The sequence below is a fragment of the Rhodococcus sp. T7 genome, from assembly GCF_009872365.1.
GTDB lineage: Bacteria > Actinomycetota > Actinomycetes > Mycobacteriales > Mycobacteriaceae > Rhodococcus_F.
Genome location: NZ_WXYH01000360.1, coordinates 1 through 41,248 on the forward strand (window position 1 = coordinate 1; position 41,248 = coordinate 41,248).

A 41,248-nucleotide genomic window follows, 5' to 3' on the forward strand; every position below is an offset into this window, starting at 1 on the left:
CCCGCAGACCTCGCGACCGCGATCGACGCGGCCGCGAGGGACTGACCGGATCAGCTGACTGCTGCGGCCTTCTTCGGCGCCCGCTTACGCGGCGTCGCCGTGGCGGCCGCGGCAGTCTTCTTCGCCGACGCGGACTTTCGCGTCGGCGAGGACTTGGCTGCCTTCGACTTCGCCGGAACGGGTGCAGGCACCGCGAGGACATTCTCGAGGAACCGGCCCGTGTAACTCTCCGGAACCTGCGCGATGTCCTCCGGGGTTCCCTCCGCGACGACGGTTCCGCCGCCGGACCCACCCTCGGGCCCCATGTCGACCACCCAGTCGGACGTCTTGATGACGTCGAGGTTGTGCTCGATCACGATCACCGTGTTGCCCTTGTCGACCAGGCCGTTGACGACTCCGAGCAGCTTGCGGATGTCCTCGAAGTGCAGACCCGTCGTGGGCTCGTCGAGGATGTACACCGTGCGGCCCGTCGAACGTTTCTGCAGTTCGGCGGCGAGCTTCACGCGTTGCGCCTCACCACCGGACAGCGTGGGCGCGGGCTGACCGAGCCGCACGTACCCGAGACCGACCTCGACGAGGGTCTTGAGGTAGCGATGGATCGAGGTGATGGGCTCGAAGAATTCTGCGGCCTCCTCGATCGGCATGTCCAGGACCTCGGCGATGGTCTTGCCCTTGTAGTGAACCTCGAGCGTCTCGCGGTTGTACCGGGCACCGTGGCAGACCTCGCACGGCACGTACACGTCGGGGAGAAAGTTCATCTCGATCTTGAGCGTGCCGTCGCCGGAGCAGGCCTCGCACCGGCCGCCCTTGACGTTGAACGAGAACCGGCCCGGCTGGTAGCCGCGCACCTTCGACTCGGTGGTGGCGGCAAACAGGGTGCGGATCTTGTCGAACACCCCGGTGTAGGTGGCCGCGTTGGACCGCGGGGTGCGGCCGATCGGCGACTGGTCGACCTGCACGAGCTTGTCCAGCTGGTCGAGCCCGTTGACGCGGGTGTGCCTGCCGGGCACCTGACGGGCGCCGTTGAGCTTGTTCGCCATGACAGTCGCGAGGATGTCGTTGACGAGCGTCGACTTACCGGACCCGGACACACCGGTGACCGACGTGAGCACTCCCAGCGGGAAGCTGACGTCGATGCCGCCGAGGTTGTGTTCGCGCGCGCCGACGACCGTGACCTGCCGCTTGCGGTCGACCGGACGGCGGATGGCGGGAATCTCGATGTGACTGCGGCCCGACAGGTAGGCGCCGGTGAGGGACTCCTCGCAGTCGAGCAGTTCCTGGTACGGCCCGCTGTGGACGACCTTGCCGCCGTGCTCGCCGGCGAGCGGTCCGATGTCGACCACCCAGTCGGACGTGCGGATGGTGTCTTCGTCGTGTTCGACCACGATCAGTGTGTTCCCGAGGTCGCGCAGGCGCGTCAGGGTCTCGATGAGACGCCGGTTGTCGCGCTGGTGCAGACCGATCGACGGCTCGTCGAGCACGTACAGCACACCCACCAGTCCCGAGCCGATCTGCGTGGCGAGACGGATGCGCTGCGCCTCACCACCGGACAGGGTGCCTGCGGCGCGGGCGAGGGAGAGGTACTCGAGGCCGACGTCGAGGAGGAAGCCGAGTCGGGCCTGGACCTCCTTGAGCACCTGACCGGCGATGGCCTCCTCGCGGCTGCCCAGCGTGAGGCTGTTCAGGAAGTCGGCGCAATCGGATATCGACAGTTCGCAGACCTCGGCGATCGACTTCATCCCGAACTTCTCGTTCGCGATCGTGACCGACAGGATCTCGGGGCGCAGGCGCGCACCGCCGCACGCGGGACAGGGGGTGTCCCGCATGTAGCCGTCGTAGCGTTCCTTCATCTGGTCGGACTCGGTCTGCTCGAGCCGGCGGTGCAGGAACGGCATGACGCCCTCGAACTCGGCGTAGTAGGAACGGGTACGCCCGTACCGGTTCTTGTAGCGGACGTGGACCTGCTCCTCACTGCCTTCGAGGATCGCCCGGCGCGCCTTCGCCGGAAGCTTGTTCCACGGCGTCTTCATGTCGAAACCGAGAATGTCGCCGAGTCCGGACAACAGCCGACCGAAGTATTCGGAACTCTGCCCCATCGACCACGGCGCGATGGCCCCGTCCGCCAGCGACAACTCGGGGTCCGGGACGACGAGGTCCGGGTCGACCTCCTTGCGGATTCCGAGACCGGTGCACTCGGGGCACGCGCCGTACGGGGAGTTGAACGAGAACGACCGCGGCTCGAGGTCGTCGATGGACAGTGCGTGGCCGTTCGGGCACGCCAGCTTCTCCGAGAACCGACGTTCCCGGTCGGCGGCGTTCTCCTCGCGGTCGACGAAATCGAGGACGACGATGCCCTCCGCCAGTCGCAGCGCGGTCTCGACGGAATCGGTGAGCCGCTGCTTGGAACCGGCCTTGACGGTGAGGCGGTCGACGACCACCTCGATGTCGTGCTTCTCCTGCTTCTTGAGTTTGGGCGGCTCGGACAACGGATACACCACGCCGTCGACCCGCACACGCGAGTAGCCCTGCATGTTGAGCTGGTCGAACAGGTCGACGAATTCACCCTTGCGGGTACGCACGACGGGGGCGAGCACCTGGAAGCGGGTGCCTTCCTCCATCTCCAGAACCTGGTCGACGATCTGCTGCGGCGTCTGCCGCGCGATCTGCTCCCCACAGATCGGGCAGTGTGCGGTGCCGGCCCGCGCATAGAGCAGACGGAGGTAGTCGTAGACCTCCGTGATGGTTCCGACCGTCGACCGCGGGTTCCGGTTGGTCGACTTCTGGTCGATGGACACCGCGGGCGACAGACCTTCGATGAAGTCGACGTCGGGCTTGTCCATCTGACCGAGGAACTGGCGCGCGTACGCCGACAGCGACTCGACGTAGCGTCGCTGGCCCTCGGCGAAGATCGTGTCGAACGCCAGACTCGACTTGCCCGAGCCCGACAACCCGGTGAACACGATCAGGCTGTCGCGGGGCAGATCGAGATCGACCCCTCGCAGATTGTGCTCACGGGCACCCCGCACGATAAGGCGATCCGCCACTCCAAGTCCCTTCATTGTTCGACAGCCGAGGACGCGCGTGGACGCTCAGCCCTCTGGCCGTGCCATGGTAAGCCGGGGCACCGACACGTTCTGTGGGACGGATGGCCGCCCTGCCACTCACCTGCCTGTATTCGACGGTAGCCTCCCCATCATGACCGAGCAGCCCATGGTGATAGAAGACTCGTACACCGGCCACCTCTCCCCCGGTTCGGCGCCGCAGCGCCGCACGGTTCCGGGAGCCACGATCACGAAGATGTCCGTCGGCCCCATGGACAACAACGTGTACCTGGTCGTCTGTTCCGCAACCGGAAAATCCGTCCTCATCGACGCCGCCAACGAGGCGGACCGCGTCAACCAACTGATCAGCGAACACGCGCCGTCCCTCGACCTGATCGTCACCACGCACCAGCACGGCGACCACTGGCTGGCGCTCGAGGACGTCGCGGCGGCCACCCGCGTGGACACCGCCGCCCATCCCCTCGACGCCGATGCACTGCCCGTCCGGCCCGACCGCCTCCTCGAGGACGGCGACACCGTCACCGTCGGCGAGATCACCCTCGACGTGATTCACCTCGCCGGCCACACCCCCGGTTCCGTCGCGCTCGCGCTCACCGAGGCAGGCGGCGGACGCACCCACATCTTCACCGGCGACTCCCTCTTCCCCGGCGGCGTCGGCAAGACCGCCGACGCGGGCAAGTTCGCATCACTGCTCACCGACGTCGAAACCAAGCTCTTCGACCGCTACGGCGACGACACCGTCGTCTACCCCGGCCACGGTGACGACACCACCCTCGGCGCCGAGCGCCCCCACCTCGGGGAGTGGCGCGAACGCGGCTGGTGACCGCATCCGATCGCCGATCGCGGACCGCACGGCCGCGATTGGCGATCGGCCTCCCTGGGTACTGGTGAATGGGCGGACCGTCGGTCCGGCAACTCTGTCGTACGCCGACGACTGCCCAGAACTCTCGTTAGTGTGAGACGGGAGAACTCGAGATTGGGAGGCCAGGAATGCTCGTCCGTCGTATCGCTCGCCCACTGCTGTCCGCGATCTTCATCAGCGGAGGGATCGATGCACTTCGAAATCCGGCGCAGAAAGCACAGGCCGCCGCACCACTGATCGACAAGTCCACCGACGCGCTTCCCGGGTCCGTCACGCAGAAGATCCCGTCCGACCCGGAGACGTTGGTCAAGATCAACGCCGCCGTGCAGATCGGCGGCGGCGTGCTCCTCGCCACCGGCAAGGCGCCGCGCCTCGCATCGCTCGCGCTCGCAGGCAGCCTCGTGCCCACTACCGTTGTGGGGCACGACTTCTGGAACGAGACCGACCCCGCGAAGAAGGCGGCGCAGCGCACTCAGTTCCTCAAGAATGTGAGCCTGCTCGGCGGACTGCTGATCGCCGCCGTCGACACCGAGGGCAAGCCGTCGCTGGGCTGGCGTGGACGCCGCGCCGCCCGGCACGCACAGGAGACCGTGGCCGCGGCCCTGCCACTCGGATCCGGCCACGACCATCACGGCCCCGAGATCGCAGAGGCCCTGGCCGCGGCGTCGGAGCGCGCCCGCATCCTGTCCGGTGAGGCCGCCGAGCGCGGGTCGGGCCTTCTCGAGGTCGCGAAAGAACACGGCGCCGAATTCGCGAAGGTCGCGGCGGATCGCGGCGCCGAATGGGCGGAGGTCGCGAAGGAGCACGGCGCCGAGTGGGCGGACGTCGCCCGCGAACGCGGCGCCGAATGGGCGGACGTCGCGAAGGAACACGGCGCCGAGTGGGCGGACGTCGCCCGCGAACGCGGCGCGGAACTCGTCGAGGCGGCGAAAGAGCACGGCCCGGAACTGGCCGAGGTCGCCCGTGAGAAGGGCGGAGAATGGGCCGGCACCGCCGCAGAACGCGGTGAGGTGCTGAGCAAGCGGGCCCGCAAGCAGGCGGAGACCGCGCTCGAGAAGGCCAGGGCGAAGCGGGACGAACTGTCTCACTGACCCGGCCCGCGCCGGATATTCGATCTGATCGGCCCCGGAGACCGCCGCTGACCTGCGATGTCAGCGACACGCCTCCGGGGCCGACTAGACTGTCCAGGCACTTTTGCAGCCGATCCGGTTGCAGCCGAACCAGTCAAGGAGACCTCTTGCCCGACGAGGACACGTCACGCGACGAGCGCGAGCTCGAGCAGCAGTACGTGACGATGCTCTACACCCGACTGGACGGCCTTCGCCGATACGCGGCGAACCGGCTGAGCCGTGTACTGCTCGAAACCGGGGGAACCCCGCAGGCCCGGAGCGAGCGGGAGTCGTTCAACCAGCTCTACACCGAAGACCTCGCCAAGTACGACGCCGCCGAGAACGGACTGTGCTTCGGCCGGATCGACCTCGACGGCGAGCACCGCTACATCGGCCGCCTCGGCATCCTCGACGAGGAGAACGACTACGAGACGATGCTCCTCGATTGGCGTGCGCCCCTTGCCCGCCCGTTCTATCTCGCGACGCCCGCCGCCCCGGACGGCGTCACCCGCCGACGGCACATCCGCTCGCGGAGCCGCCGGGTGACCGCCGTCAACGACGAATACCTGGACCTGGCGGCAGCGGAGGCCGCGGGCACGGTCACCGGTTCGGACGGCGTCGCGGGTGAGAGCGCGCTGCTCGCGGCGTTGAACGCGGCCCGCACGGGTCAGATGAACGACATCGTCGAGACGATCCAGGGCGAGCAGGACGCCATCATCCGGTCGGAGCACAAGAGCGTACTCGTGGTCCAGGGTGGTCCCGGAACCGGCAAGACCGCGGTCGCTCTGCACCGCGCCGCCTACCTGCTCTACACGTATCGCCAGCAGCTCGCGAAGGCCGGCGTCCTGATCATCGGCCCCAATGCCACGTTCCTCGACTACATCGGCCAGGTGCTGCCGTCGCTCGGCGAGACCGGTGTGTTGCTCTCCACCATCGGCGACCTCTACCCCGGGGTCCGCGCCACCGTCGAGGACAGCCTCGACGCCGGCGAGATCAAGGGCTCGCTCGACATGCTGGACGTTCTCAAGAAGGCGGTCCGGGACCGGCAGGAAGTGCCGTCACGGCCCGTGGAGCTGACGTTCGACACCTACCGGATCACCCTCGACCGCAAGGTCGTCACCCGGGCTCGTGGCCGGGCGCGGTCGTCCAGGCGCCCGCACAACCTGGCCCGTCCCATCTTCGTCTCCTCGGTCATCGAGGCGCTCGCGCAGCAACTCGCGGACACGCTCGGCGCCAACGTCGTCGACGGCGGAAACCTGCTGAGCCGGGACGACATCGCCGACATGCGCGACGAGATGCGTGAGGACCCGGACATCATGACGGCGATCAGCGCGCTGTGGCCGGAACTGTCGCCGCAGCAGGTCCTCGCCGAGCTGTACGCCTCACCGAAGCGACTGGCCGATGCCGCGCCGAATCTGACGGAGGCGCAACGCGTCTCGCTGCACCGCCCCGGAATGCGCGGCTTCAGCGCCGCCGACGCCCCACTCCTCGACGAACTGGCGGAACTCCTCGGCGTCGACGACGCCGCCGAGCGGGAGCGCGCCCGTCGCCAGTGGCGGGCGCAGATCGCGGACGCCCAGGGCGCCCTGGACATCCTGACCGGATCGGCGCCGCAGGACCTCGAGGACGAACTGGACCCGGAAATCCTGATGGCCTACGACCTGATCGATGCCAGCCAGCTCGCCGAACGCCACGACGTCGGGCAGCACCAGACCACCGCGGAACGCGCCGCCGGCGACCGAACGTGGACCTACGGTCACGTGATCGTCGACGAGGCGCAGGAGCTCTCGGAGATGGCGTGGCGAATGCTGATGCGGCGCATACCGAATCGCTGGATGACGCTGGTCGGCGACACCGCGCAGACCGGCGACCCGGCGGGAACGTCGTCGTGGCAGCGGATCCTCGAACCGTACGTCGCCAAGCGGTGGAAGCTGACGGAACTGACCGTCAACTACCGCACGCCGGCGGAGATCATGACGTCAGCCCGGCGGGTTCTCGCCGAGATCGACGCCGAGCAGACCGTGCCGCGGTCGGTACGCGAATCCGGTTTCGCACCGTGGGCCCTGCAGGTGTCCGAGGCCGAACTGGCTGACACCGTGCGCACCTTCGTGTCCCGGGAAACCGGACCGGGCACGACCGTCGTGATCGGCGGCCACGACCTGGTCGCCGCACTCGCCGACCTGAGGTCGGACACGGTCAGCGTCCTCACGGTGCGTGACGTCAAGGGATTGGAATTCGACTCGGTGCTCATCGCCGAGCCCCAGGACATCCTCGACGAGTCGCCGCGCGGCATGAACGACCTCTACGTCGCCCTGACCCGTGCGACGCAACGCCTCGGTGTGGTGCACACGAAGGCGTTGCCCGCGGTGCTGTCCGAACTCGGCCCGACAGAGGTCGGGATCCTGTCGTGACCCCGGGCGGTCGCGGTCGGCGGATCGGGTGTGGACTCATCCTCACCACGATTGCGCTGACCGCGTGCTCGGAGGCCACCGCCTCCGACCCGCCGCCCACCGCCTCGGTCGCATCCACCACCGCCGCATCACACCTGGATGCCCGTGGCCTGCGCTACAGGGAGGCGCTGGTCGCGGCGGGGATTCCGGCGCCGCCCGACGACACGGTCCTGGCGCTCGCCAACGGGATCTGCGGTCAGCTGTCCGAGGGGACCGACGAGGCGACAATTCTCGCGCATCTGACCCCGATGGCGAAGTTCGCCTCGGCGACGTCGGATTCCGGTATGACCACCGAACAGGTGGCGCAGGTGTATCTCGATGCCGCCGAGGCGAATTACTGCTGATCGGTCCGGTGTCAGCGCACCGTGTGGACGATGAGGACGTCGGACGTCGACTTGCGTGCGGCATCGGACGGAACCGACCCGAGAAGCCGGCCGGTGAGGGTGTTGAGTCCACGGTTACCGATCACCAGGAGACCGGCCTCGACCTCGTCGACCAGGTTCAGCAGCGACTCGACGGGGGCGCCGACGACGGCGCGTTCGACGACCTCCTTGGCGCCGGCGGCGTGGGCGCGCTCCTTCGCCGTGCGCAGGATCTCGTACGTCGGGGCCGAACCGGTGATCTGGTAGGCCTCGTCACCGAGCGCGTCGGCGGCCTGCCCGACGTCCTTGGGATCGGCCGGGTAGTACGCGCAGGCGATGATCAGCTTGGCACCGGCGTCCCCCGCGATGGCGGCAGCCTTCTCGACGGCCAGAAACGACGACTCGGAGCCATCGGTTCCGACGACAACGGTCCGGTAGGCGCTCATTCATTCCTCCATGTCTGCGGTGGTCGATTGGCCGGGGTCCGGACACACGTCATGCCTGGACCAGCAGCCACTGCGCTGACCCTAGCCGCCCCGGTGCCCTCATAGGTGCATTTGCAACACATGCCACAGGGGATATCCCCGGTGCATGACGGATCACATTTTCCGTGCGCTCGGGCTGTGATCGGTGTCAGCGGGACACGGCGACCTTGGGACCGAACACACCGGCCGGGAACACTCCCGCCGCGACGATCGCGTCCCGCCACGGGGTCGCGAGTTCGACGAGCCGGGCCGCCCCGTCCTCCCCCAGTGCCGCCCACGGTGCCAGCGCGAGATCGTCGGTGAGATCCTCGACCAGTTGCCGCAGTTCCTTGCCTTCGGCAGTGAGTTCGCCCCGGGCGTCCAGGATTTCCCGGTCACGCAGACTCTCGCATGCGGAGTCCCACTGCTCCTGGGTCCAGGCCCGGCGAGTGATCGCGAACTTCTTCTGGAACCCGTACCCGGTGGCGGTGTGGGTGATCAGCGATTCGAGTCCGCTCAGACCTGCAGTCTGCAGGGCGGCGATGTGACCGTCGCCGCGGTACTCCCGCAGCACGGTGAGGGCATGCCAGAACGCGAGATGCGGTGAGTCCGGCCACTCGACCTCGGTGTAGCCCGCACAGAGCGGCCTGCCCTCGACACCCGGGATACCCCGCGCCGCAATGGACGCCAGTTCGGCCGCCTCGGCCATCTCCGGCGACGTGGTCACCGATTCACCGAGCAGTCGCACATACGCCTCGCCGACCGCCCGGTACCGCGCCTCGACGATTGCCGCGGGCGTGGCCAGACCCCAGGCACGCGGAATGATCGACTCGACCACGGCGGGACTGAAGTTGAAGAACGTGGCCGTGACCACGGCCGCGCCGACCGCGCCCATCGGCGCGGAACGTCCGGCGAAGTAGGTCATCCGGCCCGGTTCGAGCCCCGCCTCGACCAGCCGTTCCTCGACCTCGGGAACGAAATAGCTGAGGGAGTGAAGCAATTCCAGGGATCGGGCGGTGCGACCTGCGTTGTGTGCATCCATATGTGCGACCGTACTGCTGCGCGACCGTAGTGCCTCGGCGCCCTCGCTATTTCAGGCCCGCGGCATCCATGCCGCGCAACTCCTTCTTCAGATCGGCGATCTCGTCGCGCAGTCGCCCGGCGAGTTCGAACTGCAGATCACGGGCGGCGTTCATCATCTGATCGGTCAATTCCTTGACCAGGTCGGCCAATTCCGCCCTGGGCATCGACTTCGTGTCGCGGCCCTCGTACACGCCTGCACTGACCGACCGTCCCGCCTCGCCCTGTGCACGACGCCCCCGGCTGGCGTTGCGGCCGGAACCGCCGACGTCGACGCCACTGGCCGTGTCCTCGGCCTCCTCGTAGACCTGGTCGAGGATGTCGGCGATCTTCTTCCGCAGCGGCTGCGGATCGACGCCCATCTTCTCGTTGTACGCGATCTGCTTCTCACGACGACGCTCGGTCTCCTCGATGGCGTGCTGCATCGAGTCGGTGATCTTGTCGGCGTACATGTGTACCTGACCGGAGACGTTACGAGCCGCACGGCCGATCGTCTGGATGAGGCTGGTCGAACTCCGCAGGAAGCCCTCCTTGTCGGCGTCGAGGATGGCCACCAGCGACACCTCGGGCAGGTCGAGACCCTCACGCAGCAGGTTGATACCCACCAGAACGTCGTACTCCCCCAGCCGCAGCTGCCGGAGCAACTCGACGCGCCGCAACGTGTCGATGTCCGAGTGCAGGTACCGCACCCGGATCCCGAGCTCGAGGAGGTAGTCGGTGAGGTCTTCCGACATCTTCTTCGTCAACGTGGTGACGAGGACGCGCTCGTCGCGGTCCGCGCGTTCCCGGATCTCGTGCACCAGGTCGTCGATCTGGCCCTTCGTCGGTTTGACGACCACCTGGGGGTCGACGAGACCGGTCGGGCGGATGACCTGCTCGACGAACTCGCCCCCGGCCTGCCCCAGCTCGTACTTACCGGGTGTGGCCGAGAGGTACACCGTCTGCCCGATGCGCTGGGTGAACTCCTCCCACGTCAGCGGGCGGTTGTCGGTGGCCGACGGCAACCGGAACCCGAATTCGACGAGGTTCCGCTTACGCGACATGTCACCCTCGTACATCGCACCGATCTGCGGGACGGTCACGTGGGACTCGTCGATGACGAGGAGGAAATCCTCCGGGAAGTAGTCGATCAGCGTTGCGGGCGCGGTGCCCGGTCCACGACCGTCGATGTGCCGCGAATAGTTCTCGATGCCGGAGCAGAACCCGACCTGCTTGATCATCTCGAGGTCGTACTGGGTGCGCATCCGGAGCCGCTGCGCCTCGAGCAGCTTGCCCTTGTTCTCGAGGTCGGCGAGCCGCTCCTCGAGTTCGGCTTCGATGTCCTTGACGGCGCGTTCCATCCGCTCCGGACCCGCGACGTAGTGCGTGGCCGGGAAGATGCGCACCGAGTCGACCTTCCGCACGATGTCCCCGGTGAGCGGGTGCAGGTAGTACAGCGCCTCGATCTCGTCGCCGAAGAACTCGATCCGGACCGCCAGTTCCTCGTACGAGGGAATGATCTCGACCGTGTCACCGCGCACCCGGAAGGATCCACGGGTGAACGCCAGGTCGTTGCGGGTGTACTGCACGTCGACCAGCAGCCTCAGGAGGGCATCGCGCGGAACCTCCACACCGACCTCGAGCTGCACCGAGCGGTCGAGATACGACTGCGGGGTGCCGAGGCCGTAGATGCACGACACGGACGCCACCACGACCACGTCCCGCCGCGAGAGCAGGCTCGACGTCGCGGAGTGCCGAAGACGCTCGACGTCGTCGTTGATCGACGAGTCCTTCTCGATGTAGGTGTCGGTCTGCGCGATGTACGCCTCGGGCTGGTAGTAGTCGTAGTACGAGACGAAGTACTCGACGGAGTTGTTGGGCAGCATGTCGCGCAACTCGTTGGCCAGCTGCGCGGCGAGCGTCTTGTTGGGCGCCATCACCAGCGTGGGGCGCTGCACCTTCTCGATCAGCCACGCCGTGGTCGCCGATTTACCGGTACCGGTGGCGCCGAGCAGGACCACATCTTTCTCACCTGCGTTGATGCGGCGTTCCAGATCCGCGATCGCCGTCGGCTGGTCGCCGGCCGGTTTGTGGTCGCTGACGACCTCGAAACGCGCCTCCGACCGCTCGATCTCCCCGATGGGACGGAACTCGGAATGTGCCACGACGGGGTGCTCGGATGCAAACGCCATGCAACCAGGGTAGGCCGAGGTACCGACAAACTTCCCGGGTGATCTCCGTCGGCGGAAAATCCCGGTAGGTTCCCTGCCATGGCAGGCGCGACGCACGACATCCACCCACCGAAGGTCGAATACTTCGACCTCCGCGATCACACCAACACCGACCCCAAGGGTTTCGTCCGTCACGTCGATCACTACCGCGTCGAGCCGTGGGGGCTGTACATGGCGCGCACCGCCGACCACCGGCAGTTCCACTACCTGGAGTCGTGGCTGCTCCCCGACCTGGGCCTGCGCGCGTCGATCTTCCACTACCACCCGTACCACCAGCGCGATCAGGACCACTACGTCGACATCGGCACGTTCACCCGCGGCGAGAACGTGTGGAAGTCGGAGGACCACTACCTGGACCTGGTCATCCGCACCGGCCGCGACACCGAACTCCTCGACGTCGACGAACTGATGGAGGCGCACCGCGCCGGCCTGCTCGACGCCGCGACGGCCGAGCAGGCGATCCTCACCGCCACCACGGCGATCGACGGAATCGCCGCACACGGCCACGACCTCGGCGGCTGGCTGGCCTCGATCGGCATGCCGATCGACTGGCGGTGACCTACGCGGTCCACCCTGTTCGCTCGGCCCACTCCCACGCCCGGTGATACGCGCGGTCGAACCACGGGGTCTTCGCGTCGACGTAGGCGGTGATCGCGTCCTGATAGTCGGTGTGACCGGCCGCCTTCTCCGCCGCGGCCTCCTTGACCGCGAGGTACTCGGCGCGGGCGTCGGTGTCGGCGCGGAGCCAGTCCCGGAACACGAGCGCGAACTGCTGTCCCGGCCACCCGTCGACCCGGAGGTGGATGTTCACCGGCCGACCCGGATCGGCGCCGCCGTGGATTCGCTTGCCCCACAGCGCCGGATCGGTCTCGCCGCCCTGATAGGACGGCTTCGGGTCGTCGGCGGTGATGTGCTCGATACGGGGAAACCCGGCACCGGCGAGTGATTCTGCGAGTTCGTCCGCGATGTCGAGGCTCGCCACCGTCACCTGGACGTCGATGACGTCCTTGGCAGGCAACCCGTCCACGGCCGTCGACCCGATGTGGTCGATCCGGACGGCGCGGTCGCCGCACACCAGCTGCAACCGGGCGATCAACCGGTCCGCCTGGGCAGGCCACTGCGGATTCGGCGCGGCGAGTGCGGGCAGCACCCGTACGACGGTCCGCGTGCGGATGTTGGACTCGAAGGGCACGAGACGCTCCGACCACAGTGCGCGGATCTCCGGCTCGAGCGCGCCCGCGGCACCGCTGTTGTCGAGCCGGACGTCGGCCGCCGCCCGCCGTTGATCGTCATCCGCCTGGGCGGCGATCCGCGCCCGCGCGTCGGTCTCGGGCATCCCCCGCGATCCGACGAGCCGCTGCACCCGCTCCTCTGCATCGACGAACACGACGACGACCAGATGGAACGCGGCGCCCATTCCGCCCTCGACCAGCAACGGTATGTCCTGGACGAGCACCGCGTCCTCCGGCGCCGACTCGATGATCTCCGCGGTGCGCGCCCCGACCAGCGGGTGGACGATGGAATTCAACGCCAGCCGCGATTCTTCGTCGGCGAAGGCGCGCGCTGCCAGGGCGGGCCGGTCGAGCGCGCCGTCCGCCGTCAGGATCTCCTCGCCGAACCGGTCGACCAGGGCAGCGAGGCCGGGCGTACCGGGTTCGACGACCTCCCGCGCGATCAGATCGGCGTCGACGATCACCGCCCCGAGTTCGGCGAGGACCTTCGACACGGTGGACTTACCGGCTCCTATGCCTCCAGTGAGGCCGATTCTCAACACGCCCCCCAGTGTTGCACCCGCCCCGCAGCGACGACGCACGTCCCTCGCAGATCACCACCCTCTTCCCGCTCAGCAGACTCACCTGCCCCAAATACCACAGAAGTCCGACACGTTCGGTTATGTTCGAGCGAACGCACCGACCTGCACCTTCTCGAAGAAGAGGAACGCCATGCGCGATCACCGCAACCAGTTCGGTCGGCACCGCCTCGGCATTGCGGGCGGGGTGCATTGCATCGAGATTCCCGAGGTGGCCTCCGCGCTCGCCGAGCATCGCCGAACCTGGCTCACCGCGCTCATCAGCCAGGGCAGGCACAGCTTCGCGACGATGCGCAAGCGCACCGAGGTGCAGTCCTCGTCCGGCTACTGGATTCCCGCAACCGCGAACTGAGCGCCCGCGCACCACCCACGCACTGTGGCCCGACCTCCGAAGAGGTTGGGCCACAGTCGTATTCAGCACAGTTACATTCAGCACAGCCGTACCCAGAGGTCCGGAAACGACGAAACCCCGCCCCTGCAGTGCAGGAACGGGGTGTTCGGCTGCGCCTGACGAGTCAGGCGGACTTGCTAGGCGTTGCCCGACAGCTTCTCGCGCAGAGCGGCGAGCTGTGCGTCGCTGGCCAGCGATCCACCGGCAGACTCGGACGACGAGGAGCTGGAGGACGAAGCGGCGTCGGCGTCGCCGGCACCCGACTCGGAGGAGTAGCCGGCAGCAGCGGTGGCAGCCTCGGCGGCCTCGTCTGCAGCGGTCTTCTCCATCTGAGCGGTGTGCATCTTGTGACGACGCTCAGCCTCGGCGTAGCGGTTCTCCCACTCTTCACGCTGCTTGTCGAAGCCCTCGAGCCATTCGTTGGTCTCGGGATCGAAGCCCTCGGGGAAGATGTAGTTGCCCTGCTCGTCGTAGCTGTCCGCCATGCCGTACTTGGACGGATCGAACTCGGCGTTGTAGTCCTCGTTGGCCTGCTTCAGCGACAGCGAGATGCGACGACGTTCGAGGTCGATGTCGATGACCTTGACGAGTGCATCGTCGTTGACGCCGACAACCTGGTCCGGAACCTCCACGTGGCGCTCGGCCAGCTCGGAGATGTGGACGAGGCCTTCGATTCCCTCTTCGACGCGCACGAAGGCACCGAACGGAACCAGCTTCGTGACCTTGCCGGGCACGATCTGGCCGATGGCGTGCGTGCGGGCGAACTGACGCCACGGGTCTTCCTGGGTGGCCTTGAGCGACAGGGAGACGCGCTCGCGGTCCAGGTCGACGTCGAGAACCTCGACGGTGACCTCGGTGCCGACCTCGACAACCTCGGACGGGTGGTCGATGTGCTTCCAGGACAGCTCGGACACGTGCACCAGGCCGTCGACGCCGCCCAGGTCCACGAAGGCACCGAAGTTGACGATGGAGGACACGACGCCCTTGCGGACCTGGCCCTTCTGCAGCTGGTGCAGGAACTCGCTGCGAACCTCGGACTGCGTCTGCTCGAGCCATGCGCGGCGCGAGAGGACGACGTTGTTGCGGTTCTTGTCGAGCTCGATGATCTTGGCCTCGATCTCCTTGCCGACGTACGGCTGCAGATCGCGGACACGGCGCATCTCGACGAGCGAAGCGGGAAGGAAGCCACGCAGGCCGATGTCGAGGATCAGGCCGCCCTTGACGACCTCGATGACGGTGCCCTTGACGGCCTCGTCCTTCTCCTTGAGCTCCTCGATGGTGCCCCAGGCACGCTCGTACTGAGCGCGCTTCTTCGACAGGATCAGTCGGCCTTCCTTGTCCTCCTTGGTGAGGACGAGAGCTTCGACCTCATCGCCCACGGAGACGACCTCGTTGGGGTCGACGTCGTGCTTGATGGAGAGCTCACGGGAAGGGATGACGCCTTCGGTCTTGTAACCGATGTCGAGCAGGACCTCGTCACGATCGACCTTGACGATGGTGCCTTCGACGATGTCGCCATCGTTGAAGTACTTGATCGTTGCGTCGATGGCGGCGAGGAAGTCCTCGGCGGAGCCGATGTCGTTTACGGCTACCTGCGGCGAGGTCACGGTGGTGGAGGGCATGTGTTGAGTTGCTCCGGACGGGTTGTGGTCGGTTGATGGTGTTCTGTCGGACAAGCAACCCGACCCGACGAAACATTCCCGCCGAATCAGATCACCGCAAGCGCAAGGAACGACACCCGATTGGAACCGAACAAACTCGAACTGAACCGAATCCGATGCCGCACACATAGACACTCGCGTGGAATAGGCTACGCGCCCGTGGGCAAGCTGGGCAAACCCGGGTACGTTCCCACGCTCTACTCTGTTGCCCATGCCCGATCCTCGCCCGTCCGATTCTCCTCTCTCCCCGGAAGACGACCGCCACGGCACCGCCAACAGCGTCCTCGGAACGTCGGGGGTGAGCCGCGTGCGCGTCGACTCCGAGTCCAGCGAACGCGCGAGCCGGGCCTGGTGGGACGCCGACGCGGACGACTATCACCGCACGCACGGCGAGTTCCTCGGCGTGGACTCCTCCCGGGGCGAGTTCGTGTGGTGCCCCGAAGGGCTCCACGAGGGTGACTACCACCTCCTCGGGGATGTCGCGGGCAAGGACGTCCTCGAGGTGGGCTGCGGTTCCGCACCCTGTGCGCGGTGGCTGGCCGGCCAGGGCGCACGGGCCGTCGGACTCGATCTGTCCATGTCGATGCTGACCCGCGGGGTAGAGGCCATGCGGGCGGGCGGCCCGACCGTGCCGCTCGTTCATGCGGGAGCCGAGCACCTCCCCTTCGCCGACGCGAGCTTCGACATCGCCTGTTCGGCTTTCGGTGCAGTTCCGTTCGTGGCGGACTCACAGCAGGTGATGAGTGAGGTCGCCCGGGTCCTTCGGCCCGGCGGGCTGTGGGTGTTCGCCGTCAACCACCCGATCCGCTGGATCTTCCCGGACGATCCGGGCCCGCGCGGTCTCACCGCATCACTCCCCTACTTCGACCGCACGCCCTACGTCGAGGTCGACGGCGACGGCGTCCCCACCTACGTCGAGCACCACCGGACCATCGGCGACCGGGTCCGCGAGATCGTCGCGGCCGGGCTGGAGGTGCGCGACATCATCGAGCCGGAGTGGCCCGAGTGGCTCGACCGGGAATGGGGGCAGTGGAGCCCGCTGCGGGGGCAGATCTTCCCCGGCACCGCCATCTTCAGCTGCCTTCGGCCCGTGAGTACTTGTTAACCGCCGGCGGTTAACAAGTACTCACGGGGCCGGAGGCCACTAGAGCAGTTTCGACAGAAACGCCTTGGTGCGGTCGTGCTGCGGATTGGCCAGCAACTCGCGCGGATCGCCCGATTCGACGACGACGCCGGCGTCCATGAACACCAGCTGGTCCGCCACCTCGCGGGCGAATCCCATCTCGTGGGTGACGACGACCATGGTCATGCCGCCTGCCGCGAGATCCTTCATCACGGTGAGCACCTCCCCGACCAACTCCGGGTCGAGGGCGGACGTCGGCTCGTCGAACAGCATCAGCTTGGGGTCCATCGCCAGCGCGCGGGCGATGGCGACGCGCTGCTGCTGACCGCCCGACAGTTGCGCGGGGTACGCGTCGGCCTTCTCGCTCAGGCCCACCTGGTCGAGGAGATCGCGTCCCCGTTCGAGCGCCTTCTTCTTGCTCAGCTTCTTCACCTGGATGGGCGCCTCGATGATGTTCTCGAGCGCCGTCCGGTGCGGGAAGAGGTTGAAGTGCTGGAAGACCATCCCGATGTCCCGGCGCTGCTTCGCCGCCGCCCGGGGGTGGAGTTCGTAGAGCTTGCCGTTTCGCTCGGAGTACCCGACGATCTCGCCGTCGACGTACAGCCGGCCTGCGTTGACCTGCTCGAGGTGATTGATGCACCGCAGGAACGTCGACTTGCCCGACCCGGACGGCCCGACCAGGCACAGGACCTGGCCGGCGCCGATCTCCAGCGACACACCCTTGAGCACCTTCAGCGCCCCGAAGTTCTTGCAGACCCGGTCCGCCATGACCATCGGCGTCATTTTCGTTCCCCTCCGGGTGTGTCGGGCAGGGTCTCGGGACCGGGTTCGATGACCAGCGGCTTGCCCTGCGCGTCGGCGAGCGCCTGCAGTTGCCGCGCGGTGAGCTTGCGGGACGCACCCTTCGAGTAGTACCGCTCCAGGTAGAACTGGCCGATCATGAGCAGGCTGGTGATGGCGAGGTACCAGGTGGCGGCCACCATCAGCAGCGGGATGGGCTGGAAGTTCGCGCCCGAGATGTCTCTGGCACGTCCGTACAACTCCAGGCTGTACGGCACTGCCGTGACCAGCGACGTCGTCTTCAGCATGCTGATCAGCTCGTTGCCGGTGGGCGGGATGATCACCCGCATGGCCTGCGGCAGAACCGTGCGACGCATGGTCTGCGACCACGTCATGCCGAGCGCCACCGACGCCTCGGACTGCCCCTCGGCGACCGAGTTCACGCCGGCGCGGACGATCTCGGCCATGTACGCGGCCTCGTTGAGTCCCAGCCCGATCACCGCGAACAGGAACGCCGCGTTGATTCCCTGCAGGTCGATGTGCACGAACTGGTGGACGAACGGGATCCCCAGATCCAGCTGCTTGTAGATGGACGGGAACAGTCCCCAGAACACCAACTGCACGTAGACCGGGGTGCCGCGGAAGATCCACAGGTACCCCCACGACGCCGCCTTCAGAACCGGGTTCGGCGACAACCGCATGACGGCGAGCACGACACCGAGCACGATGGCGATGGCCATCGACAGGATCGTCAGCTGGATGGTGTTCCACGCCGCGGCCGAGATCCGGGCGTCGAACAGATACTGCGCGTAGACGTCCCAGCGGTACGCCTCGTTGGTGCGCGCACCGTTGACGAACAGCGCCAGCAGCAGGCCGACGACGATCGCGGCGATCCACCGGCCGGGCCGCCGCAACGGGATCGCCTTGATGGGTTCCGGTTCCTGCCCCGTCTCGGTGCCCGTCCGGTCCGGAGCCTTTTCCACGTCAGACACTCGTCAACCGCTCAGCTCGTGGCGCCGTTGATCTGGGACGTGGTGATGACGCCCGCCTCGACACCCCAGTTCTCCGCGATCGTCCGGTAGGTGCCGTCGTCGATGAGGTGCTGGAGCGCCTGCTGGAGGGTCTGCGCGAGCGGCGAGCCCTTCGCGACGGGCCAGCCGTACGGCGCGGCGTCGAAGACCTCGCCCGCGGCCTCGATCTTGCCGTCGCTCTGCTTGATCGCGTACGCGGTGACGGGCGAGTCGGCCGACATCGCGTCGACCTTGCCGAGGGCGACGGCGTTGGCCGCGTCGTCCTGGCTGTCGAACTTCACGATGTCGATCGGCGGCTTACCGGCGGCGACGCACGCGGCGCTCTTGGCGGGCACTTCCTCGAGGTCCTCGATGGTGGTCGTCTGCACGCCCACCCGGAGGCCGCACGCGTTGGTGGGGTCGACGGACTTCCCGGCGGGCTGCGCCCATTGCACCCCGGCGCTGAAGTAGGTGGTGAAGTCGACCGACTGCTCGCGTTCCTTCGTGTCGGTGAACGACGACATACCCATGTCGTAGCTGCCGGCCTGGATCGACGGGATGATCTTGTCGAAGTCCGCCTCGGTGTACTGCGGTGTCACGCCGAGCACCTTGCCCACGGCGTCCACGAGGTCGACGTCGAAGCCGACGATCTTGCCGCTCGGATCCTTGAACTCGTTGGGCGAGTAGGGAATGTTGACGCCGACGATGATCTTGCCGGACGAGGCGATCTTCTCGGGCAGTGTCGCCGCGATGGCATCCACCTTGTCGACTTCCACGGCGACGGTGTCTTCTCCGGACGGCGAGCCGCCGCCCTCGGTGTTGCTGGCGCAGCCGGCGAGCAGCAGAGCACTGCCACCCGCCAGTGCACAGATGGTGCGGGCCACTCGGCCTCGCGCGAAGACGGATCGACCAGACACTGGCATGTCCTCCAAGAATCGTGGTGCACCGGGCGAGCTACGGCGACGGAGAACTCTCGAACTCCGACCAGTCGAACGGTAGGTCACGACACCCGCGACTGCGGACGTCGTTACCGAACATTAACGGCCTGACCCGGCCCGTGGCGGCGGTTTCAGCGACGCAGTGTCCGGGCGAGGACGGTCTCGGTGAACTCGCTGGTCGACGCGAGTCCACCCAGGTCAGCCGTGGCGACCCCGGAGGCGATCGTCGCACGGACCGCGTCGCGGATACGGTGGGCCGCGCCGCCCAGATTCCGGTCGGCGCGCCGGTCCCCGAGCCACTCGAGCATCATCGCCGCCGACAGCATCAGGGCCGTCGGATTGGCCCGGTTGCGGCCCGCGATGTCGGGGGCGGCTCCGTGCGCCGCCTGCGCCATCACCTTCGTCTCGGAAGTGTTGATCGACGGCGCCGTGCCGAGCGAGCCGGACAGCTCGCCCGTCAGGTCCGACAGGATGTCACCGAACATGTTCTCCGTCACCACGACGTCGAAGTCGCGACCCCTGCGGACGAGGTGCGCGGTCATGGCGTCGACGTGCTCGTCGTCGATCCGCACGTCCGGGTAGTGGCGCTCCCCCACCTCCCGGCAGACGTCGCGGAACAGTCCGGTGGTCATCGACAGCACGTTGGCCTTGTGCACGATCGTGACGTGGCGGGCCCGCGTGCGCGCCAGCGCGAATGCGGTGTGCGCGATGCGCTCACACGCCCGCCTCGTCACGACTCCGACGGCCAGCGCGACGTCCGGAGTCGGCATGAACTCGCCGCTGCCGGCGAACATGTTGCGGTCCGCGTACAAGCCTTCGGTGTTCTCCCGGACGATCACGAGATCCATGTCCGGCACCGTCGAGGCGACGCCCTCGAGCGAACGCGCGGGACGGATGTTGGCGAACAGGTCGAAACGCTTGCGCACCACCCCGCCCGGGGTCAGCCTGCCGCGGAACGGCTCAGGGTAGGCGGCGCTGTCGTGCGGACCGAGGATCCAGGCGTCGAATTCATCCAGCGCGGAGAGCGTGGAGTCGGGGATCGGCGTTCCGTGCGACTCGATGGCGCCCAGGCCGAGGGGCAGTTCCACCCAGTCGACGTCACCGCCGCCGGCCGCGGTCACCGCGGCCGAGACCACCCGCTGGGTCGCCGGAACGATCTCGTGACCGATGCCGTCGCCGAGGAGCACCCCGATCCGGTTGCCGGAAATGTTTGCCGTAGCACCGCTCATGAGGCCATCATTGCCTACCATGGTCCAGTCGGTGGAACTGCTGTTCGACGAGGCGACCGACGTTGCCGTGCGCGCCGAGTGGCAACGCCTGTGGGATGCGGGGATGCCCAGCCGCACCCGGGTTCGCGCCGAATCGAATCGGCCCCACATCACCCTGTTCGTCGCACGCCACATCCCACCCGAGATCGACGAACTGCTGGGCCGCCGGATCGCGACGCCCTCGTTCCACATCCGGCTGGGCGGGCTCGTGATGTTCGGCGGCAGGCACGTCACGTTGTCCCGGTTGGTGGTGCCGTCGAAGGCCCTGCTGTCTCTGCACCGCAGCGTGTTCGATCTCGCGGAGCACGCCACAGAGGTCACGCCGCACATCCGCCCCGGCGAGTGGACGCCGCACGTGACCCTCGCGCGTCGGCTCCCGGCGGATCAGATCGCGGAGGCCGCGCGGCTGCTCGACGGCGGCGACATCATCGGCCGGGCGTCGGTGGTGCGCCGGTGGGACGGGGACGCCAAACGCGAGTGGGTGGTCACGGCACCCCCGTGATCACGGTGTGTGCGCGGCGATCGTCGCGGCGGCCCGTCGCGAAGACCGTTGGGTGACGACGATTCCCGCGATCACCGCGAGCGCCCCGACCGGCTGGTTCCAGGAGATGTGCTCGTCGAGTGCGACCGCGCCGAGCACCACGCCGACCACCGGGGTCAGGTAAGTGACGGTGGACGCCGCGGTGGGTCCCCAGCCGCGCACCACGTTCGTGTTCCACACGAACGCCAGTCCCGTGCCGAACGCCCCGAGCCCGATCATCGACGCGACGATCGCGGGGGTCAGGTGCATCGGTGTGCTCGCGACCCACGGTGTGGCGAGAACCATGACGGCTGCGGCGATCGACACCTGCATGAACGCGATGGTCGGTGTGCTCACGCCGCGCGGGAGGATGAACCGCCTCAGGTAGACCAGCGCCACGCCGTAGGACGCGGTGGCACCCAGGCACGCGAGTTGGGCGGGAACGCTGCCGAGAATCCCCGACTGCCACGGCGCCAGCACCACGACCACACCCGTGAATCCGAGCAGGAGGCCGAACAGCTTTGCGTCCGTGAGCTTCTCCCCCGGCAGGAATGCCAGGGCCACCGACATCGTCATCAGCGGTGTGGTGGCGTTGTAGATGCTGGCCAGCCCCGAACTGATGCTCTGCTCGGCCCAGCTGAACAGCAGCCACGGCAGCAGGCACTGCGCGACGGCCAGCACCGACAGGTGCGCCCACGTCGCCGCTTCGCGCGGCAACCGCGTCCGGGTGATTCCGAGGACGGCACCGAGGGTCACCGCCCCGAACACGAGTCGCCACAGCACGACCTGGGTGAAGGACAGGCCCTCGAGGCCGACTTTGATGAAGAGGAAACTCGCACCCCAGGCGAGCGCCGTGCCCGCGTACTGGACCGCCGGATTCCCTCTCAAAACCGGAAGTCTCCGTGCTGGATGACTTCGTTGTGCGTGTCGGGCGTGCGGCCGGCGAGCGCCAGCGCAGCGAGCGCCAGGAACACGAGGAGTACCACGACCAGGATTGTCATGCCTTCAGCCTGGTTCCCTCGGCCCCCGAGCAAAAGTGGCAGAAACGACATAGTTGATCGTTTTCCTGCCATACTCGGTTCGTGCTGAAAAAGGTCGTCGTGCCATTGATGCCGCTCACCGAGGCGTTCGAACTCGGCGTCGCCTGCGAGGTGTTCGGTTTCCACCGTTCCGACGACGGCCTGCCCACCTACGACTTCTCCCTCGTCGCCGGCTCACCGGAACCCATCCGCACCCGATTCGGATACGGCATCGACGTCCCGTACGACCTCGACCGGCTCGACGACGCCGACCTCATCCTCGTTCCCGCGGGCGGCACCTACGCCGAGGAGGACGGCTCCTACCTGTGCGCGAAGGAGCCCGCCTCGCACATGGATCCGCTCCTCGGCAAACTCCGGGCGGCGGTGGACCGCGGCGCCAAGATCGCCAGCCTCTGCAGCGGCGCGTTCGTGCTCGGCGCCGCCGGACTGCTGGACGGACGCAAGTGCACCACCCACTGGCGGCACGCCCGGCGGCTCGCCGAACTCCACCCGGCGGCCACCGTCGACCCCAACGTCCTCTACGTCGACGACGATCCGGTCCTGACCAGCGCGGGCACCGCCGCGGCATCGACCTGTGCCTGCACATCGTGCGTAAGGAACAGGGCAGCAAGGTGGCCAACGTGATCGCCCGGCGCATGGTCGTCCCGCCGCACCGCGACGGCGGCCAGGCGCAGTACGTGGCGATGCCGCTGCCGTCGACGACGATCGACACGCTCGGGCCACTGCTCGACTGGATGACCGAGCACCTCGCCCTGGACCTCACGGTGACCGCGGTGGCCGCCAAGGCCAACATGTCGCCGCGGACGTTCGCGAGACGGTTCCAGGCCGAGACGGGGACCACGCCGGCCCGCTGGCTGGGCGACCAGCGGGTGCTGGCCGCGCAGCACCTGCTCGAGAACTCGGACCTCTCGGTCGACGTGATCGCCGAACGCGTCGGCTTTCGCGGTGGCGCGGTGCTGCGGCAGCATTTCCTGCGGCTGCGCCACACCACCCCGCAGGCGTACCGCCGCACGTTCCGGGACACGGAGCGCACCGGCTGAGGAACCCGCAGGGAAGAATCGACGGCGACGCGGCGTTGCACAGGCAGACCCACCGATCGAAAGGACCCTCGTGGCCACCAAGACTCTGACTCAGCAGAACTTCGACGAGACCGTGACCGGCAACGACGTCGTACTTGTCGACTTCTGGGCGTCGTGGTGCGGACCGTGCCGCTCCTTCGCCCCCACCTTCGAAGCCTCGTCGGAGCAGCACCCGGACGTCGTGCACGCCAAGGTCGACACCGAGGCGGAACAGGGCATCGCCGCCGCCGCGAACATCCGCTCGATCCCCACCATCATGGCGTTCCGCGAGGGTGTGCTGGTGTTCAGTCAGCCGGGTGCGCTGCCGCCTGCGGCGCTCGAGGATCTGGTCACGCAGGTCAAGGCCCTCGACATGGACGAGGTGCGCAAGCAGATCGCCGAGCAGGCCCCCGCCGAATAGGGCGAGGGCCTCGGCCGAACAGGCTGCGGACCGCCGTCGCCTAGTGTGCGGCGGCGTCCCAACTGCGACCGGTGCCGACGGACACGTCGAGCGGCACCGACAGCTCGATGGCCGAGGCCATCTTGTCGCGGACCAGTTGTTCCACCCTGTCCCGTTCCGCTTCGACGACCTCGAGCACCAGTTCGTCGTGCACCTGCAGCAGCATGCGCGACTTCAGTCCCGCCTCGCGCAGTGACCGCTGCACGTCGATCATCGCGACCTTGATGATGTCGGCGGCCGTGCCCTGGATGGGTGCGTTGAGTGCGGCCCGCTCGGCGACCTCCCGCCGCTGGCGGTTGTCGCTGGTGAGGTCGGGCAGGTAGCGGCGGCGCCCGTACAGCGTCGACGTGTAGCCGTCCTTGCGGGCCTGTTCGACGACCTCGTGCAGGTAGTCACGCACCCCGCCGAACCGGGCGAAGTACGCCTCCATCTGCGATTTGGCCTCTTCGGTCGAGATCTTGAGCTGCGCCGCCAGACCGAACGCGCTGAGCCCGTACGCCAGCCCGTACGACATCGCCTTCACGCGGCGGCGCAGTTCGGGCGTGACCTCCTCGATCGGCACTCCGAATGCGCGGGCGCCGACGAAGCTGTGCAGATCCTCGCCGGTGTTGAACGCCTCGATCAGGCCCTCGTCGCCGGACACGTGGGCCATGATCCGCATCTCGATCTGGCTGTAGTCGGCGGTGAGCAGCGAGTCGAAGCCCTCGCCGACGACGAACCCGTCGCGGATCTGACGGCCCGCGTCCGTGCGGACCGGGATGTTCTGCAGGTTGGGCTCCGTCGACGACAGCCGGCCGGTGGCGGCGACCGTCTGGTTGAACGTGGTGTGGATCCGCCCGTCCTCGGCGACCGTCTTCAGCAGACCGTCGACGGTCACCTTCAGCCGCGTCGCGTCGCGGTGCGCGAGAAGGTGCTCGAGGAACGGGTGCGACGTCTTCTCGAACAGGTTCTGCAACGCCTCGGCGTCCGTGGTGTAGCCGGTCTTCGTCTTCTTCGTCTTGGGCATCTCCAGCTCGTCGAACAGCACGACCTGCAGTTGCTTCGGTGACCCGAGGTTGATCTGCTTGCCGATGACCCCGTAGGCCGCCTCCGCCGCCTCGGACACCTCGGCCGCAAACCGGCTCTGCAGGTCGTGCAGGTGGTCGCCGTCGACGGCGATGCCGGACGCCTCGATGTCGGCCAGCACTGCCAGCAGCGGCAACTCCATCTCGGACAGCAGGGCCGTCGACTCGATGTTCTCGAGTTCCGTGTCGAGCGCGGCCGCGAGGTCGAGGACGGCGCGGGCACTGAGAATCTCGGTCTCGGCGGCTTCGGCGTCGACCTGGTCGGCGTCGTCGAGCAGCGACAGCTGCTCCTGCCCGGTCTCCTCCACCCGCAGTTCCCTGCGCAGGTAGCGCAGCGACAGGTCGTCGAGGTTGAACGTCCGCTGCCCGGGGCGCACCAGGTACGCCGCGAGCGCGGTGTCGCTGGTGAGACCGCCGAGCACCCAGCCGCGTCCGCGCAGCGCGTGCATCGCCCACTTGGCCTCGTGCAGGGCCTTGGGCTGATCCGCGTCCGCGAGCCAGTCGCCGAGCGCCTTCTCGTCCTCCGGGGTGGCGGACGCGGTGGCGATGTACGCGCCCTCGCCGTCGGCGGACGCGATAGCGATCGCCGTCACGTCGCCGCCGTACGGGGTGCGAGTACCGACCACCGACACACCGGACCGCTCGCCCGTCGACGCGTGCGCCGACAGCCAGTCCGCGACCGCACCCGGTTCGAGCGCACTGCCGCGCACCTCGAAGCCCTCCTCCGCCTCGGCTTCGACCGGGGCCAGCGTGGCGAACAGCCGGTCGCGCAGCACCTTGAACTCGAGGTCGTCGAACAACGCGTGGATCTTCTCCCGATCCCACTGCGCGAGCATCAGCTGATCCGGGGTGTAGGGCAGCGGGACGTCGCGCACCATCTCGGTGAGCTCCCGGTTGAGCAGGACGTTCGGCAGGTTCTCCCGCAGCGCGTCACCGACCTTGCCGCGAACCTTGTCGACGTTGTCGACCAGCCCGACGAGATCGCCGTACTCCCTGATCCACTTGGTGGCGGTCTTCTCCCCCACACCCGGTATACCCGGCAGGTTGTCGCTCGGGTCGCCGCGCAGGGCCGCGAAGTCGGGGTACTGCGCAGGTGTGAGCCCGTACTTCTCCTCGACCGCCGCAGGCGTGAACCGGGTGAGGTCCGAGACGCCCTTCTTCGGGTAGAGCACCGTCACCCCGTCGGTGACCAGCTGGAGCGAGTCCCGGTCGCCGGTCACCACGAGGACGCGGTACCCGAGTACCTCCGCCTGGGTGGTGAGCGTGGCGATGATGTCGTCGGCCTCGAACCCCTGCTCTGCCATCACCGGGATGCCGAGGGCCCCGAGGACGTCCTTCGTGATCTCGACCTGCCCCTTGAACTCGTCCGGGGCCGTGCTGCGATTGGCCTTGTACTCGGGGAACTTCTCGGCCCGGAACGTCTGCCGGGACACGTCGAACGCCGCCGCCACATGGGTGGGCTGTTCGTCGCGCAGCAGGTTGATCAACATCGACGTGAACCCGTAGACGGCGTTGGTGACCTGACCACTGTGTGTCTTGAAGTTCTCGGCGGGCAGGGCGTAGAACGCACGGAAGGCCAGCGAATGGCCGTCGAGCAGCATCAGGGTGGGGCGATCGTCGGACGGCGCGGCTGCGCCGGACGCGGGGGACGTGGTGGACCGGGGGGTGGTTGCAGGGCTCACGGTTGCCCAGTCTAGGGAGCGGATCCGACACCGATCAGCCGGATGGTTCGATACCCAACCGAAACGTGCCGGAAATCCGAGAACCCCATTTCGCGCGACCGGAGCCGTTAGAGTCCGGAAATTGCGGCACGGGCGGTAGCCCTGCCCGTCGCCGCACGTTCCTGACCGACTACACGTCCCCGGAGGACCTGCGTGGCCCCAACCGTGAGGAAGCGACTCCCAGCAGTGAGGACGCGACCGACATCCGCGAGGAAACACACGAGACGAGGTCCGGTCACCCGGCAACTCGGCCGTGCGTTCGTCCTCGTCCTGCTCGGCCTCGTCGCGGCGATCGCCTTCGGCGGTCCCGCGGCGGCGCAGGAACCCACGCCGCCGGCCCCACCGACCGCGACCAGTCAGCAACCGGCGCCGCCGGCGAACGCGGTGCGGGTCAGCGGCAATCTCAACAACGCAGGCGAACGGCTCGCGGACGTCGAGGTGCGCGCCCTCGACTCCTCGGGCACCGAGGTCGCGAAGGCGACGTCGGAGTCGAACGGCCGCTGGGAGCTCCAGCTCGCGCCCGGCACGTACACGTTCGAGATCGTCGCGGACTCCCTGCCCGACGACGTCAGCGTGCAGGGCACGGTGGAGCGTGAGGTGGTGGCCGGTCGCGCCAACACGGTGATCTTCTCGTTCGGCGAGGCCCGCACCGGTTCCGCGGTCCCGTTCTACGAGAAGCTGATCCGCCAGACCATCGACGGACTCCGCTTCGGTCTCGTCATCGCCATCGCCGGTGTCGGGCTGAGCCTGATCTACGGCACCACCGGTTTGACGAACTTCGCGCACGGCGAACTCGTCACTCTCGGCGCGGTCGCGGCGTGGGTCATCAACGTGACGTTCGGTGTGCAGCTGATCCCGGCGACCATCCTCGCGGTGTTCGTGGGGATCCTGATCGGCCTACTCAACAACGCCGCGATCTGGAAACCGCTGCGAAAACGCAAGACCGGTCTGATAGCCCAGCTGGTGGTGTCGATCGGACTCGCGATCTCCCTGCGCTACCTGATCCTGATCTTCTTCTCCGATCGCGCGGAGCCGTTCGTCGACTACCAGGCGCAGGTGGAGAGGCACTGGGGTCCGATCGCGATCACCGACGCCAACCTCGTGTGCATCGCGATCAGCCTCGTCGTCCTCGTCGGAGTTGCCCTGCTGCTGCAGAAGACGCGCATCGGCAAGGCCATGCGCGCCGTGTCCGACAACCGCGACCTGGCCGCGTCCTCCGGCATCGACGTCGAACGGGTGATCCGCTTCGTGTGGGGGCTCGGCGGCGGCCTGGCCGCGCTCGGCGGCGTGCTGTTCGGCATCTCCGAACTCGGGGGCCGCGTGCAGTGGGAGATGGGTTTCAAACTCCTGCTGCTGATGTTCGCCGGCATCACGCTCGGCGGACTCGGCACCGCCTACGGCGCGCTGCTCGGCTGTGTGATCGTCGGTCTGCTCGTCCAGCTGTCGACGCTGGTGATCAACCCCGACCTCAAGTACATCGGAGGACTGCTCATCTTGATCGTCATCCTGGTCGTCCGGCCTCAGGGCATTCTCGGCAGCCGGCAAAGGATCGGGTGAGGGCATGGACATCACAGGAGCACTCCAGGTCTCGCTCGCCCAGCTGATCGGCCCGTCCGCGATCTTCTACGCGCTGCTGGCGATCGGCCTCAACCTGCACTTCGGTTACGCCGGGCTGCTGAACTTCGGTCAGATCGGTTTCGCACTGCTCGGCGGCTACGGCGTCGGGATCATGACCGTCACCTACCAGCAGCCGCTGTGGGTCGGCATCCTCGTCGGTCTCGCCGCCGCCGGGTTGCTGGCCGTCGTCCTCGGTATCCCGACGCTGCGGTTGCGGGCCGACTATCTCGCCATCGTCACGATCGCCGCGTCCGAGATCCTGCGGCTGATATTCCGCTCCACCGCTTCGGATTCGATCACCGGATCAACCAACGGCCTGTTCGGCTTCGCCGATCCGTTCACCACGCTCAGCCCGTTCGACTCCGGTAAGCAGTACAACTTCCTCGGCGTGAAGTTCTACGGCGACGACCTGTGGTCGATGGTCGTCGGCTGGACCCTCGTCCTCGTGCTGTGCGGATTCGTGTACCTCCTCACACACAGCCCGTGGGGCCGCGTCCTCAAGGCCGTCCGCGAGGACGAGGACGCCGCGCGCGCCCTCGGCAAGAACGTCTTCGTCTACAAGATGCAGGCGCTGGTCCTCGGCGGCATGATCGGCGGGCTCGGCGGTGTGTTCAACGCACTGCAGACCAAGTCGATCAACCCCGACTTCTACTCCACCGCCCAGACGTTCTTCGCGTTCGGCGCCCTCATCCTCGGCGGCGCGGCCACCGTCTTCGGACCGGTGGTCGGAGCGATGCTGTTCTGGTTCCTGCTGGCCATCCCGGACGCACTGCTGCGCCAGGCCATCTCCGGTCCGGATCCGCTGCTGCCGCTGACCGAACAGCAGGTCGGGGCCATGAGGTTCGTCCTGCTCGGCATCATGATCGCGGTGCTGATGGTCTTCCGGCCGCAGGGCATACTGGGCAACAAGCGGGAGGTGCAGCTCAATGCCTGACCACAGACTGCCGGATCATCTGCAGACCGACAGCGTGCTTACCGCCGAGGAACGGGCCTCGATCTTCACCGACGTCCCGCACTCCCCCGGCGCAGCCAAACCCGACCCGATCCTCCTCGTCGACAACGTGTCCCGGACGTTCGGCGGGCTCAAGGCCGTCGATGTGGCGCATCTGGAGATCCAGCGCGGCTGCATCACCGGACTGATCGGTCCGAACGGGGCGGGCAAGACCACCCTGTTCAACCTGCTCACCGGTTTCGACCGGCCGGACAGCGGCACATGGTCGATGGACGGCCAGTCGCTCGGCCGGATGTATCCGCACCAGGTGGCCCGCCGCGGCGTCGTCCGCACGTTCCAGCTGACGAAGGCGCTGTCGAAGCTGACGGTGCTCGACAACGTGCGGCTCGGCGCCACCGGGCAGCGCGGCGAGCGGATCGTCAACACGCTGCTGCCGTGGACGTGGAAGGCGCAGGAACGGGCCGTCACCGAACGGGCGAACGAACTGCTCGCACGGTTCAAACTCGACACCAAGTCCGACGACCTCGCCGGTTCGCTGTCCGGCGGTCAGCGCAAGCTGCTCGAGATGGCGCGGGCGCTGATGACCGAGCCGACCGTCGTGATGCTCGACGAGCCGATGGCCGGGGTGAACCCGGCACTCACCCAGAGTCTGCTCGGCCACATCAAATCGCTTCGGGACGAGGGCATGACCGTCGTGTTCGTCGAGCACGACATGGACGTCATCCGCGACATCAGCGACTGGGTGGTGGTGATGGCGCAGGGCAGCGTGATCGCCGAGTCCACCCCGGAACACCTCTCGTCGAACACCGCGGTCGTCGACGCGTACCTCGGGAGCCACCACGATCAGGCACTCGAATTCGACGACGAGGGGAATCCGGTGGGCGCGACCGCCGTCCTCGCCGAGGCACTCGAGAGCGCCGAGGCCGAAACCCTCGGGACCGGCGGCGACCTCTCCGAACCCGACATCACCGAGCTGAGGCGTGAGAACCCATGACCGAACCGACCCCGGCAGAATTCGCGGCCACCCCCGAGGAGCACGCCCGGCTCGCCGAGGGTGCCCTCGTCCGCGCGGACGGTGTGGTGGCCGGCTACATCCCCGGCGTCAACATCCTCCGCGAATGCAATTTCTTCCTGCGCGAGGGGGAGATCGTCGGCATCATCGGCCCCAACGGCGCCGGGAAGTCCACGCTCCTGAAGTCGTTGTTCGGGTTGATCCCGGTGCGGGAGGGCTCGGTGACCCTGCGCGGCGAGGACATCACGTCCAAACCCGCCCACGTGCTCGTGCAGAAGGGCGTCGGCTACGTCCCGCAGACGCAGAACGTCTTTCCCTCGCTCACCATCGAGGAAAACCTCGAGATGGGGATGTATCTGCGCCCCAAGCTCTTCGCGGAGAGGTTCGCGTTCGTCGGCGACCTGTTCCCACTGCTCGTCGAGCGGAAGAAGGTGAAGGCGGGCGCCCTGTCCGGCGGTGAGCGGCAGATGGTCGCCATGGGCCGGGCTCTGATGATGGATCCGTCCGTACTGCTGCTCGACGAGCCGTCCGCCGGACTCTCCCCGATGTTCCAGGACGAGGTGTTCATCCGCTGCAAGAGGATCAACGCGGCGGGCGTCTCGGTGATCATGGTGGAACAGAACGCCCGGCGGTGCCTGCAGATCTGCGACCGCGGTTACGTCCTCGACCAGGGCCGCAACGCGTACACCGACTCGGGGCCCAACCTGATGCACGACCCGAAGGTGATCGAGTTGTACCTCGGGACCCTCGCGGGCAGCCAGGAGAAGAAGTAGTCCCGGCGGTTCCGGACACGACTGTGGGCCAGGTTTCCCTGGCCCACAGTTCGTTTCAGAGCAGTGCGATCACCCGCCGACGACGATGTACCCGTCCGTCGTCAGTTTGTTGTCGGCGCCGAACTTCAGCTTGCCGTACGAGCCGATGGACGGCTCGCCTGCGGCGGCGAAGTCGAGCTTGCCGGTGATGCCGTTGTAGTCGATGTCCGTTCCGGCCTGCACGAGCGGCAGGCATTCCTGGTACGACGTGCACGGCGTGCCGCCCTCGGTGACGTTGTTGATGTTCGCGGCGATGTCGCGGCCTGCCGTCGATTTCCCCGCTTCCGCTGCGAGCGCGGAAATGACGACGGCGTCGTAGGACTCACCGGCGTAGTTGAAGTCGATCAAGCCCGGGTTGATGGCCTTGAGTCGATCCTGGAAGGCGGGGCCGACGTCGGTGAGCGGTGTGGTGCCCTGCATGCCGTCGAGCAGCGGTGCGGCCACCGACTCGCCGAGTGCGTTACCCATGTTGCCGTCCACGCCGTAGACCTTCATGCCGTCGGACGGGCCGATGCCGACCTCGTGCATACGGGTGATGATCTTGGCCGACTCCTCGAATCCGACCACGGCGACGGCGTCCGGGGCGAAGTCCTTCACCTGGTCGACCTCGGAGTTGAACGACTGCGCGTTGGGGTCGTAGATGATCTTCTGGATCTGGTCCTCGGGGATGCCCGCGTCGACGAGGTTCTTCTGGATGTTGTCGGCGAGCCCGGTGCCGTACGGGTCGTTGAGGGCCAGGATCGACACGCGCTGACCGCCGTCGTCCGAGATGAGTTGCGACACAGCCTGAGCCTGCAGCACGTCGGTGGGGGCGGTGCGGAAGTACTGCCCCTTGTCCGGGTAGCAGACGAACTGGTCGGACGTGTTGGCCGGGGAGAACATCACGACTCCGGCGCTGGACACCTTGTCGATGACCTTCAGCGACACCGACGACGACGCCGCACCGATGATCACCTGGGTGCCTGCGGCCAGTTCCCGGTCCACGGTGGTGTTCGCGGTGTCGGTGGTGGTGTCGCCCGAGTCGCCGGGAATCAGCTGGACGGGCTGGCCGAGAACCCCGCCTGCCGCGTTGACGTCGTTGACGCCGAGCTGGGTGCCCGCCACCATCGGCGGTCCGAGGAAGGAGAGGCTTCCCGTGTCGGGGAGCAGGGTGCCGATCTTCAGCGGCGCCGTGGACGGGGCACCCGCTGCCGCCGCTTTTTCGGGGGTGCAGTCGGTGGAAACCGTGGTGGCCGAGGCAGAGCTGCCACTCCCGCTCGCGGAGTCGTCGCCACTGTCCGAACTACAACCTGCCAGTGCGAGAGATGCCGCGCCGAGAACCGCGGCCGCCCGCACGAGGGTCCGTCTAGCCATCCAAACTCTCCTTAGATCACCTGTGTACGGGCGCCACCCGAGTTGGCGTCCGCTGTGGGATCAGACCCTAGCGGTCCGGCGGCTTTCGCGATCGGTCCGCAAGGGCTCGTGACCTTACTGTGATCTGAATACGGCGAGTGTTTACGCGGCCGTAGCGTGGCGGGCGTCAGGCGCCGAGGAGAAGGCGCACGGACTCGACCACCACCCGACGCCGGCGGGCCCGGTCCGCGGGCGCCGACGCGCCGAGTTCCGGGGTCTGTGTGTGCCAGGACATCGCGACGGACCGGACGACGGCGAGCAACTCCACCGGCGTGAATCGGGTTGGCAGCACACCACTTTTCTGCGCTCGCTCGATGTCGGCGAGCTTCGACCGGTTGGACGCGACCACCACCTGGAGCGGTTCTCCCTCGGGCCGTTCGAGCTGGTACCAGGTGGCGAGCCGCAGTGTCGCCGGGTTGTCCTCGTACAGGTCGAACGAGCGTCCCGCGTAGCCCGGGAGGTCGGTGGCGTCGAAGCGCACCTGCTCGGTGAACGCCACCACGTGGGCGGCGAAGACGGCGTCGAACAGTTGCCCCTTGTCGCCGAAGTACGCGTAGATCATCGACTTGTTCGCCTTGGCGGCGAGGGCGATGCGGTCGACCCGCGCCCCGGCGATACCGAATTCGGCGAACTCGGCCGCCGCTGCGTCAAGCAGTCGTTTCTTCGTTGCCTCTGCATCACGGACCATGCGTCCAGGCTATCAACTAACCAGTTGGTTGACAGCTTCGCCGCGCGGGTGTTCCATGGATCCGTAAGCATCCAACCAGTCAGTTGCAAGCAGAAACGGGACCTCTCATGGCCAAAACCTGGCTCATCACCGGTAGTTCACGCGGGTTCGGCCGGGAACTCACGACCGCGGTCCTGCGCGGTGGCGACAACGTCGTCGCCACCGCCCGCAAGCCCGAACAGCTCACCGACCTGATCGACGCGTTCGGCCACCGGGTTCGGACGGTCGCCCTGGACGTCACCGACGCCGCGGCCGCCCGCACGGCCGTCGCGACCGCGGTCGCCGAGTTCGGCGGACTCGACGTCGTGGTGAACAACGCCGGCTACGCCAACAGCGTCCCGATCGAGGAGATGACCGACGACGACTTCCGGCAGCAGGTCGATGCCAACTTCTTCGGCGTCGTGAACGTCACCCGGGCCGCACTGCCGATCCTGCGCGAGCAGCGCAGCGGCTGCTTCGTGCAATTCTCCTCCGTCGGAGGCCGCGTCGGCGGCACGCCCGGGCTGAGCGCGTACCAGGCCGCGAAGTTCGCCGTCGAAGGGTTCTCCGAAGTGCTGGCGGCCGAGGTGAGACCGTTCGGGGTGAAGGTGCTCATCGTGGAACCCGGGGCGTTTCGCACCGACTGGCAGGGCTCGTCGATGCAACGAAGCTCTGTCGGGCCCGATTACGAGGCGACGGTCGGCGCGATGAACCGCTACCGGGAGGACTCCGACGGCACCCAGCCGGGAGACCCGGCGCGGGCCGCTCGGATCATCATGGATGTGGTTGCCGCCGAGGACGCCCCACTGCGCCTGCTGCTCGGGGCCGGCGCCGTCGAGATGGCCGAGAAGTCGTCCCGCGAACGCGCCGCCGAGGCCCTCGCGTGGGCCGATGTCAGCCGCTCCGCGGACTTCCCCGCCGGCGGCTGACTCCCTTCCGGCGAAAGACGCGAAAACGTGCCCGCTGCCGCCGATCTCACGGGGTCAGATCGTGGGGGCTTCGCCGCCGAGGGTCTCGAGCACCACCTGCGCGACCGCCTTCATCGTCGACCGGCGGTCCATCGCGGCCCGCTGGATCCACTTGAACGCTTCGGGCTCGGTCAAGGACTGCTTTTCCATCAGCACGCCCTTGGCCCGCTCGACGATCTTGCGGGTCTCGAGGCGCTCGGACAGATCGGAGATCTCCCGCTCGAGCGCGGTCACCTCCTTGAACCGGCTCGCCGCCAACTCGACCGCGGGTACCAGGTCGGCCGTGGAGAACGGCTTGACGAGATAGGCCATCGCACCGGCGTCGCGCGCCCGCTCCACCAGCTCGCGCTGACTGAACGCTGTGAGAATGACCACGGGCGCAATACGTTTCGCCGCGATCTCCGAGGCCGCATCGATGCCGTCGCGGCGGGGCATCTTCACGTCCATGATCACGAGGTCGGGTTTCAGCTCCACCGCCAGGTCGACGGCGGCCTGCCCGTCCCCCGCCTCACCGACCACGTCGTAGCCCTCTTCCCTCAGCATCTCGACCAGATCGAGCCTGATCAGCGCCTCGTCCTCGGCCACCACGACCCGTCGCGGCTGCGACGGCACACCTTGCTGCTGGGGAGCGTTCATGGCCACCATTCTCCTCTGCTCGGACGACCCCGGCGCGGGGAGCGAACGTTAGAAGGGTACCGGTGGTTGACTCCCGACGGCGATCTTCTACAGTGGTACAGCGCAACACGCCCTCGTATCCCAATTGGCAGAGGAAACGGATTCAAAACCCGTCCAGTGTGAGTTCGAGTCTCACCGAGGGCACCGCCGGGATCATCCCGCGATCGCAGGTCAGATGCATTCTCTGACCTGCGATTCGCATCTCACCCCTGTTACGGCGTGTGCCTCACCACTGCCCGCCCGCTACCTGCCGGGTGGCGGCGTTGATGCGGTTCCACAGGTTGACGCCGGCGATCGACAGCACCAGCGACGCGAGTTGCTCCTCGTCGTAGTGCCGGGCGGCCTCGTCCCACACCTCGTCCGGGACCGGGTCCGGTCGATCGCTCAGCCGGGTCATCGACTCGGCCAACGCGAGAGCCGCACGTTCGGCGTCACTGAAGTACGGGGCCTCCCGCCACGCTGCCACCGCGAAGATCCGCTGGTTGGTCTCGCCTTCCTTCTCCAACTCACCCGCATACATGTCCACGCACACGCTGCAGCCGTTGATCTGGCTCGACCGCAGGTGCACGAGGGCGTGGGTCACCGGCGGCACGTTCGCTTTCGTCGTGGCCTTCCCCAGCGCCAGCAGAGACTTCATGGCGTCGGGAACGATCATCGCGGGGTTGGTCATCCGGGCTTTCATGCTTGCCTGCCTCCAAGGTTGTTTGGATGGTGGGGTATTCGGGTGGTCGGTGGTGTGAGGTCACACCGGCTGGTTTTGTTTCTCCTGTTTCTCCTTCTCATCGACATGACGAACCGGGACGGGAGAATGTGACGGATGGACGAGATTCAAGTTCTGGCGCACCGATTCGAGGAGAACCGGACGCATCTGTCGGCGGTCGCGTACCGGATGCTCGGCTCGACAAGCGAGGCGGAGGACGCCGTGCAGGAGGGCTGGCTGCGGCTCAGCCGGGCCGAGACGTCCGAGGTGCAGAATCTGCGTGGTTGGCTGACGACGGTCGTCGGGCGGGTCTGCCTCGACATGCTCCGGTCCCGCAAGGCGCGGCGCGAGGATCCCCTGGAGGTCCATGTTCCGGATCCGATCGTGCGCGAGGTGGACGGGACCGATCCCGAGAACGAGGCGGTGCTGGGCGACTCCGTCGGTCTCGCGCTGCTGGTGGTTCTCGACACGCTGACGCCAGCCGAGCGGCTCGCCTTCGTGCTGCACGACATGTTCGCCCTGTCCTTCGACGAGATCGCCCCGATCGCCGACCGCACGCCCGCCGCGACCCGGCAACTCGCGAGCCGGGCACGGCGGCGAGTCCAGGGATCGGGGCCTGCCCCGGAGACCGACCCGACCCGGCAGCGCGAGGTGGTCGAGGCATTCATGACCGCCTCGCGGGGCGGCAGGTTCGACGACCTCCTGGCCCTGCTCGACCCGGACATCGTCCTGCGGGCCGACCGCGGCGCCGACGGATCCGACATGGTGTGCGGAGCCCGTGCCGTGGGCGAGCAGGCCCTCACGTTCTCGCGTTTCGCTCATTTCGGGCGGCTCGCCCTGGTGAACGGCACGCCCGGGGTGGTGACCGCACCCGACGGGAAGACGTTCTCGGTCATGGCGTTCACCGTCGCGGCCGGGAAGATCGTCCGGATCGACATCCTCGCCGACCCGGTCCGTCTGCAGCGTCTGGGTATCTCCCCCGGCGACGCCTGACGACGCGCAGGTAGCGGCGGTTTTTTGTGCCCGATCCTGGGGATCTGCGGCGTCCTGCCAGTACCATGGTGGGACAGGTACGCCCTCGAGCACGGAGGTCACCCATGGAGCTCGGCACCGTCACTTTCACCTACGACGGGCGGGTAGCCCTTCGATTCCAGCAAGCGCTCTCGCACTCGCCGGAGAAGGTGTGGCGTGTTCTCACCGACCCGCAGTACCTGAAGGTCTGGTTTCCTGCCGACGTCGACTTCGACCTCACCCCGGGGGCCGAACTCGTCTTCCGGGTCACACCGGAACAGGTGAGCCGATTCGGACTGCCCGCAGATCAGACCACCACCGGAACGGTCATCTCGGTGCATCCCGCGCACATCCTCGAATACCTGTGGGACGCCGAGACGCTGCACTGGGAACTCGTTCCCGACGGCAGCGGCGGCTGCTGGCTGACGCTCACCCACACCGTGGAAGAAGAAGAATCCGCCTACGCGCACGCCGCAGGCTGGCACGCAGGGCTCGAGGTCGTCGAAGCGCAACTGGACGGCCGCGAAGTCGATTGGTCGCTGTGGGATCGGGCCGACGAACTCGCCGAGTCCTACCGCAAGACGTCCTGATCAACCGACTTCCCTGACCACCCGAATTCGCCGACAGTAGGGAGTGCGTATCCCGGGCAGCACCACCACACCGGCAGCAACCTTCGTGCAGGAGGTCACCGGGGAGGCGACACGGCGATGGGGTGTGCGCGGCACCGACCTCGGCTGTCCGGTGTGCCTGGCCGACGGCCGGGTCGCGTTCTTCTTCGGCGACACGTTCAGCTCGCGCGGCCGGAGCGGCCGGGGGTGGCGGAGTCCCGTGATGTTGCGCTCCACCACAACCGACCCCCGCGGCGGCATCGAATTCGACTCCGCCGCAGGCGGGCGGACGGCGAGGGAGATCCTCCCGAACGCGCACGACGACGGCGAATCACCCCACCGGGAGTCGGCGGGCAGCGAGTTCACAGTCGTTCCGGCGGACGCCGTCACCATCGGCGACCGGACGTATCTGTCCGTCGTCAGTGTGCACTCGTGGGCGTCGCAGGCGTGGCCGACGAACTTCACGTATCTGGCGTGGTCCGACGACGGCGGCGAGCATTGGCACCGGACATGCGCGCGCTGGGACAACCGCGGCGGGTCGCTGGACCAACTGTGGACCATGGAACGGCACGACGGCTACGTCTACGTCGTCTCGAGCGCGTTCGACCGCACCAATCCGGGTGGAATGATCCTGCGCCGAGTCCCCGAGGCGCGCATTCTCGAACCCGGAGCGTACGAAGACTGGGGCTGGGACCGCGGCACGGGATGGGCGTGGGGACAACCCGCGACCCCGATCCTGCCGGGACCCGTCGGGGAGATGTGCCTGCGGCGGATCGAGGGCACCTGGGTCCTCGCCTACTTCGACCCGACCGCCTACGCGATCGTCACCCGCACGGCGCGGCACATCGACGGACTGTGGTCGGAACCGACGGTGCAGGTCGCCGGCGGCGACTGGGGAGCCGCGGACGGCACGTGGGCGCAGATCTACGGCGGATACATCCATCCGGCGTCCACGCTGGACGAGCTGCATCTTCTTGTGTCGCAATGGAACACCACGACTGGGGATCCCTATCGCGTGCTGCAGTTCACCACCCGGCTGGACGTGCCGGTCACTTCACGAGCTCCGACTCCGTCCACCGCCCTTCCCCTTCGAGTTCCACACCACGGGAATGGAACTGGTTGAGGGTGCTCCGGTGCCCGACGCTGACCACGATGCTGTCGGGGAGTTCGGTCCTGAGCAGCGTGTAGAGGGTGTGCTCTAGGCCCTCGTCGATCGCCGACGTGGCCTCGTCGAGGAAGATCACCGCGGGACGGGCGATCAGCACCCGCGCGAACGCGAGACGCTGCTGCTCGCCCGGCGACAGGATCCGCGTCCAGTCGGCGGTCTCGTCGAGCCGATCACCCAGGTTGCCGAGGGACACCCTCGACAGTGCACCACGCACGACGTCGTCGGACGCCGTCGGCTCCTTCGGGTAGGCCAGTGCGGTGCGCAGCGACCCGAGAGGTAGGTACGGGCGCTGGGACAGGAAGATGGCTTCCCCCGAGGGCCGCGACACCGTGCCGTCGGCGTACGGCCACAGGTCGGCGAGGGTGCGGAGCAGCGTGGTCTTGCCCGAGCCCGACGCTCCCTTGACCAGCAGCGACTGCCCGGGAGTCACGGTGAGCGCGAGGCCCTCGATGAGGGTCTCCCCCGTCGGGATGCGCACGTCCAGCTTCTCTACCTGCAGATCGTCGCCCGACTTGCCGGTCTTCAGGACCGGAAGTTCGGCGGCGTGCAGGTTGTCGTTGGCCAGACCGTTGAGGCGGATGAGGGTCGCGCGGAAACTGGCGAAGTCGGCGTACGACTCGCGGAAGAAGGACAGCGAGTCGTGGACCTGCCCGAAGGCCTGCGACGTCTGCATCACGTCACCGAGCGACACCTGGCCGGTGAACAGCCGCGGACCCTGCACGAGGAACGGGAAGATGACCGCCGTCTGGTTGACGGTGAGGTTCCAGCCGCTGAACTTCAACGTCCGGAAGACGATCTGCCACATGTTCCGGATGACGTCCGCGAACCGTCCGGCGAGGGTGCGCCGCTCGACGTTCTCGCCGCGGTAGAACGCGATGCTCTCGCCGTACTCCCGCACCCGGATCAGCGCGTAACGGAAGTTGGCGCCGAGTTTCTCGTTGAGGAAGTTCAGCTTGATGAGGGGCTTGCCGATCCAGAACGCCACCACCGTGGTCACCAGCACGTAGATGTAGACGAGGAAGATCATCGCCCGCGAGATCTCGACGCCGAACACGGTCATCGGGCCGGACAGGTCCCACAGGATTCCGGTGAACGACACGATCGACAGCACCGCGGTCACCGCGCCCATCGACAGCGAGCGGGACGTGGTCACGAAGTTGGTGATGTCGGCCTGGATGCGCTGATCCGGGTTGTCGATCGCGTCGCCGAGGAAGCGGTCGCGGTAGTAGGCACGGCTGTCGAGCCAGTCGTCGACGAGATGGTGGTTGAGCCAGGTACGCCAGTCGATGTCGAGGGTCTGCCCGATCAGGTACTCGACGAGGGCACGGACCACGTGGACCGTCGCCAGGATGGCGAACACGCGGAGGAAGTGCCAGAAGGCCGTCTCGTCCAGGTTCTGGATCGAATCGTAGAAGTCGTTGTACCAGTAGGAGAACAGCACCGTCATCCGCACCGCGAAGACCGTCGACAGCAACAGCACCGCCAGGATGGTCAACGGCTTGAGGCTGCGCCGCGGATCGAAGTACGGCGCGGCGAAGCGCCAGAACTGCCTACCCCATTTGGTGAACCGCGCGAGCAGTATCACCACGACGACGAACGCGACGACAGTCATGACGTAGGCCTTGAGCAGCCACATCGAGCTGTCCCATACGACGTTGTTCCAGTCCACGACCCATATCCCCGATCACGAGGTGAAACTCACCAGAAAAGATGGCGAAGTCTAACCCCGGACGTCGGTGATGGGCGAGAGATCCGCGCAGGACACGCGTCGACCCGGAAGACACAAATCACCCGATGTCCCATTTGTGCGGTTTCGGCCGCGCGGGTGGGACATCGGGTGAGGAGAACGGACCCTGGCGACTGGGGTCTACGAGTCCTTATCGGGTTCGGGCTCTTTCAAATTGCCTTCGTCGTCGACGTAGTCGTCGAAGGCGGTTCCCGACACCGTGCCGTCGGAGCCGGGCAGGACGACCGTCTCGCGGGCACCCGGTTCGTAGCGGGCGTCGATCTCCTCCACCTTCTTCCTGGCTTCGGCGAGCGCCTCGTCGTCGGGCACGGGAACTTCGCTCTCGGCCGGCCGGTCGGTCTTCTTCTCGGGTTCGTCTGCGCTCATGTTGCACGTCCGTTCCGTTTCGGAGATTCCAGACCGACCCTACGCCGCGGCCACCGGTTGAACTACCGTTCAAAGCCGTTCGGTGGCAACACAATGGCAGCGCCGCTATTGGCGCGGCGGGAAGTGCCGGATGAGACCCTCCTGGACCACCGTCGCCAGCAACTCCCCTTCGAGGGAGAAGAAGCGCCCCGTCGCGAGACCGCGGGAACCTGCCGCGACCGGCGATTCGGTGGCGTACAGCGTCCAGTCGTCGAAGCGGAACGGCCGGTGGAACCAGACGGAATGGTTCACGGTGGCCGCGACGATCCGGTCCAGCCCCCACGACAATCCGTGGGTGGTGATGATGGAGTCCAGGACCGTGGTGTCCGACGAGTAGCCCATGACGGCTACGTGGATGAGCGGGTCGTCCGGGAGGTCGCCGTCCGATTTCATCCAGACCCGGTTGTGGGTGAGTTTCTCCCCCGTGCCCTTCATGATCCACGACGGGTCGTTCGCGTACCGCATGTCGATCGGCTTGAGCGCGTCGACGAACATCTTCAGCCGGTCTTCGTAACCCTGGAAGTGGTCGCCGAGCGGCGGCAGCGTGTCCGGGAACGGGACGTCGGGCACCTCGACCGCGTGCTCGAGACCCTTGCCCCAGTCCTGGAACGCCGCCAGCATGACGAACAGTTCTTGACCGTTCTGCAGCGCCGTGACCTGGCGATTCGCGAATGCCCGGCCGTCGCGGTGCCGCTCGACGCGGTATTCGATGGGTTCCTTGACGTTTCCGCCGCGGATGAAGTGGGCGTTGACCGCGTGCACGGCGCGCTCGCCGCTGACGGTGCGGCCGGCGGCGACCAGTGCCTGGGAGATCAACTGGCCGCCGAACGTCCGGCTACCCACCTGCGCGGGATGCCGACCTCGGTACGTGTCCTCCCCGGTCTTCTCGAGGTCGAGAAGTTCGAGCAGGGTCTGGAGATCGGTCTTCGCCGCGACTTCGCTCACCTAGTGGTCCTCTTCGCCGATTCTGTGGACGTGGATCAGGTTGGTCGAGCCTACGGTGCCCGGCGGCGACCCCGCCACGATCACGAC

36 protein-coding genes, 1 tRNA gene and 1 pseudogene are annotated in these 41,248 nt (G+C 67.4%); 19 read left to right on the forward strand and 19 right to left on the reverse strand.

Going from position 1 to position 41,248, the window contains the following annotated elements:
* Positions 1 to 50 precede the first annotated feature (50 nt).
* The gene (gene uvrA / locus MLGJGCBP_RS37030) at positions 51 to 3,044 is read right to left on the reverse strand and encodes an excinuclease ABC subunit UvrA (RefSeq protein ID WP_179220142.1); all 2,994 of its coding nucleotides are present in this window, start codon (positions 3,042 to 3,044) and stop codon (positions 51 to 53) included.
* Between the two features lie 151 nt (positions 3,045 to 3,195).
* On the opposite strand from uvrA, the gene MLGJGCBP_RS37035 reads away from it, so the two are divergent.
* From MLGJGCBP_RS37035 to MLGJGCBP_RS37050, 4 genes are all read left to right on the forward strand, one after another.
* Positions 3,196 to 3,885, forward strand: a complete 690-nt coding sequence (locus tag MLGJGCBP_RS37035) for an MBL fold metallo-hydrolase (RefSeq protein ID WP_160102164.1) — start codon at positions 3,196 to 3,198, stop codon at positions 3,883 to 3,885.
* 167 nt (positions 3,886 to 4,052) lie between these two features.
* Positions 4,053 to 5,015 (forward strand): DoxX family protein, encoded by a 963-nt coding sequence (locus MLGJGCBP_RS37040; RefSeq protein ID WP_160102166.1) that lies wholly within the window; start codon positions 4,053 to 4,055, stop codon positions 5,013 to 5,015.
* Positions 5,016 to 5,161: 146 nt separating this feature from the next.
* Positions 5,162 to 7,444: a HelD family protein gene (locus MLGJGCBP_RS37045; protein WP_160102168.1), complete on the forward strand. Its 2,283-nt coding sequence runs from the start codon at positions 5,162 to 5,164 to the stop codon at positions 7,442 to 7,444.
* On the forward strand, positions 7,441 to 7,827 hold the full coding sequence (locus MLGJGCBP_RS37050) for a DUF732 domain-containing protein (RefSeq protein ID WP_160102170.1): 387 nt from the start codon (positions 7,441 to 7,443) through the stop codon (positions 7,825 to 7,827). Before MLGJGCBP_RS37045 ends, MLGJGCBP_RS37050 begins: the two co-directional genes overlap by 4 nt.
* 11 nt (positions 7,828 to 7,838) lie before the next feature.
* Here the strand turns inward: MLGJGCBP_RS37050 and MLGJGCBP_RS37055 are convergent, their stop codons facing one another.
* The 3 genes from MLGJGCBP_RS37055 to uvrB form a co-directional block, all read right to left on the reverse strand.
* Entirely contained in the window at positions 7,839 to 8,291 is a 453-nt protein-coding gene (locus MLGJGCBP_RS37055) for a universal stress protein (protein WP_005247414.1), read from the reverse strand.
* Between the two features lie 187 nt (positions 8,292 to 8,478).
* Positions 8,479 to 9,351 carry an SCO6745 family protein gene (locus tag MLGJGCBP_RS37060; RefSeq protein ID WP_160102172.1) on the reverse strand — a complete coding sequence of 291 codons (873 nt, stop codon included), beginning with the start codon at positions 9,349 to 9,351 and terminating at the stop codon, positions 8,479 to 8,481.
* A gap of 46 nt (positions 9,352 to 9,397) precedes the next feature.
* The gene (gene uvrB / locus MLGJGCBP_RS37065; RefSeq protein ID WP_087556336.1) at positions 9,398 to 11,560 is read right to left on the reverse strand and encodes an excinuclease ABC subunit UvrB; all 2,163 of its coding nucleotides are present in this window, start codon (positions 11,558 to 11,560) and stop codon (positions 9,398 to 9,400) included.
* A 78-nt stretch (positions 11,561 to 11,638) separates the two neighbouring features.
* Here uvrB and MLGJGCBP_RS37070 point away from each other — a divergent pair, with 78 nt between their 5' ends.
* Entirely contained in the window at positions 11,639 to 12,157 is a 519-nt protein-coding gene (locus MLGJGCBP_RS37070) for a DUF402 domain-containing protein (protein ID WP_087556335.1), read from the forward strand.
* Between the two features lies 1 nt (position 12,158).
* On the opposite strand, the gene coaE is transcribed toward MLGJGCBP_RS37070, so the two are convergent.
* Entirely contained in the window at positions 12,159 to 13,373 is a 1,215-nt protein-coding gene (coaE, locus tag MLGJGCBP_RS37075; RefSeq protein ID WP_160102174.1) for a dephospho-CoA kinase, read from the reverse strand.
* A 169-nt stretch (positions 13,374 to 13,542) separates the two neighbouring features.
* On the opposite strand from coaE, the gene MLGJGCBP_RS37080 reads away from it, so the two are divergent.
* Complete coding sequence (locus MLGJGCBP_RS37080; protein WP_087556398.1) at positions 13,543 to 13,761, forward strand: hypothetical protein; 219 nt, start codon at positions 13,543 to 13,545, stop codon at positions 13,759 to 13,761.
* 176 nt (positions 13,762 to 13,937) lie between these two features.
* Here the strand turns inward: MLGJGCBP_RS37080 and rpsA are convergent, their stop codons facing one another.
* A complete protein-coding gene (gene rpsA / locus MLGJGCBP_RS37085) occupies positions 13,938 to 15,422 on the reverse strand; it encodes a 30S ribosomal protein S1 (protein WP_012687956.1) in 1,485 nt (494 codons plus the stop codon).
* Positions 15,423 to 15,672: 250 nt separating this feature from the next.
* Here rpsA and MLGJGCBP_RS37090 point away from each other — a divergent pair, with 250 nt between their 5' ends.
* Entirely contained in the window at positions 15,673 to 16,566 is an 894-nt protein-coding gene (locus MLGJGCBP_RS37090; RefSeq protein WP_160102176.1) for a class I SAM-dependent methyltransferase, read from the forward strand.
* A gap of 39 nt (positions 16,567 to 16,605) precedes the next feature.
* Here MLGJGCBP_RS37090 and MLGJGCBP_RS37095 read toward each other — a convergent pair whose 3' ends face one another.
* The 4 genes from MLGJGCBP_RS37095 to MLGJGCBP_RS37110 all read right to left on the reverse strand — a co-directional run bounded on the left by MLGJGCBP_RS37095 (position 16,606) and on the right by MLGJGCBP_RS37110 (position 20,541).
* Positions 16,606 to 17,367: an amino acid ABC transporter ATP-binding protein gene (locus MLGJGCBP_RS37095; RefSeq protein WP_087556332.1), complete on the reverse strand. Its 762-nt coding sequence runs from the start codon at positions 17,365 to 17,367 to the stop codon at positions 16,606 to 16,608.
* Positions 17,364 to 18,347: an amino acid ABC transporter permease gene (locus MLGJGCBP_RS37100; RefSeq protein ID WP_087556331.1), complete on the reverse strand. Its 984-nt coding sequence runs from the start codon at positions 18,345 to 18,347 to the stop codon at positions 17,364 to 17,366. Before MLGJGCBP_RS37100 ends, MLGJGCBP_RS37095 begins: the two co-directional genes overlap by 4 nt.
* 20 nt (positions 18,348 to 18,367) lie before the next feature.
* Positions 18,368 to 19,297, reverse strand: a complete 930-nt coding sequence (locus MLGJGCBP_RS37105) for an ABC transporter substrate-binding protein (protein WP_087556330.1) — start codon at positions 19,295 to 19,297, stop codon at positions 18,368 to 18,370.
* A 146-nt stretch (positions 19,298 to 19,443) separates the two neighbouring features.
* Positions 19,444 to 20,541, reverse strand: coding sequence for an isocitrate/isopropylmalate dehydrogenase family protein (locus MLGJGCBP_RS37110; protein ID WP_087556329.1), 1,098 nt, complete (start codon positions 20,539 to 20,541; stop codon positions 19,444 to 19,446).
* A 19-nt stretch (positions 20,542 to 20,560) separates the two neighbouring features.
* Here MLGJGCBP_RS37110 and MLGJGCBP_RS37115 point away from each other — a divergent pair, with 19 nt between their 5' ends.
* Positions 20,561 to 21,082: a 2'-5' RNA ligase family protein gene (locus MLGJGCBP_RS37115; RefSeq protein ID WP_160102194.1), complete on the forward strand. Its 522-nt coding sequence runs from the start codon at positions 20,561 to 20,563 to the stop codon at positions 21,080 to 21,082.
* Here the strand turns inward: MLGJGCBP_RS37115 and MLGJGCBP_RS37120 are convergent, their stop codons facing one another.
* A complete protein-coding gene (locus tag MLGJGCBP_RS37120) occupies positions 21,083 to 21,988 on the reverse strand; it encodes a DMT family transporter (RefSeq protein WP_087556327.1) in 906 nt (301 codons plus the stop codon). It abuts the gene before it with no gap.
* A gap of 221 nt (positions 21,989 to 22,209) precedes the next feature.
* Here MLGJGCBP_RS37120 and MLGJGCBP_RS37125 point away from each other — a divergent pair.
* Both MLGJGCBP_RS37125 and trxA read left to right on the forward strand, forming a co-directional pair.
* Positions 22,210 to 23,180 (forward strand): annotated as a pseudogene (locus MLGJGCBP_RS37125) (helix-turn-helix domain-containing protein).
* Positions 23,181 to 23,250: 70 nt separating this feature from the next.
* A complete protein-coding gene (gene trxA, locus MLGJGCBP_RS37130; protein ID WP_005247443.1) occupies positions 23,251 to 23,619 on the forward strand; it encodes a thioredoxin in 369 nt (122 codons plus the stop codon).
* A gap of 40 nt (positions 23,620 to 23,659) precedes the next feature.
* Here trxA and polA read toward each other — a convergent pair whose 3' ends face one another.
* Positions 23,660 to 26,404 carry a DNA polymerase I gene (polA, locus tag MLGJGCBP_RS37135; RefSeq protein ID WP_160102178.1) on the reverse strand — a complete coding sequence of 915 codons (2,745 nt, stop codon included), beginning with the start codon at positions 26,402 to 26,404 and terminating at the stop codon, positions 23,660 to 23,662.
* Positions 26,405 to 26,629: 225 nt separating this feature from the next.
* On the opposite strand from polA, the gene MLGJGCBP_RS37140 reads away from it, so the two are divergent.
* From MLGJGCBP_RS37140 to MLGJGCBP_RS37155, 4 genes are read left to right on the forward strand one after another with little or no spacing between them, the layout of a single operon-like run.
* A complete protein-coding gene (locus tag MLGJGCBP_RS37140) occupies positions 26,630 to 28,000 on the forward strand; it encodes a branched-chain amino acid ABC transporter permease (protein ID WP_160102180.1) in 1,371 nt (456 codons plus the stop codon).
* 4 nt (positions 28,001 to 28,004) lie between these two features.
* Positions 28,005 to 28,994, forward strand: coding sequence for a branched-chain amino acid ABC transporter permease (locus MLGJGCBP_RS37145; protein ID WP_087556323.1), 990 nt, complete (start codon positions 28,005 to 28,007; stop codon positions 28,992 to 28,994).
* Positions 28,987 to 30,006, forward strand: a complete 1,020-nt coding sequence (locus tag MLGJGCBP_RS37150; RefSeq protein WP_087556322.1) for an ABC transporter ATP-binding protein — start codon at positions 28,987 to 28,989, stop codon at positions 30,004 to 30,006. The genes MLGJGCBP_RS37145 and MLGJGCBP_RS37150 overlap by 8 nt, the downstream gene beginning before the upstream one ends.
* Positions 30,003 to 30,797 carry an ABC transporter ATP-binding protein gene (locus MLGJGCBP_RS37155; RefSeq protein WP_087556321.1) on the forward strand — a complete coding sequence of 265 codons (795 nt, stop codon included), beginning with the start codon at positions 30,003 to 30,005 and terminating at the stop codon, positions 30,795 to 30,797. Before MLGJGCBP_RS37150 ends, MLGJGCBP_RS37155 begins: the two co-directional genes overlap by 4 nt.
* 69 nt (positions 30,798 to 30,866) lie before the next feature.
* Here MLGJGCBP_RS37155 and MLGJGCBP_RS37160 read toward each other — a convergent pair whose 3' ends face one another.
* Positions 30,867 to 32,189, reverse strand: coding sequence for an ABC transporter substrate-binding protein (locus tag MLGJGCBP_RS37160; protein WP_087556320.1), 1,323 nt, complete (start codon positions 32,187 to 32,189; stop codon positions 30,867 to 30,869).
* A 166-nt stretch (positions 32,190 to 32,355) separates the two neighbouring features.
* Complete coding sequence (locus tag MLGJGCBP_RS37165; RefSeq protein ID WP_160102182.1) at positions 32,356 to 32,916, reverse strand: TetR family transcriptional regulator; 561 nt, start codon at positions 32,914 to 32,916, stop codon at positions 32,356 to 32,358.
* 107 nt (positions 32,917 to 33,023) lie between these two features.
* Between MLGJGCBP_RS37165 and MLGJGCBP_RS37170 the strand changes: the two genes are divergently transcribed.
* Positions 33,024 to 33,863, forward strand: a complete 840-nt coding sequence (locus MLGJGCBP_RS37170; protein WP_160102184.1) for an oxidoreductase — start codon at positions 33,024 to 33,026, stop codon at positions 33,861 to 33,863.
* A 54-nt stretch (positions 33,864 to 33,917) separates the two neighbouring features.
* Here the strand turns inward: MLGJGCBP_RS37170 and MLGJGCBP_RS37175 are convergent, their stop codons facing one another.
* The gene (locus MLGJGCBP_RS37175; RefSeq protein WP_087556317.1) at positions 33,918 to 34,547 is read right to left on the reverse strand and encodes an ANTAR domain-containing response regulator; all 630 of its coding nucleotides are present in this window, start codon (positions 34,545 to 34,547) and stop codon (positions 33,918 to 33,920) included.
* Positions 34,548 to 34,647: 100 nt separating this feature from the next.
* Here MLGJGCBP_RS37175 and MLGJGCBP_RS37180 point away from each other — a divergent pair.
* Positions 34,648 to 34,721, forward strand: a tRNA-Leu gene (locus MLGJGCBP_RS37180).
* Between the two features lie 82 nt (positions 34,722 to 34,803).
* Here MLGJGCBP_RS37180 and MLGJGCBP_RS37185 read toward each other — a convergent pair.
* Positions 34,804 to 35,259: a carboxymuconolactone decarboxylase family protein gene (locus MLGJGCBP_RS37185; protein ID WP_160102186.1), complete on the reverse strand. Its 456-nt coding sequence runs from the start codon at positions 35,257 to 35,259 to the stop codon at positions 34,804 to 34,806.
* Positions 35,260 to 35,394: 135 nt separating this feature from the next.
* On the opposite strand from MLGJGCBP_RS37185, the gene MLGJGCBP_RS37190 reads away from it, so the two are divergent.
* From MLGJGCBP_RS37190 to MLGJGCBP_RS37200, 3 genes are all read left to right on the forward strand, one after another.
* Positions 35,395 to 36,270, forward strand: coding sequence for a sigma-70 family RNA polymerase sigma factor (locus MLGJGCBP_RS37190; RefSeq protein ID WP_160102188.1), 876 nt, complete (start codon positions 35,395 to 35,397; stop codon positions 36,268 to 36,270).
* 104 nt (positions 36,271 to 36,374) lie between these two features.
* Positions 36,375 to 36,878 carry an SRPBCC family protein gene (locus MLGJGCBP_RS37195; RefSeq protein WP_087556314.1) on the forward strand — a complete coding sequence of 168 codons (504 nt, stop codon included), beginning with the start codon at positions 36,375 to 36,377 and terminating at the stop codon, positions 36,876 to 36,878.
* A gap of 43 nt (positions 36,879 to 36,921) precedes the next feature.
* Positions 36,922 to 38,019 carry a DUF4185 domain-containing protein gene (locus MLGJGCBP_RS37200; RefSeq protein ID WP_160102190.1) on the forward strand — a complete coding sequence of 366 codons (1,098 nt, stop codon included), beginning with the start codon at positions 36,922 to 36,924 and terminating at the stop codon, positions 38,017 to 38,019.
* Here MLGJGCBP_RS37200 and MLGJGCBP_RS37205 read toward each other — a convergent pair.
* From MLGJGCBP_RS37205 to MLGJGCBP_RS37215, 3 genes are all read right to left on the reverse strand, one after another.
* Complete coding sequence (locus tag MLGJGCBP_RS37205) at positions 37,946 to 39,733, reverse strand: ABC transporter ATP-binding protein/permease (RefSeq protein ID WP_160102192.1); 1,788 nt, start codon at positions 39,731 to 39,733, stop codon at positions 37,946 to 37,948. The two genes, MLGJGCBP_RS37200 and MLGJGCBP_RS37205, sit on opposite strands and share 74 nt — an antisense overlap.
* A 198-nt stretch (positions 39,734 to 39,931) precedes the next feature.
* On the reverse strand, positions 39,932 to 40,177 hold the full coding sequence (locus tag MLGJGCBP_RS37210) for a hypothetical protein (protein WP_087556311.1): 246 nt from the start codon (positions 40,175 to 40,177) through the stop codon (positions 39,932 to 39,934).
* Between the two features lie 105 nt (positions 40,178 to 40,282).
* Positions 40,283 to 41,161 carry an acyl-CoA thioesterase gene (locus MLGJGCBP_RS37215; protein WP_087556310.1) on the reverse strand — a complete coding sequence of 293 codons (879 nt, stop codon included), beginning with the start codon at positions 41,159 to 41,161 and terminating at the stop codon, positions 40,283 to 40,285.
* Positions 41,162 to 41,248: the final 87 nt, after the last annotated feature.

What these genes read in the sequence shown, in the direction of transcription:
- MLGJGCBP_RS37035 (WP_160102164.1), top strand. Translation starts at nt 3,196, where the DNA reads ATGACCGAGCAGCCCATGGTGATAGAAGACTCGTACACCGGCCACCTC.
- MLGJGCBP_RS37040 (WP_160102166.1), top strand. Translation starts at nt 4,053, where the DNA reads ATGCTCGTCCGTCGTATCGCTCGCCCACTGCTGTCCGCGATCTTCATC.
- MLGJGCBP_RS37055 (WP_005247414.1), bottom strand. Translation starts at nt 8,291, where the DNA reads ATGAGCGCCTACCGGACCGTTGTCGTCGGAACCGATGGCTCCGAGTCG.
- MLGJGCBP_RS37060 (WP_160102172.1), bottom strand. Translation starts at nt 9,351, where the DNA reads ATGGATGCACACAACGCAGGTCGCACCGCCCGATCCCTGGAATTGCTT.
- uvrB (WP_087556336.1), bottom strand. Translation starts at nt 11,560, where the DNA reads ATGGCGTTTGCATCCGAGCACCCCGTCGTGGCACATTCCGAGTTCCGT.
- MLGJGCBP_RS37070 (WP_087556335.1), top strand. Translation starts at nt 11,639, where the DNA reads ATGGCAGGCGCGACGCACGACATCCACCCACCGAAGGTCGAATACTTC.
- MLGJGCBP_RS37080 (WP_087556398.1), top strand. Translation starts at nt 13,543, where the DNA reads ATGCGCGATCACCGCAACCAGTTCGGTCGGCACCGCCTCGGCATTGCG.
- rpsA (WP_012687956.1), bottom strand. Translation starts at nt 15,422, where the DNA reads ATGCCCTCCACCACCGTGACCTCGCCGCAGGTAGCCGTAAACGACATC.
- MLGJGCBP_RS37090 (WP_160102176.1), top strand. Translation starts at nt 15,673, where the DNA reads ATGCCCGATCCTCGCCCGTCCGATTCTCCTCTCTCCCCGGAAGACGAC.
- MLGJGCBP_RS37095 (WP_087556332.1), bottom strand. Translation starts at nt 17,367, where the DNA reads ATGACGCCGATGGTCATGGCGGACCGGGTCTGCAAGAACTTCGGGGCG.
- MLGJGCBP_RS37105 (WP_087556330.1), bottom strand. Translation starts at nt 19,297, where the DNA reads ATGCCAGTGTCTGGTCGATCCGTCTTCGCGCGAGGCCGAGTGGCCCGC.
- MLGJGCBP_RS37110 (WP_087556329.1), bottom strand. Translation starts at nt 20,541, where the DNA reads ATGAGCGGTGCTACGGCAAACATTTCCGGCAACCGGATCGGGGTGCTC.
- MLGJGCBP_RS37115 (WP_160102194.1), top strand. Translation starts at nt 20,561, where the DNA reads ATGGTCCAGTCGGTGGAACTGCTGTTCGACGAGGCGACCGACGTTGCC.
- MLGJGCBP_RS37145 (WP_087556323.1), top strand. Translation starts at nt 28,005, where the DNA reads ATGGACATCACAGGAGCACTCCAGGTCTCGCTCGCCCAGCTGATCGGC.
- MLGJGCBP_RS37150 (WP_087556322.1), top strand. Translation starts at nt 28,987, where the DNA reads ATGCCTGACCACAGACTGCCGGATCATCTGCAGACCGACAGCGTGCTT.
- MLGJGCBP_RS37155 (WP_087556321.1), top strand. Translation starts at nt 30,003, where the DNA reads ATGACCGAACCGACCCCGGCAGAATTCGCGGCCACCCCCGAGGAGCAC.
- MLGJGCBP_RS37160 (WP_087556320.1), bottom strand. Translation starts at nt 32,189, where the DNA reads ATGGCTAGACGGACCCTCGTGCGGGCGGCCGCGGTTCTCGGCGCGGCA.
- MLGJGCBP_RS37165 (WP_160102182.1), bottom strand. Translation starts at nt 32,916, where the DNA reads ATGGTCCGTGATGCAGAGGCAACGAAGAAACGACTGCTTGACGCAGCG.
- MLGJGCBP_RS37170 (WP_160102184.1), top strand. Translation starts at nt 33,024, where the DNA reads ATGGCCAAAACCTGGCTCATCACCGGTAGTTCACGCGGGTTCGGCCGG.
- MLGJGCBP_RS37175 (WP_087556317.1), bottom strand. Translation starts at nt 34,547, where the DNA reads ATGGTGGCCATGAACGCTCCCCAGCAGCAAGGTGTGCCGTCGCAGCCG.
- MLGJGCBP_RS37185 (WP_160102186.1), bottom strand. Translation starts at nt 35,259, where the DNA reads ATGAAAGCCCGGATGACCAACCCCGCGATGATCGTTCCCGACGCCATG.
- MLGJGCBP_RS37190 (WP_160102188.1), top strand. Translation starts at nt 35,395, where the DNA reads ATGGACGAGATTCAAGTTCTGGCGCACCGATTCGAGGAGAACCGGACG.
- MLGJGCBP_RS37195 (WP_087556314.1), top strand. Translation starts at nt 36,375, where the DNA reads ATGGAGCTCGGCACCGTCACTTTCACCTACGACGGGCGGGTAGCCCTT.
- MLGJGCBP_RS37210 (WP_087556311.1), bottom strand. Translation starts at nt 40,177, where the DNA reads ATGAGCGCAGACGAACCCGAGAAGAAGACCGACCGGCCGGCCGAGAGC.